Below are 56,898 nucleotides of genomic sequence, written 5' to 3'. Positions count from 1 at the left end.
GGGTGCGACGAGGTTGTCGAGCACTTTCTGGCCCATGCGGATGCGCACGAGCTCACCGAGGGTCTTCGCGTTCTCGCCTGCGGAGACGGGCAGGAACTTGTCCACCTGGGCGCGGCGCAGACCGTTCTTACCGATGACGGGGATCAGCGACTTATCGTTCACGTTGCCGGGGATGCCCATGATGCCGGTGCTGGGGGTGCGACGGGCGCCTTGCGGCAGGTACAGCCAGGAGCCGTAGGAGTTGGGGGCGACGATCTGGTCGCCCAGGCCGAGTTCCTTGACGAGGTCGCTGACGATAGGGCTGCGGGTTGCGAAGGATTCTGCGCCGGAGTCCAGTACCAGTCCGCCAACTTCGTGGGCACCAACGGCACCGCCGAGGTGGTGGCGCTGTTCTAGCAGGGTGACGCGCATACCGGCTGCGGCGAGGCGGCGTGCGGAGATCAGGCCGGAGGGGCCGCCGCCGATGACGATGGCGGTGGGTGCCTTCTCGTTGCGGGTGAAAGCTCGTGCGTTCTGGGGCGCGGCGGAGGAACTGACCTGTGCGGTGCGGTGCGGTGCCTGGTTGGTGTGGCCCATGGTGGTTCTCCTTTGGTCTGCGTGCAGTGGAGTTGCCCATTGCGGTAACGGGTGTGGTGGTTGGTTCGGGGTGCAGATGTTTCGGTGCAGATGCCGGAGGATGTCCAGCATCTGCGCCGTCTATTTATCGTTATTTATCCTATGCCTGCGCGGTGCGTTCGTGGATATATGCCACGAGGTCGGTGAGCACCTGCGGGTCGGTGGTCGGGGGTACGCCGTGGCCGAGGTTGACCACGTGCGAGGGGGCGGCGTTGCCTTCTGCGAGGACCTCGTCTACGTGTGCGTAGAGGTTTTCGCTGCCTGCGGCGAGCAGTGCCGGGTCGATGTTGCCCTGCAGGGGTACGGCGCCGTTGAGCAGGGTATTCGCTGCGGACAGCGGCAGGCGGTAGTCCACGCCGATGACATCTGCGCCGGCTTCGTGCATGGCGGGCAGCAGGGCGGTGGTGCCGGTGCCGAAGTGGATGCGCGGCACGCCGTATTCGCGCGCCATATCGAGGGCAGTTGCGGAGTGTGCCTGCACGTAGCGGCGGTAGTCGCTTTCGCCGAGGGATCCTGCCCAGGAGTCGAAGAGCTGCACGGCGGATGCGCCTGCCTCAATCTGTGCGCGCAGGAACTGGCCTGCGGTGCGGGCTGCCCAGGCGGCGAGTTCGTGCCAGGCGTCGGGGTCGGCGTGCATCATGGTGCGCGGGCGCAGGTGGTCGCGGGAGGGGCCGCCTTCGACCATGTATGCGGCGACGGTGAAGGGGGCTCCAGCGAAGCCGATGAGCGGGGTGTCGCCGAGCATTTCGACGGTCGCGGCGACGGCTTCGCGGATGGGGTCGAGGTCGCTGTCTTTGAGTTCGGGCAGGGCGCGCACCTCGTCGAGGGTGCGTACGGGCTGGTCGAGTACGGGGCCCTTACCGGGCACGATGTCGACGTTGACGCCCGCGAGCTTCATGGGGATGACGATGTCGGAGAAGAAGATGCCGGCATCGACCTTGTGGCGACGGACGGGCTGCACGGTGATTTCTGCGGCGAGGTCGGGGGTGAGGCATGCGTCCAGCATGGGGATGCCTTCGCGTACCTGGCGGTATTCGGGCAGGGAGCGGCCTGCCTGGCGCATGAACCAGACGGGTCGGTGGCTGGAGGGGCGGCCGGTGAGGGCGCGGAGCATGGGCGAGTCGGCGGTGGTGCCTGCGCGCAGGGGGTGGTTGGCGGGTAGGTGTGCGAGCTGCTCGTCGGTGAGCAGGGGTCGCTGGGTGTCGGTGGGGTGTGCGGGCAGGGCGGGTGCCTGTGCGGCGCCCTGTGCCGACGCGGGGGTGGTGTGCTGGTTTTCGCTCATAGTCTCTAGTGTGACAGGTTTATGTGGGCGTTTTTGCGACACTATGTCATGGTGACTCTTACCTAATGGTGGCTTTCTTAGTGGTGAGGGACACCTTAGTTTGCGCCCACTCTTCGTGCCCGCTCCCCCACCGTACAGATTTTCTTGCCCCCTACGATGATGGAACTTAGGTTCTGTGAGCTTTACAGGGGCTTAGTCGGCGTGGTTATGATTAATCTCTAGTGAGTACTTATGCATTTGTGGCATCGCACCACACCGTTGATTTGACCACCGTCGCTGCGTTGAGCGCCGGTGCCTCCGGCGTACCCGATGTTCTGGCGGCGGATGTAGCGCGTCAGCTCGGTGTTAAGGGTGCAGTAGTTCTTGCCACCTGTAACCGTCTTGAAATGTATGTTCAGCTGCACGTCTCTGCCCATGTCCCCATGGTTCGTGAGCTGATTGTTGATTCGATTTCTCAGACCTCCGGCCTGGACAAGGAGCTGGTTGCCTCCAGCTTTGACCTGTTCGAGGATGAGGAGGCTGCACGCCACCTGCTGACGGTCGCCTCCGGCCTGGAGTCTGCAGTGGTTGGCGAGCGCGAAATCGCCGGTCAGGTACGCCGCGCCCTGGCTGCCGCGCAGGCGAAGGCGCAAGAGGACGGCGTGACCCTTCCCGGTGAGCTGGTGCAGCTGTTTGAGCATGCGGCGCATACGGCTCGTCAGGTAGGTCAGCACACGGCGCTTGGCGCCCAGGGCCGCTCGATTGTGTCTGTTGCCCTGGATCTTGCGGATGAGGTTGCCGAGAAGGGCTGGTCGACCCGCCGCGCCCTGATTTTTGGTACCGGCGCCTATGCGGGCGCAACCATTGCGGCTCTGCGTGAGCGCGGTTGCACCGATATTTGGGTGAATTCCCGTTCGGGTCGTGCCCCCGAGTTCGCGGCAAAGCGCGACGTCTTCGCGGTGCCCGAGGGCGGCATGGAGCAGGCTATGGCTGAGGCTGACGTCATTATTGGTTGCTCCGGCGGTTCCGATCCGCTGCTTCCCGAGCAGATTCCGGCTGGCCACCACACGATTCTTGACCTTGCTCTTTCACGTGACTTTGATCCGTCGGTCGCTGACCTGCCGAACGTTGAGCTGATTACGCTCGAGTCGGTGCGCCTTGCCGCCCCTGAGGAGACCGAGGAATCCGTGGCGACGGCTACGCGCATTGTGGAGTCTGAGCTGGCGGCGTTTGTGTCTCGTCAGCGTTCCCGCACGATTGACTCCGCGATTGTTGCGCTACGCTCGCACACTATGGATGTGCTGGATTCTGAGCTAGAGAAGGTACGTAACCAGTTTGGTTGCGGTGCGGCGACGGAGCAGTTTGAGCTGGCGATGCGCCGCATGGTGAAGTCTCTTCTGCACACCCCGACGGTGCGCGCCAAGAAGCTGGCGTCGGAGGGCCGCGCAGAGGATTACGTGCAGGCGCTGGAGACCCTCTACGGCATTCAGGTGGAGGAGTCTTAGGAGTCTCCCCCTCCCCTCTTCCCGGCGTTTTTCACGCGCATTTTCACGCATCCGGCGGCGAGTATTTTATTAGCCCCCGGCGAAGTACCGCCCGTTCACGGTGCCGATGGGCGCATTCACGCTAGAGTAGATGCTAGATAAGACAGTTCCCATACCCGGCGCGCGTTTGGTTGCGCCGGACTATTCTGCGAGGAGACTCATGGAAATCAAGATTGGCATTCGCCACATTGCTCGTGAAATCGTTGTTGAGACCAGTGAGGCTAAGGAAATCCTCATGGAGAAGGTCTCGAAGGCTATTGAGGACGGCTCGCTGCTACAGATTATGGATGATAAGGGCAACACCACCCTGATTTCTGGCGCTCAGATTGGCTACGTTGAGCTGGGTTCCGACGCTAAGCGTCACGTTGGCTTCGGTATCGGCGCCTAATTAGTTCGGTAGCTGAACCCCCTTTAGCTTGAGCTTTCCCCCGCATCCGTCACGATGCGTAATCGCGCTTTATGCGCCACATGGTTACGCCGTGCCGAATGCGGGGGTTTGCGCTTTAAACCGCCCGCACAGAAACCTCGCGGTACCCGGTTTTGGGGCGGTATATCGCCCATCACGGGCGCACACCACAACCGGTCGGGGGTGCGCCGGAAGTAAATCCGGGTTAATATTGAGGGGTTAAGTGAATGACCGGTCGTACCCCTTTCAAGACCCCGAGGCTGCACCGCCTTCTCATCATGAATGAACCATGAGTATTAATCATGCGTGCAGGCGGCGTCTCGGTAAGAATTTCCCGTGTAAGAATTTCCCGCGGCCGGCTTTCGACGCCCACCCGTCACCGCCTCCACCATTGAGGCGCTGGCTGGTACACCCCGTTACGGGGAGAAACACACCCCGAGCAGGGGTAGAAAGATACGGTCCAGTGACTGAAACGAACACGCAGGAAACCACTCAGACTGCAAAGTCCTTCGCCGACTTCGGCGTTCGCCAGGATATTAGCGACGCCCTCGCGGCGGTTGGCATTACCTCCCCCTTCCCCATCCAGGAGCTGACTCTTCCCGTGGCTCTGTCTGGCCAGGACATCATTGGTCAGGCGAAGACCGGTACCGGTAAGACCCTCGGCTTCGGTCTGCCCACCATTCAGCGTGTGGTCGGCCGCGACGATGAGGGTTGGGCTGATTTGGAGTACCCCGGCGCACCTCAGGCGCTGATTCTGGTTCCGACCCGTGAGCTTGCTATTCAGGTGGGCGAGGACTTGGCGATTGCTGCGAAGCTGCGCAACGCCCGCGTCGCCACCCTGTACGGTGGTGTGCCGATTGAGCCTCAGGCTGAGCTGTTGCGCCGCGGCCTGGAGGTTGCGGTGGGAACCCCCGGCCGCATTATCGACCTGTACCAGCAGGGCTTCCTGAACCTGAAGCAGGTTAAGATCGTGGTCCTCGATGAGGCTGACGAGATGCTGGATTTGGGTTTCCAGCCGTCGGTTGAGAAGATCCTCAGCTACCTGCCGGAGGACCGCCAGAGCATGCTGTTCTCCGCAACCATGCCCGGCCCGGTCATTGCGATGGCACGCCAGTACATGACCAAGCCCATGCGCATTAGCGCCGCTGACCCCGAGGACGCCTCGAAGACTAAGGCGTCGATTCGCCAGGTCGTCTACCGTGCACACCACCTGGACAAGGACGAGATGATTGGCCGCATTCTGCGCGCTACCGGCCGCGGCCGCACCGTCATCTTCACCAAGACCAAGCGTGACGCTGCCCGCGTGGCAGAGGAGCTGGTGAACCGTGGCTTCGCTGCCGCTCCCCTGCACGGTGACCTGAACCAGGTTGCGCGTGAGCAGGCGCTGAAGGCGTTCCGCACCGGCAAGGTCGACATTCTGGTCGCGACCGACGTGGCGGCTCGCGGTATTGACGTTGAAGACGTGACCCACGTGATTAACCACCGCGTGCCCGAGGACGAGAAGACCTACCTGCACCGTACCGGCCGTACCGGCCGTGCCGGCAATGAGGGTACCGCTGTGACCCTGGTTGACTGGGATGACCTGCCGCGTTGGAAGGTCATTAACGACGCCTTGGAGCTGGGTGTTCCTGAGCCGGTTGAGACGTACTCTTCCTCTGAGCACCTGTTCTACGATCTGAACATTCCGGCTGGCACTAAGGGCCGTCTGCCGCGCGAGGAGCGTGTGGCTGAGGGCATGGGCGATGAGTTCTTTGAGAGCGCCCGCGATTCTCGTGATGGCCGCCCGGCTCGTTCTCGCGGTGGCCGCGATGGTGGCCGTTCTGGCGGCCGTGACGGTGAGAAGGGTTCGCGCCGTTCCCGCGGCGGCCGTGACGGTGGCCGTGAGGGTCGTTCCGGTGAGGGCCGCGGCGAGCGCCGTAGCCGCTCCGAGGGCCGCAAGCGCGCTGAGCGTTCTTCTGAGCGTGCGGAGCGTAACGAGCAGGGCGCATCCGAGCGTACCGAACGTTCTTCGGAGCGTTCTGAGCGTGCGCCTCGTCAGCGTCGCCGTACCCGCCGCGTTGAGGGTCAGCCCGTGGAGGGTGAGGGTCGCCGCCGTACCCGCCGCCGCTCTGAGGGCTCGCGTGCTGAGGGTTCTCGCGGTAAGGGCCGTGGCGCTGACCGTGCTGGTTCTGAAGGCTAGGGCCGGGGTTGGGTATTTCAGCATCCCCGGCGCCTGCCGTGCCCTCCCCTGCCGCTGAGGCGAACCGCACGGATTCGACGGTTTTCGATCCGCAGGGCCCGTCGCTGCTGGTGCAGGCAGATAACCTGGAGTATCTGCGTGAGCTGCCCGATGGTGCGTTCACCGTGATTTATATTGACCCGCCGTTCAATACGGGCAAGAAGCAGACGCGCCGCACGTTGAGCGCGGAGGCTTCTGAGAAGGGTGACCGCACCGGTTTTAAGGGCAAGAGCTATTCGAGCACCCTGCAGACTCTGGCGAGCTATAACGATTCGTTCGAGGATTATTGGGCGTTCCTAGCGCCGCGTATTGAGCAGGCGCATCGTCTGCTGGCGCAGGACGGCACCTTGTACCTGCACCTGGATTGGCGTGAGGTTCATTATGTGAAGATTATGTGCGACATGATTTTTGGTCGTGAGAACTTCATTAATGAGCTGATTTGGGCTTATGACTACGGTGCGAAGTCTACGCGCCGCTGGCCGACGAAGCACGACAATATTTTGGTGTACGCGAAGGATCACCGCAGCTATTACTTCAATACTGCGGAGGTTGATCGTGAACCGTATATGGCTCCCGGTTTGGTGACTGAGGAGAAGGCTTCTCGCGGTAAGCTCCCTACTGATGTGTGGTGGCATACGATTGTGTCGCCGACGGGTAAGGAGAAGACGGGTTATCCCACGCAGAAGCCTACGGGTTTGTTGCGCCGTATGATTGCGGCGAGTTCCCGCCCTGGTGATTGGGTGTTGGATTTCTTCGCTGGTTCTGGTTCTACGGGTGCGGCGGCGGCTCAGCTGGGTCGTAAGTTCGTGTGTGTGGATCAGAATCCGCCGGCTATTGAGGTGATGGCTAAGCGTCTGGGTGTGGATCCGGTGTCGTTCGCTGAGTATCGCGGTGTGCCGCGTGGGGCGAGTGTGTTGTTCACGCCGAAGCGTACGGTGGGTGTTCGTGGCGGTACGAGTCGTGATGCGTTGACGGCGGCGAGCCGTCATGCGCTGAAGGCTGTGTTGGATACGCTCACGGAGACTACGCAGCCGGTTGAGGGTGCGTCGTGCCGGTTTGTGCGTCACCGGTCGATGGATGCGGTGGATAAGAAGATGCGTATTGATGGCCGTGATGAGTTGCGTCGTCAACGTCAGCATCAGGCGCGGGCTAAGGCTCGTGCGGCTCGTGCGGCTGCTCAGATGGATGCGGCGGCTGCGGGTGCGGTGTTGCAGCATCATGCGTCGCGCGAGAGCGTCTAGGCTGTCTTGTCTGCGCGTTCGTGAGAGCACGTGTTAAGAGTGTGGGGCGGGTTCCTTGAATAGGAACCCGCCCCATTCTTTTGTTTTCATCCCATTGCATATTCCCTAAATCTCTACCTGAAGGTTAGGATTTTTGATACGCTGAGAACGTTCTACTCATGAGGGCGCACAAAGATTGTGCACCCTTCTGTTCATGAAGGAGCTATGATGCTTCGACAATTATTCGCCCGCCCCACGAAGCGGGTCGTCCAGACTGGCGGCGCTGTACTCTTGGCTAGCGCCATGGTGTGCGGCAGTGTTCCGGCGTATGCTACCGGGCATTTGAAGCCTCACGAGGTGACCCCTATTGTGCAGCCGGACGAACCGGCAGTGACCTGTAACGACCGCGCAGAGTATGAGTATTATCGGCAAGATGGTGAGTTGGGGCGTCGCGTTATCTTTAGTTGGGCACAATGTGTTGGTCTGATTTCTGAGCGCCAGAAGTACCAAATGGTCAAGAAAGATAGTGTTATTTCTCGCGGCCAGTTTGTGGAGTATCTATACCGTCTGTCAGGTTCTCCTGAGGTGAAGAATCTTCCGGCTCAGTCTCCGTATGGTGATATCAAGACTGATGATCCGCGTTTTCCTGTGGTGATGTGGGCTCGTCAGCGGGGCATTACCTGGGGTTGGAGTGATGGGAATTTCCATTACGATGCCCCAGCAGGTGAAAAAACAACGGTACTTATGGCATACAGGCTAGCAGGCAGTCCGAAGGTGAAACTACAGGATAAATCGTCCATTCTTGCACCAGAGACTTGGGAGACTTACTACCCTAATATGCCGCATGGCTCCGAGCTTCACTACGCCTACACTTGGGCACTCTACGGAAGTTGGGATTTGGAACAGGATGCAAAATATTTAACCTACCGAGGTATTGGTCTTGCAAATAAAGCACCCTATTGGGACTCCATGTGGACACATGATGCAACATATGAACAGGCTTTTGAGGTGTTACGTCTAGCCGACACTCGAGGCATATTTTAAACTCATAAAAAATATTTTGGCCCTCTGTCCGAGATTACAGAGGGCCAAAATATTTTTAATTTTCTGTTGCTTTTCCTTTAGCTTTAGGGAGAACTGGTGCTACAAGATCTCCTTTAATTTCAAATTCGTTAATTTGAATCCTTAACAGCTCATAAAGTTCAGAGTTGACTTTAAGAACCCATTTATTTCCCATCATATCCCGCTGAGCGGCAGTCCTAGCTTTAGAATTACGTTTGCAAGCATCGAAAGCATTTGCCCCAATAATACTAAGACGGTTTGCACCACCTTCAAGGTAGAACCCCCATCGTGCTGCGAGAGCCTTATCTAGTGGAAATTTATCCTCTGGCTTGTCACTATCTTCGTAGGGATTATCAGAGCGTACTCCCGTGAAAGTGCAGTCACTAGCCCATGAGCTGATATACCAGTTCGCTGCCTCATGGTTACGTGCTGGCTTTGAAACTGCGTCATGCCAGCTGGAGGACTCGCCGATACAGCCCACATAGTTATTCCGTGGCATGAGGGCGAACCATCCGTGGCCACCGTTCTCTTGAGCCGTGCATCCTTGGAATAGGTTACGTGTTCCAGCTACGTACCACCCGGCGCCAGCTTTAGCGGTGTATTGATCATCGGACTGATCCTTTTTCCGTGTTACGTAGATAAGATCTTTTGGTACGGAGCGGCGGTTGTACCAGCTGGTTGACCCAAAAAATTTGCATTGGGAGGCGTAGATTTCAATTCCGGCGTAGTTTTTATTTGAAAGGTTGGCATCGGAGATATCTACTGTAAGGAACTTATTATCTGCGCCACCAGGATTATTGTCATCGATCCTGCGCAACGGATGACCGACAGGTTTGCCAACCAGCAAGCCTTGACGCAAAGACTTACGGACACGAATTTTATCAACTTTCATACCGCGGTCATGAAGCCCCAAAATCGCAACACCCATATCTACATCCCAAATTTCTAGGTTAGAGAGGGAAGGGACAGCCTCAGGGTCATTGGGCTTACCCGTAAACTCAGTGTGTAGAATAATGCCTGCCACATGGGCTAGCGGTGCCCTAGTATGCGTATTATCCCTAAGTTGATCTACGTTGATATGCCCTTTTTGAGGGCTCGTGCGAATCCACATATCACGCACTCCGAAACGCATCGGACGGTTATCTGTCACCTTCATAGATGTCCGCTCCTGATAAGTTCCCGTATGGAAAACACCGAAACATTCATCTCGATTTTCACGAACTGCTTCATCAAGCTTATCTGTGGGCGTCGCAATAATTCGGGTGGACATTCCATGGCCGAAAAACTCCACCTTATCGAGCAAGTGAATGAAGGGGTGCGACACCTTGTAAATACCGGCAGGTAGCTCAATTGACCCTCCACCGAGCCAATACAGGCGCTCTGCCAGCTTATTCAGCTGATCGGTGCAGTCCACTCCGCCCGTGGGGTCTACGCAGTAATCCAGAACATTAACGTGAAGGCCGTTCTTCGCAAGATTATGGGCTGTGTACTCCCTCGCAGTATCAGTGTACGTGAGATATTGCAGACGCTTATTGAACTCGTCTAGCCGCTTCTGGGTATTTTTTACCCATTCTGGGGCGCGAGTCATGAACTCTTCAGTCTTATTTGCTTGCTCCGCATGGGCTGGGGAGAAAGCTGAGACTCCTGCAGTGGTTGCGGCAAGAGCTCCTCCTGCCAAAAGGGCGCGCCGCGATGGCGCATGATATTCAGACATCGATGTCTCCTAGAGGTGAGTGAATTATTCGCCCTTCATCACGACGAAGTGATGTTAGTGGGCGGATACTTTCTGCACGTAGCACCGTGCTGCGCTACAGAAGGTATCTCTAGTGTGTATCGCTTTTTCTTCTCTTTGCAAGAAAATTTATGATTTTTACATAAATTCGTTTCAAGTTTTACGTAAATATTTTAATTTTCTTCAATGTATTAATGAGGTATATAAAATCTATTGCCTTAAATATTTTTAACATTAAATTAAAACTAAAAAGAAGCATAAATCATGATTTTGACCCTTCGTTGGGAGGAACGTCATCACAACATCCCAAGTGGTTCGGAATTGCGCTGGGCATACGCCTGGCTGAATTTTACTGAGGATGGCCGAACGTATTTATCTAGCGACGTTGCAACTGTTGACGAACTGTGGTTCGATGCATGACAATTCAAGCCACTCATATACAGGCTATTGAGCTGTTGCGCATAGCTGATACTTGAAGCGCATCTAAAGCATTTATAAAGAGAAGGCACTTTAGAACAGAACACTAGGGCAACGCAAAAGAGTGTGGGGCGGGTTCCTTGACCGGGAATCCGCCCCACACTCTTTCGTCTTACTACTGGGTCTTACTACTGAGTTGCCAGCTGCTCGCGGATACGCGCCACCGTCACCGCATCCGTCGTGTTCTCACCCAGCAGGTTCGGCTTACCCGCGCCGTGATAATCACTCGAACCCGTCACCAGAACCTCACGGCCCGCCTCACGCTGACGCTCAATGAACTCCAGCAGACGCGCCCGGTCCTCCGGAGAGTTCTCACGGTGATACACCTCCACACCCGCCAGGCCAGCATCCACCATCAAACCCAGGTACTCCAGGCTCAGGGCGGGGCCACGCATCGTACTCATCGGATGCGCAATCACCGGCACACCCCCAGCCTCACGCACCAGACGCACCGCCTCCAACGGGTCCAGCGCATCCTGCGGCACATAGTAGGGGCTGCCCGTGTACAGTAGCTTCGCAAAAGCCTCAGAACGATCAGCAACCACACCGGCAGCAACCAGCGCATCAGCAATATGGGGGCGGCCCACCGCTGTGTTCCCCTCCCCCACCTGCGCCAACACGTCATCCCAGGTCAGCGGGTAGTCGGCGGCAAGACGGTCCACAATAGCCTGCGCACGGCCCTCACGGCTGGCGCGAATCGCCTCCACACGGTGCGCCAACTCCGAACCCACCGTGTCAAAACCATAAGCGAGCAGATGAATAGTCTTCGTGCGTGCGCGGCCCTCACCGTCGGTGTACCGGTAACGGCAGGAGAACTCGGCACCCGGCAGAAAATCTAGACCGTACTCACCCGCCAGCTGAGCCGCCTGCGCCCAACCAGCCGTCGTATCGTGATCAGTCAGCGCGAAACCCGCCAACCCGGCGCGAGCAATCAGCGGCACCAGCTCGGTCAGGCTCTGCGTGCCGTCAGAAATAGCGGAGTGAATATGCAGATCGTAACGCCCGGCACGGTTCAGGTTTTCAGGCGCGCCCGATTCAGCGGGCTGCGGTGCCTGCTGCGCATTAGGTGCACTATTTCGGTGTTCTGTCTGCGTCATATTCTCTCCTTCCCCGCCCCTGCTAGTTCATCGCCGCCTCAGCGGGGTTTAAGGCATGTCATCTACTCTTCTGATTCAACCCTACCAATATCGGCGGCACAATATCGGGCACCCGGTCGCAGGTCAAAGATATATTCTGTCCCACCGCACCCTCTCTTATGGTCAAAAGCGCTAAAACACCTGCCCACCTGTGGTGAAGGCGATATGATTAACCCATGACTGAGAACAACGAGAAGAGCACCGAAGCTCAGAAGACTGACCACCGCAGCACCCCTAAGGCGTCTGCGTTCACCGAATTCATTGCCGCAAACTGGGCACCTGCCGAAGATGACGGCTACACCCGCGAGCCCGTAGCAGACTACGCAGCTGAGCGCCGCGCCAAGATCTCCAAGGCATTCCCCGGCGAGCGCCTCGTCCTGCCCGCAGGCCCGCTGAAGGTCCGCTCCAACGACTGCGACTACCGCTTCCGCCCCCACTCGGCGTTTGCGCACCAGACCGGTCTGGGCATCGACCACGAGCCCGACGCCGTACTGATCTTCGAGCCCGTCGAAGAAGGTACCGGCGACAACGGCTCCAACCACGAAGTCACCCTGTACTTCCGCCCGCTGGCTGGCCGCGACACCGCAGAGTTCTACGCGGATGCACGCTACGGCGAGTTCTGGGTTGGCCCCCGCCCCACCCTGAAGGAGTTCTCCGAGCGTTACGGTCTGCGTACCCGCGACCTGTCCGAGCTTGAGGTTGCTATCACCAAGAACGCCGGCAACCAGGGCCTGGGCGGCGTGAACATCCGCCTGGTCCGCAACGTTGACCCGGCTGTTGACGCGCTGGTTGACACCTCCCGCTACAACACCGGCGTGGAGCTGGAGCAGGCTGACAAGCTGGACTCCGAACTGGCCGTGGCTCTCTCCGAGGCTCGCCTGATTAAGGACGCTATCGAGGTTGAGAACCTGCAGCGTTCCGTTGACATGACCGTCAAGGGCTTCGAAGAGGTCATTCGTGAACTGCCGAAGGCTAAGGAGCACCACCGCGGTGAGCGCGTCGTTGAGACTGCGTTCTTCTCCGTGGCACGTACCGACGGTAACGACCTGGGCTACGACACCATCGCAGCGTGCGGTAACAACGCAACCATCCTGCACTGGATCCGTAACAACGGCACCGTCGATGACGGCAAGCTGCTGCTGCTGGACGCAGGCGTTGAGGACGACACCCTGTACACCGCAGACGTGACCCGCACCTTCCCCGTGAACGGTAAGTTCACCGAGGTTCAGGCGAAGGTCTACAACGCTGTGCTGGAGGCTGCTGACGCCGCATTCGCTGTGGCTAAGCCGGGCCGTAAGTTTCACGAACTTCACGACGCCGCGATGGAGGTTCTGGCTCACCGTCTGGAAGAGTGGGGCCTGCTCCCTGTTTCTGCCGAGGTTTCCCTCACCATTGAGGGCGGTCAGCACCGCCGCTGGATGCCGCACGGCACCAGCCACCACCTGGGCCTGGACGTGCACGACTGCGCGCAGGCGAAGGCTGAACTGTACATGTGGGCTGAGCTGGAGCCGGGCATGGTCTTCACCATTGAGCCGGCACTGTACTTCAAGGAAGAGGACCTGTCTATCCCCGAGGAGTACCGCGGTATCGGTATCCGCCTTGAGGACGACGTGCTCTGCACCGAGGACGGCAACGTGAACCTGTCTGCTGCACTGCCGCGCACCGTTGAGGGCATTGAGGAGTGGATGGCGAAGCTGGCGAAGTAACGCCTAGCCCCCAGTTACGTTAGTAACGTCTTATAGGGAAAGCCCCTCACCGATTCGTTCGGTGAGGGGCTTTTTCGTGTCTTCTAAGTGCTGCCTTCTATTCCTGTTTCCCGCCGTTGTGGGCAGCTACCGCTGTTGCAGGTTCGGTTATTCGGAGTCCTTCGAGGAGTTATCGTGTGAGGACTTATCGTGCAGGCCCTGCGGGCGCAGAGTCGGACGCTGCGGCTTGGGCTGAATCAGCTTCGCGTATTCTTCCGGGTCGTCCACGCGCAGACCGTACCGCTGTGCCGGACGTTTCTGCGGCTCTGATTTCTGAGCGGTTGCCTGGTCAGTGCTTGCCTGTTCCTGTTCGGAAGGTTGAGCGGACTGTACGGACTGAGTAAGCTGAGCGGGCTGTGCGGGGGCAACCGGTGCGGGCATGTTCTGCGCCGCGCTCTGAGCCATCGCGTTCTGCGCGGTCGCATCACGCTCGGGAAGGTTCTGGTTCGGCGCCGGCTGGCTACCCGCCTGCGCACGGTACGAGGGTGCCTTCGGGGCGCCGGTCGGAACCGGTGCACCATTCATCGAGACGGTGCTCTGAGCGGCACGCGCCTGCGAAGCCTCCGGGGCTGCCGCCGCACGAGCAGCCGCAACCGCCGCCGAGAAGCGAGGGTGCGCACCCAGCACGCGGCGCGCATCCTGAGCGTACTCCGGCAGAGCGTACATCACGGTACGCGAGGGAATCGCCTCGGTACGCATCGGGTAACGAATACCGCGATTACGACGAAGAATATACATCTGCCACAGCACAAACACAGCCACCGACAGCGGTACGTACCTTAGCGCCACCGACGTAAAAGAGTCACCGGTCAGCGTCAACAGCACCGAAAACACCAGGCCCATCGACGCACCCTGAATCGCCGCAGAAATCAGGGCACGACCGTAACCGGGCTGTACCGGGTACTCCACCTGGCGGATACCATCATTGACCAGGTACAGCGCCGTGACCGGGTAATCCTGTTCGCTGAGCACATCAAAAGCGGCGAGCGCATCATCGTGACGAACGAAGGAGGCGATCGCCTCACCGGCGGGCAGGGGCTTGCCCTGAGCCTGCGCCAGGCGCGAGGCCAGATATGAAGAAGGCGGGGTCGAGGGAATATTCGGCAGGTTAGAAGTCATGGCTCCTATTCTACCGCCCACCCTAACCCTGGACCCGGTGGGCAGTCAGCTCCTCTACAGGCGTAGCGAACACCTGTTCAATGAAGCTTCTCAAAGTGCGAATCCCCGCGGCGGGGCGTACCCTAGAGAGGTGAGCAATTCGAAGTTCAGCACCCCCAGCAAGATTTACATTGCCCGCCTTCTGGGCCTCGACGTTTTTGACCCTTTCGGTGACCGCCTCGGCCGTCTCCGAGATGTCGTCGTGCTCAAACGCGGCCTGGGCGCATCCATTGCGGGCGCCCGCCCCGCCAAGGGCAGCGAACCCATTGTTGTCGGCATCATCGTTGAGGTGCTCGGCAAGAAACGCGTGTTCATGCCCATGACCCGTGTGCGAAGTATCGACGCTTCACAGATCATTTCAACCGGCCTGGTGAACCTGCGCCGCTTTGAACAGCGCAACTCTGAGACTCTCATCGTGGGTGAGCTCTTTGACCGCCGCGTGCGCCTGCTCGACGGCAGCGGCGACGCCGTCATTGAGGACGTCGCCATTGAGCAGCGCCGCAACGGCGACTGGGGCGTGACCGAACTGTTCGTTTCCCGCGTCAGCTCCTCCTCCAGCACGTGGCGCCGCCGCTCCAAGGAGACCCTCATCGTCGACTGGGACGAGGCGGTACTCTCCACCGACGTGGAACCGCAGGCGGCAACCGCGTTCGTGGCGAACCACGAGAACTCCAAGCCCGCCGACCTTGCGGATGCCATCCACGAGATGAGCGATAAGCGCATGGTCGAAATCGCAGCCGAACTGCAGGATGAACGCCTCGCGGACGTTCTGCAGGAGCTGCCCGCTGAGGACCAGGTGCAGATTCTGTCGCACCTGGACGACGAGCGTGCCGCGCAGGTCCTCGAAGAGATGGAACCGGACGACGCCGCCGACCTGCTCATCGAACTGGACGACACCCAGCGTGAAAAGCTGCTCGAGCTCATGGAACCCGACGAAGCAGACGACGTGCGTCGACTGCTCGAATACGACGAAGGTACCGCAGGTTCGCTCATGAACCCGGTGCCGATTATCCTCTCCCCCGAGGCGACCGTCGCCGAGGCACTTGCGCACATCCGCGCCGAAGAGATCCCTCCGGCGATGGCGGCTGCCGTCATGGTGACCCGCCCGCCCCTGGAAACGCCGACCGGCAAGTACCTGGGCCTGGTGCACATGCAGAAGCTGCTGCGTGTGCCGCCGAGCGAGCCGATTGGTCACATCCTCGATACCGACACTGAGCCTGTCTCTGACCAGGCAAGTTTGGAAGAGCTGGCACGCGTGCTGGCGACCTATGACCTGACCATCGTTCCCATTGTGAACGAATCGCACCGCCTGGTAGGCGCAGTGACCATCGACGACGTGCTCGATGCGCTCCTGCCCGAAGACTGGCGCACTTACGATGATGGAACTCCTGTACGAAAGGTAGGACGACGCTTTGCCTGATTCGAACCGCCGCGACGCAAACCGTACCGAAGAGAACCCCCGCATCGATAAGGCGCGCATCCTCAAGGACCGCCTGGAGAAGAAGTACGCTGAACGCAACCGCGAGCGCGGCGACTCCCGCCCGCAGCGTAGCGACTCGCAGCTGAGCACCCCCGGCACCCGCAAGCCGAAGCTGTTTTCGAGCCCCAACCCGGACGCTTTCGGCCGCATGACCGAGGGCTTTGCACGCTACATGGGTACCCCGCAGTTCCTGATGTGGATGACCATTTTCTGTGGCGTGTGGCTGGCGTGGAACTCCCTGGCGCCGGAGGAGATGCAGTTCGACCCGCGTAGCCTGAACTTCACCCTGCTGACCCTGATGCTGTCCCTGCAGGCTTCTTACGCTGCTCCTCTGCTGCTGTTGGCGCAGAACCGTCAGGATGACCGCGACCGCGTGGTGGCTTCTGAGGACCGTAAGCGCGATCAGCAGAACCTGGAGGAGACTCAGTACCTGACCCGCGAGATTGCTTCGCTGCGTATTGCTCTGCGTGAGGTTGCGACCCGTGACTTCGTTCGTAGCGAGTTGCGTGACATTCTTGAGGAGCTGCAGAACATTGCGCAGGAGCAGGAGCGTCACGCCGAGCAGCTGCAGGACATCAGTGAGGACATTGAGGACCTGGAGGAGGCTATCGACGATATCGATATCTCCGAGGGCGAGGAAAAAGACGCTGAGGAGCAGGGCTCCGAGAAGCAGGATGCTGAGAACGGTGCCGAGCAGGCTTCTGACAAGGCTGAACGCTCTGCAAAGGACTCTGCGAAGGACTCCGACCAGGATTCCCGTCACGGCGATTTGAGCCAGCCTCAGAGCCGCGAATCCCAGCAGGCACAGCAACAGGCAGAGCGCACCCGTGAGGGAGGCGCCCGTGACCGCTGATAACCCGCTGCAGGATGCCCTCTACGCGGCGCTCGCCCGCGTTGAAGACCCCGAACTGCGCCGCCCCATTACGGAGCTGGGCATGGTTGAGACGGCGCTCGTGCATCCGGAACTGGATGAGCAGGGCGAGCCGATTCCCGGCCGTCACTGGGCTGAGGTCACGGTGTTGCTCACGATTGAGGGTTGCCCGCTGAAGAACACCATCGAGCAGCAGGTTCGTGACGCCGCCGCCACCGTTGAGGGTATTGAGCGTGTGCAGCTGCAGGTGGGTGCGATGAACCCGCAGCAGCGTTCCGCTCTGCGTTCGATGCTCAAGCCGGAGCGTTCTAACCCGTTTACCGCGCCCGGTTCGCTGACCCGCGTGTTCGGTGTGGTGTCCGGTAAGGGTGGTGTGGGTAAGTCCTCCATGACCGCGAATCTTGCCGCCGCGTTCGCCTCGCGCGGGCTTGCGGTGGGCATTATTGACGCGGATGTGCACGGCTTCTCCATTCCGGGTCTGCTGGGTATTACCGACGCCCCGACCCGCCTGGATGACCTGATTCTTCCGCCGACCGTGGACGTTCCCGCCCCCGCCCAGCGTTGGGGTGAGCAGAAGGTCAGCGGCGGCTTTATTCGAGTGATTTCTATCGGCATGTTCCTCAAGGGCAACGAGCCGGTGGCGTGGCGCGGCCCCATGCTGCACCGTGCCCTGGAGCAGTTCATCATGGACGTGCACTTCGGCGCCCTGGATGTGTTGCTACTCGATTTGCCGCCCGGCACCGGCGATATTGCCATCTCCATGGCTCAGCTGCTGCCGAATGCGGAGCTGGTGCTCATTTCCACCCCGCAGCACGCCGCGGTGGATGTGGCGGAGCGTGCCGGTACCCTGAGCTTGCAGACCGGTCAGAAGGTCGTGGGCGTGGTGGAGAACATGGCTGCCATGACCCTGCCGGACGGTACCGTGCTCGACATGTTCGGTTCTGGCGGCGGTCAGGTGCTCGCTGAGCGTCTTTCGGAGGCGCTCTCCTACCCGGTACCGCTGCTCGGTTCCGTCCCGCTGGATGTGAACCTGCGTACCGGCGGCGACGAGGGCACCCCGGTGGTCTGGAGCCACCCGAACTCCCCCACCGCCGAAGAGATTCAGTCCATCGCCTCGCAGCTGTTGCAGTCGGGCGAGTCGCGGGCGGGTCAGAGCCTGCCGCTCTTTGTTTAGAGATCTAGCCGTCTAGAAGCTGACGGCAAAAGCTGAGAACAGAAAGAACCCCGCACCATCACGGTGCGGGGTTCTTATCTATTCAAAATCTTAGGTTGCGTCCACGTCGAAGGGGGCGTATGCGCCTCGCGGAAGAGCACGGCTCTCCGACTTTTCCTTCTCCTTCAGCAGCGCCTCTTCACGTTCCTTCGCCTCACGCTCACGCTCGGCGTCATCCTCAGCGAACGCCTGCTTCACAATCACGCGCGGATCGTACTGGCGGGGGTCGTACTGGCGCCAGTTAATATCTTCCAGACCCGTCTCGCCCAGGGCTTCCTTGAAGTCGTCCTTCGCGTCGAACGCCATGCGGCGCACGGTCTTGACGAATTCACGGATCTGTCGGGCGTATTCGGGCATGCGTTCGGGGCCAATCACCACAAACGTGATGATGGCCAAAATAATCAACTCGGTGCCACTAATACCAAACACAGAATATAGATTATCAGTTCCGAGCCAGCACCGCCGAACCCGCGGCGCTTTCTGGACGTGTCTTTAAGCTCTGGACAAGCAGAAGGCGTACGCTACCGCACCGCAGAGGGGCATTGCGCCCACGGCTAAGAACGCAAAAGACTGCCGGCAGCATACCGGCGGTCTCCAGTCACGATATTCGGTTTACGGTGGGTAGTCTCCACCGCCGGGTTAAAACGCTGCGGCTCCAACCGCAGGCCCGCCCGCCTCCCGAACGCAAAAGACTGCCGGCAGCACACCGGCGGTCTCCAGTCACGATATTCGGTTTACGGCGGGTAATCTCCACCGCCGGGGAGCTGCTTCCAATGCCACAGCCAGCCAACCCAGCCCCACTGCGCACACGCACCCGCCACCAACAACGCCCAACGATACGCCCGCGAACGGCTCGCCGCCGCCACCACAATCACCAGCGGAAACAACGGCAACAACAGACGGAACGTCGACGACTGCGGATTCAAAAACAGAATCAAATACGCAAAATAGCTCAGGCACCACAGGTTCAACGGAGCCGCCAAAACCCTACGCGCCAGAGGGCTCAAACACAGAGCAATAAAGCCCAAAATCAGCAGAGTCAGCAGCACCGGAGCCGCATACCCAAAGTACAGGTACCCCTGCGAAAGCCACGGCTGAATCGGCGCCAAATGGGTACCGCGCCACGCCGTCTCCGTGGCAGTGTACGCATCCACACGGCCCGTAGCCCACCACGCAATCGCAGGCCACACCAGCGCACACGCACACACCACCAAGGCGCTGACCAGCTGCCCCAGATGGCGCACAAACGCCGTGCCCATACCCGACTGGCGGCTCGAACGCACCCAGCACGCAAACCACCACAGGCCGGCAGCCGCGCCCAGGGGCACACCCACCGGGCGGGACAGGCACGCCAACGCCCCCACAGGAACCAGCAGGCCGTAGCGTCCCTGAACCAGGCACAGCAGCGCACCGGCAAGGAACACCAGGTTCAGCGACTCCGCGTACGGAACCTGAAGCACCGGCGCCACCGGCAAGAACGACACCAACGCCACAGCCCACATGGACAGGGCAGAAGGCGACTCCTCACTTGTGAACCCGGTTGCCTTCAACGACGCCTCAAACAGCAGGTAAATCACCCACGCCGCCGCGAAACCGGCGATCAGAGCAACCGTCGCCGCCACCGGGTAGTACCCGATGCCCGTCGCACGACTAATAGCACCGGAAAGCTGCGGGAAAATCGGGTAAAAAGCCCACTGATTCTGCTGAACCACACCCGCCGCATTCACCGGCAGCTCACTCGGGTAGCCCTGTACCGCAATCTGCTCATACCAGCCAGCATCCCAGATGCTAATGAACGACAAATAATCCAGATGCTGACCCCACGGGCTGCGCAGCTGCTGCTGACCGACCACGGCAAACACGATGAAGCCCCACACTCGGGACAGACCGTAAATCAGCAGTACCGACAGCCATGTGGGCAGGGCACGCAGACGCTCCCCCACCCGGTGCAGGCGCTCACCGGCGGCGGTGTACGCCCAGGTCAGAAGCTCATCAAAGGACTCGCTCCGTTCCTCGCCGGAGGCGGGGGTGGCGGCACCCTGCGCGGGAGAATACGCGGGGGAATCACTATTACGTTCAGGCGAAACACTCACGGGCGTTAGTTCCCCTCAGCCTGCGGGTTCTTTCGCTTCTCCACAAAGTCATGCGCGCTCAAGGTGCTCTCCGCATCATCAGCCAGCGGAACCGCACCGCGGCGAACCGGCTCAGCGGCAGCAACGTTAGCATCAGCAGATTCTGTAGCCGAAGCGGCAGCCTCCGCGGCGGGTGCATTCTCGAGTGCTTTGTCATCTTCGGGTGCACCGACGAGAGGAGCGATAAAGCCGAAATCCTCCACACGGTCAAAGGTGCCCAAACCGTCACGGCCCACGCCGCTGAAGAACGCGGCACCGGGCACGGCACGCTCACCGGAGAGCGCCACAACGGAGAGCACCGCAACGCCCGAAATCAGCAGGGCAAGCAGAATCAGAAGAAAGTTCATGTCCATCTCATATCATGCAGGACCGTCAACCCCTGACGGTCACCTAAATTCAAATAGTAGCGCCAGCACCGGCAGAATCAGCACCAACAGAGTTAGCGCCGCGGCTAGTCCTCATCGCGGTCGCTGAGCAGCCAGGCACGCAAATCGGCGTGGCAGCGGGTCAGCTGGCTAAAGCTCACGTGCTCGTTATCGGTGTGAGCCAGCAGAGCGTCACCGGGGCCGAAGTTCACCGCGGGAATACCGATCTCGCTCAGGCGCGCTACGTCCGTCCAACCGTACTTTGGCTGAGGCTCCTGCCCCACAGCCTCAATCAGGGAAGCCGCCAGCGGGGTGTCCAGTCCGGGGCGAGCCGCCGGGGAAAGATCCACAAAGTCCAGCTCGTATCCGGCGAAAACCTCACGCACGTGGGCGATAGCCTCATCCAGGGTCTTATCCGGGGCAAAACGGTAATTCACGTGCATTGCCGCCGCATCGGGAATCACGTTACCGGCAACACCACCCGAAATCTGCACCGCATTCAGACCCTCACGATAGTCCAGGCCCTCCACGGCGATAGTCTTCGGCTCATAGGAGGCGAGCGCAGCCAACGCCGGTGCCAGTGCGTGAATTGCGTTCTCGCCGCGCCACGCACGCCCCGAGTGGGCGGCGAGGCCGCGGGTGCGCACAAAGAAACGCATGGTGCCGTTGCAACCGCCCTCAATGGTGCCGTTGGTCGGTTCAAGCAGCACACCGAAGTCTGCGTCAGTGATGAGCTCGCCGTGGTTGCGGATCAGACGCGCCAGGCCGGAGAGTTCGCTGGCGACCTCTTCGTTGTCGTAGAAGATGTAGGTCAGGTTGTAGTCGGTGTCCTGCGCGGTCAGTTCGGCGGCGAGCTTCAACTGGACCGCCACGCCGCCCTTCATGTCGGTGGCGCCGCGGCCATAGAGCACGCTGTGGCCGTCCTCTTCACGTACCGTGGAAGGCACGGTGCCCAGCGAACCCTCAACGGTGGGCAGGGGCACGGTATCCAGGTGACCGGCAAGAATAATGCGGGTACGCTCCCCTTCCTCACCGAGCAGCGGCGGGAATTCGGTGCGGGCGATAATGGCGTCCCCGTCACGGGTCAGGTGCAGGTGCGGGCAGAACGACAGCGCCGTGTGCACGGCGTCGGCAATCGTTCGTTCATTACCAGAAACCGACTCGTAATCCAGCAGGGCACGCGTCAGCTCGGGCATGGACACGTCCAAGTTCAGGGGCGGCTGCGGTACAGGGTGACGCTCAGAAATATTCGGGGAAACGCTCATCCTTCCACCTTACAGGTTCCCCGGTACACACACCCGCGCCCACAACGCCCATATCGAGCATATGAGACGGTCTTGAATGTGTGCCAAGCCCCAAAACTATAATGGGAGGCATGTCTGAAAACACTCCCCGTTACGCCTCCGGCGTCGCACTGGTCAATGTTGTTGTCTCCGGCGAGCACGCCGGCACCGTCCTGGATGCATGGTTCCCCGCCCCCTCCCTCACCCAGACCCCCGATCTGTCCATCGCGGACGAGCTGGAGGACCTGGCCGCTGAGCACCCGGCGCGCAATGCCCGCACCGAGGTGCGTACCGCATCCATCAACCTGGATGAGGCACCCGAAGACGCGGTCGACGCGTACCTGCGTCTGCACCTGCTCTCCCACACCCTGGTTCGCCCGAACGAGCTGAACCTGGACGGCCTGTTCGGCACCCTGGCGAACGTTGCGTGGACCAACCACGGCCCGGTGCTTGCCGCCGAGTTCCAGAAGCTTGCGATTGGTCTGCGCAAGCTAGGTCACCTGAGCGTGAGCCACATTGATAAGTTCCCGCGCCTGGTGGATTACGTAGTTCCCGCCGGCGTGCGCATTGGTGACGGTGACCGCCTGCGCCTGGGCGCGCACCTGGCGTCCGGCACGACTGTGATGCACGAGGGCTTCGTGAACTTCAACGCCGGTACCCTGGGCACCTCCATGGTTGAGGGCCGTATTTCTCAGGGCGTTGTGGTGGGCGACGGCTCGGATGTTGGTGGCGGCGCCTCCACGATGGGTACCCTCTCCGGTGGCGGCACTCAGCGTGTGTCTATTGGTGAGCGTTCTCTGCTGGGTGCGGAGTCCGGTATCGGTATTGCCCTGGGTGATGACTGCGTGGTTGAGGCGGGCCTGTACGTGACCGCCGGTTCGCGTGTGAGTGTTTTGCTGCCCGGTCAGGAGGCGCGCGTGGTGAAGGCTGCGGAGCTGTCCGGTGTGTCGAATCTGCTGTTCCGCCGCAATTCGATCAGCGGCGCGATTGAGGTTCTGCCGCGTGCGAAGAACACCGTGGAGCTGAACGAGGCGCTGCACCTGAACTAGTCTGCACCTGGACTAGCGCTGGTTGCCTTTTGCAATCTTTTGGGGTCGGGATGTGTGAAGCATCCCGGCCCCTTTTCTGCGCCCGGTGTTCCCTCGTCCGCCGCTCTTACAGGCTGGGCGCGAATCCGCGGCGGCTACGATGACCGTTTTCAGGGCGTACGGCTCGGGCTTTCGCTAGGCTGGTAGTACCGGGTACAGCGTACCCGCCATGACTAACCACTTGTACAGTTCAGAGAGGAACTCAGATGCCTGAATCAACTAAGTCAGAGTCGACGATGAGCGAAACCTACCGGCACTTTACGCGCCTTTTCCCCTACCCGCACGAGCGTATTCCAATGGGCACTCCTGCCGCTGATGCCATGGCTCGTTACGATGAGCTGGCTAAGCTGGGGCGCGCGGAGGGGTTCGTCCCCTTCTGCCTGAACTTGAACGATACGGTGCTTGAAAGCATGGTTATCGCGGTGTCCCTTGAGCACGACATCATTGACGATGTTGAGACTCTGACCCCCGAGCAGGTGAGCGCCTACACTCGTGCTGTCCTGCAGCGTTACCGTACCGCCCGGGGTGCCGCCTCCGCAGAAGAGTACGGCAGCGCAGTCATTGCCCGGCAGCTGCGCCGGGTTGCCGACGACGGCGAAGAGACTCACGAGGACAACCTGGACGACTTCAACCTCAACAAGCTTGTCGACGAGTTTATGAGCTCCGATTTTCTGCCCGATGAGGAGCCCGAAGATGACGCCCCGACTCTTTCCGCCCTGCTCTGCTACGAGCTTTTGGATGAAGAAGAGAAAGGCGAGATGCTCCTGCTGCAGATTCCGACCGATGACCCCGCCGATATTCCCGCGTACCTGCCCTTCGGCGGCTGGAATGACTGCCCGGACGCTGAAACTCAGCTGGCGTTCACCCACTATTGGCGTGAAAAGTACGGTGCCATCCCGGCGGCTCTTGACGGTGCTGACTGCCTGGAGTTTCTGGTGGAACGCCCCGTCACCGACCCGGTCGAGGCGAAGAATCTGGCGGTCGAGCAGTTCGCGTTTTGTTCCGATCTTCCGTTCCAGGTGTTTGAGGATTTTGAGCAGCTGACGGAGTTTATTCACCAGAGCCGCCAGTGGTATTTCTGGTGGGATTAGAGGTCGACTCAGAAATCAGCTAATACGCGGATTCAGGCGCTGGGCAAAGGCGAGTGTCGACACACCTCAATAACGCCTCCCACGTGCTCACATCAGAGTGCACAAGCGCACAGTGTTCCGCAGTACTTACACCGCATGCACGGCTGTACCATTAGATACAGCTCAACAGCTTTTGTCCCCCATCCGGAGCACTTTTTCCGGATATATAAAGCCCGAAAGGACATCATGAAGGTACTCGTTACCGGCGGCGCCGGCTACATCGGCTCCCACACTGTACTTGAACTGCTCAAGGCAGGCCACGACGTCGTCGTCATGGATAACCTCGCGAACTCTTCCGAGGAGTCCCTCAAGCGCGTCGCTGAACTCGCTGGTCGCGCCCCCGAGTTCCACAAGGTTGACCTGCTCGACCTCGAAGGTATGAAGGCTCTCTTCAAGCAGGTTCGCCCCGACGCTGTGATTCACTTTGCGGGCCTGAAGGCTGTGGGCGAGTCCGCTGAGAAGCCGCTGTGGTACTACCAGACCAACGTGGCTGGCACCCTGAACCTGCTGTACGCAATGGACGAGGCTGACTGCCACTCCATCGTGTTCTCCTCCTCCGCTACCGTGTACGGTGAGCCCGAGTCCATGCCTCTGATCGAGAAGATGAACATGGACGCACAGTCCTGCTACGGCCGCACCAAGGAGCACATTGAGGACATGCTGGTCGATCTGGCTGCTTCCGATCCCAAGTGGAACATTGCTCTGCTGCGTTACTTCAACCCCGTTGGTGCGCACGAGTCCGGCCGTATCGGTGAGGACCCGGCGGGTATCCCGAACAACCTGGTGCCCTTCATCGCGCAGGTTGCTGTGGGTCGCCGCGATCACCTGAACGTGTTCGGTAACGACTACCCGACCGTTGACGGTACCGGCGTGCGTGACTACATCCACGTGGTTGACCTGGCTGATGGCCACCTGAAGGCGCTGAACTACATTGCTGAGCACGGCGGCCTGCACACCTGGAACCTGGGTACCGGTAACGGCTACTCGGTTCTGCAGGTTCTGCACGCGTTCGAGGAGGCGTGCGGTAAGGAGCTGCCGTACAAGATTGTGGATCGTCGCCCCGGTGACGTTGCGGTCTCTTACGCTGATCCTTCCTCTGCTCTGGCGGATCTGGGTTGGAGCGCTAGCCGCGACATTAAGACCATGGTTCGCGACCACTGGAACTGGCAGAAGAACAACCCCAACGGTTACGAAGCCTAAGCTGTTTTAGCCCTCTTGTGGGGGTGCTGAAGAGTGCCCGATAGGTGTTATCTCACCTATCGGGCACTTTTCTGCGCTTTTTTCGAAATTTTTACCAAGTCGTGACTACCTCCCCAAAGGCGTTTGACACCTCGTGAGTGCGTAGAGAAAGGGAAGAATATATTCCCTAGTCAGAGCCTTTTGTGAAGATGGGGTGTTTTTTACCTATATTTTTACGTCAAAAATACTATAACTATGCATTCATGCTTAAAAATTCACATTGCTTACCCAGTAAAGTGAATATTTTGCAGACAGGAAACCGCCTGAGGCGTAAGCTGAAAGCTCAGCATACAGACAACCCGCATCATAGACGCACCTCACGTGAAAGGGTTCAAAATGTCCGCACAGGCAGCTCCCGAAGCGCAGAAAAACCTCATCGAAATCGCCAACGTCAACAAGTACTACGGCACCAACCACGTTCTGAAGAACATCAATCTTTCCGTGGGAAAAGGTGAGGTCGTCGTCCTCCTCGGCCCCTCCGGTTCCGGCAAATCCACCCTCTGCCGAACCATCAACCGTCTCGAAACTATCACCAGCGGATCCATCACCATTGACGGGCAGGAACTACCCGAAGAAGGCCGCGCCCTCGCCAAGCTTCGCGCCGAAGTCGGCATGGTCTTCCAGTCCTACAACCTCTTCGCCCACAAGAACATTCTCGATAACGTAACCCTTGGACCCCGTCGAATCCGCAAAATGTCCAAGTCAGAGGCAGAAGCAGAAGCCATGAACCTGCTCGCGAAAGTCGGCGTGGATTCCCAAGTGCACAAGATGCCCGCAGAGCTTTCCGGCGGTCAGCAGCAGCGCGTCGCCATCGCCCGCGCACTCGCCATGAGACCTAAGGTCATGCTCTTCGACGAACCCACCAGCGCGCTCGACCCCGAAATGGTCAACGAAGTGCTCGACACCATGGTCTCCCTCGCGAGGGAGGGCATGACCATGATCGTGGTGACCCACGAAATGGGTTTTGCCCGCAAGGCAGCAGACCGCATCGTCTTCCTTGCCGACGGCGAGATCGTCGAAGAGGCGCACCCGGACGAGTTCTTCACCAACCCGAAGAGCGAGCGCGCCAAGGACTTCCTCTCCAAGATCATCAACCACTAAAGCAGAGGGACCAACATGCAAAAATATTCACGCAAGCTCGCGGCACTCGCCGCAGCAGCATCCCTCGCTCTGACCGGCGTCCTCTCCGGATGCTCCAGCGCAGACAGCGACCACAAGATCCGCATCGGCATCAAAGTAGACCAGCCCGGCCTCGGTTACCAGGACGGCAACACCTACACCGGCTTCGACGTGGAGGTGGCACGCTACGTCGCCGGCAAGCTCGGCTACTCCGAAGAGCAGATTGAGTTCGTCGAATCCCCCGCCGCTAACCGCGAAAACATGCTCAACACCGGTCAGGTAGACATGATTTTTGCGACCTACTCCATCTCTGAAAGCCGCAAGAAGACCGTGGACTTCGCCGGCCCCTACTACACGGCTGGTCAGGACCTGCTCGTGCGTGCCGATAACACCGATATTCACGGCCCGGACGACCTCAACGGCAAGAACCTCTGCTCCGTCACCGGCTCCACCAGCGCCCAGAAGGTGCAGGACAAGTTCGCCAAGAACGTGAACCTGGTCAAGCAGAACAGCTACTCCGACTGCGTGGTCGCCCTCAACGGCGGCGTGGTGGACGCCGTCACCACCGACGACATTACCCTCGCCGGTCTGGCAGCCACCAAGGCGAACAAGGGCAAGCTGAAAGTGGTCGGCTCCCCCTTCACGACCGAACGCTACGGCGTGGGTCTGCCCAAGGGCACCGACAAGTGCGAAGCCGTGAACAACGCCATCAACGAGATGGTTGCCGACGGTACCTGGGAGAAGCTCATCACCAAGTACACCGAAGGCACCGGCTACCACTACAACACCGAAACCAACCCGCCGCACCTGGGCACCTCCTGCGCCTAGGCCTCTAGAGAGGTTCACGAATGTCATTCTTTGACCAACTCGGCACCCTCCTGTCCAAGTACGATGTGGTTGGCGCCTTCATGACCAATATTCAGCTGACCTTCTGGGCGGCTCTTGGCTCGTTCGTTCTCGGTACTGTGCTGGCGCTCATGCGCATCAGTCCCGTCCCGTCCCTGCGCTGGGTGGGCACCGCCTATGTGCATACTGTCCGTAATACTCCGCTCACCATCATGATGACTTTCGCCATTTTGGGTGTGTGGACGCAGTTCCAGCTCTCCTTCTCGCACGATTTCGACACGAACTTCTTCGTGTACGCGGTCATTGCCCTGTCGATTTACCATTCGGCGTTTATCTGCGAGGCGATCCGTTCGGGTGTGAACACCGTGCCGAAGGGTCAGGCTGAGGCGGCGCGCGCTATCGGTCTGGGTTTCTTCGACACCGCCCGCCTAGTGATTTTCCCTCAGGCTCTACGCGGTGCCATTACCCCGCTCGGCAATACCCTGATTGCGTTGACGAAGAACAGCACTGTCGCCTCGGTCGCGTCGGTGGCTGAGGCCTCCGGGCTGATGAAATCCATGATTGAGTTCGACGCGAACATGGTGCTCGCTATCTTCATCATGTTTGCGATGGGCTTCGTCATCATTGTTGTTCCCATTGGTGCGTTGACCACCTGGTCATCCCGTAAGCTGGCGGTGAAGCGATGAAAAACCCTTTTATCAGTAATGACACCCGCGCCGCTTCTTCGGTGCTTTTCGACGAGCCGGGTCCTATTGCGCAGCGTCGTATCCGCATCTTCAACATTGCTGCGGTAGTCCTTTTCGCGCTATTTGCGGTGTATGTGCTGACCGTGATGGGTCAGAAGGGTCAGCTGGAGGCAGAAAAGTGGACTGACCTGTTCACCGCCCGCGCCTGGACTTCCTACTACCTGCCGGGCCTTGCCTCGACCCTGTCTGCGGCAGCGGTTTCGGTGGTTACCTCGGTTGCGTTCGGTGTGGTCTTCGGTATTGCTCGACTCTCCCAGTACCGCGTTATCCGCTGGTTCGGCACCGTGGTGGTGGAGTTCTTCCGCGCCGTGCCGGTGCTGATCATGATGATCTTCTTCTGGCTCTTTTTGGGCAAGTACAGCGGTCTTCCGCCTGCTCAGCTGCCCTTCATCGCCGTGGTCATTGGTCTGACCCTGTACAACGGTTCGGTGATTGCTGAGCTGCTGCGTTCGGGCGTGAAGCAGCTTCCTCGCGGCCAGGGCGAGGCGGGTCTTGCGATTGGTCTGACCCCGACCCAGACGCTGATTCGGATCCTGCTTCCGCAGGCGTTCACCGCGATGATGCCCTCGATGCTCAGCCAGTTCGTGGTGATTCTGAAGGACACCGCACTCGGTTACATCATCTCCTACCCGGAGCTGCTGGCCTCGGCGCGCCGTATCGGTTCCGGTGACGGCAACGTGCTGCAGACCCTGATTCTGGCGGCGGCACTCTTCGTGACGGTGAACTTCGTGCTGACGGCTGTAGCAACCGGCATTACGGACAGGCTGGCGTCGCGCACCTCCGCGAAGGTGACCCGAAACCTGATTCCGGATGCGTTGGATAACCCGAACCCGCCGACCGTTCAGATGTTCGTTCTGCCCGGCGACCGCAAGTAGCCCTTCTCGTTCTGGCTCCTCAGCCAACGACAATCAGCGGATACGGCAAAGCCCCCGCACTCCCCTTTCGGGAGGGTGCGGGGGCTTTCTGCTATGCGGGCTAGTTAGACCCGTCGGGGCTACATGCCTGTCGGGACTACTTAGCGGCAACGTTACTTAGATGCAGATGCCTTCAGACGCTCAGCAGCCTTCGCCACCGCCTCATCGGAGGCGGTCAGAGCGATACGCACGTAGCCTTCGCCGTCCTCGCCGTAGAACACGCCGGGGCCAGCAATAATACCCAGCTCCGCCAGGCGCCCAATCGAATCCCAGGTGGACTCACCGAAAGTGGTCCACAGGTACAGGCCAGCCTCAGAATTCTCAATGCGGCCACCGGCGGCGGCAATCGCCTCCTGCAGTACCTCGCGGCGGGCACGGTACAGGTCCTTCTGCGCCGCCACGTGCGCCTCATCAGCCAGCGCCACCATCATGGCAGCCTGCACGGGGGCGGGCACAATCATGCCGGCGTGCTTGCGGCTATTAATCAGGTTCGGCATCAGCTCGGGGGCACCGGCAATGAACGCGGCACGGTAACCGGCAAGGTTCGACTGCTTCGACAGCGAGTACACGGCAAACAGGCCGGTAAAATCACCATCGCACACGCGAGGATCCAGGATGGACGGCACCGCCTGACCGCCGCGCGCCTCATCCCAGGCACCCCAACCGAGCTCCGCATAGCACTCATCGGATGCCACCACGGCACCGATTTCACGCGCCTGCGACACAATCTCACGCAGCTGCTCCACGGTACGGACCGTGCCGTTCGGGTTCGCCGGGGAGTTCACCCAAATCAGCTTCACACGGCTGCGGGTGTCAGCGTCCAGCTCATCCAGGCTATCGGCGGGCACGGACTCAGCGCGGGCGAAGCGGGCACCCATATCGTAGGTGGGGTACGCAACGCGCGGGTACACGACCACATCGCCCGGGCCCAGACCCAGCAGGAACGGCAGCCACGCCACGAGTTCCTTCGAACCGACCGTGGGCATGATCGCCTCCGGGCTCAGACCGGTCACACCGCGGCGGCGCGCAAACCACTCAGCAATAGCCTCACGCAGGGCGGGGGTGCCGTGGGTGGTCGGGTAGCCGGGTGCGTCGGAGGCGGCAGCCAGCGCCTCACGAATGTTCTGCGGGGTCGGGTCGACCGGGGTGCCGATGGACAGGTCCACCGGACCGTCCGGGTGGGCGGCCGCGGTTGCGCGGTAGGGGGCGAGCGCCTCCCAGGGGTATTCGGGCAGGTTCAGGCCGTAAGTCATTGTGTCACCTGGTTGCTTGGGAATAGTTTTCGTCATTTTAGTCTAGCGTCCGTGCGCTGGCGTGCCTACAGCAAGAGCCTCCATTCCAGCGCCTAGACGGTGCGTGGGCACCGGGTGCTGTGATGGAGGCTCTTGGCACCCATTAGCGGGTGCGGTCAGTCTATGCGGTTGTCGCTATTATTCGCCGCAGGGTTTACTCGCCGCAGCTACTACTCACCACGAGGGGGCAGCGCCGCGATGAAGGGCACGTCCTTGCCGGTGGGGCCGAGCTTTGCTGCGCCGCCGGGGGAACCCAGGTCGTCGAAGAAGTCTGCGTTGGCGCTGACGTATTCGCTCCACTCTTCGGGGACGTCGTCTTCGTAGTAGATTGCTTCTACGGGGCAGACGGGCTCGCAGGCGCCGCAGTCCACGCACTCATCCGGGTGGATGTACAGGGTGCGTTCGCCTTCGTAGATGCAGTCGACGGGGCATTCTTCAACGCATGCGCGGTCTTTGACATCCACGCAGGGAAGCGCGATTACGTAGGTCATTGGTGTGCCTTTCTAGAAGCTGTTCGCCCCGTGCCCGCCGTTCTGCGGGTCGTCTGCTGCAGGGCAAAATCTACAGAGTAAACCGCCGAGTAGGTGGTACCCGGCGGGGAAGTCTGTGTATAGTCTATCGCGCGCCGAGTGTTTAACAGTATTTTCGTGGTGTATCAGACAGTGGGTCATTGGGTTTGTGGGGGTATTTTTTAGGCTAGGCTGACCTGGTATTTATTTGCATTACGACTAGTCGGCTGGCTTTCAAAAATAGATTAAGCCAAAAATGAAATCTTCGTCACATGAATTTTTTGATGAAGTCGCGACTATTTCCACCCCGCTAAATTCACCGAATAACGCATAAATTTTCTTCCCTATTTTCCGCTATCCGGACCTCTGTCCGGCGGGTGCAGAAGACAGCAACTGTGCCGCGCCCAAAACAGCAGGAGGGGCGCCCCGGCAGACAGGAACGCCCCTCCCCCACGTTATGACTTAGCGATAACCATCAGGCTACTTCTTAGCGCGAGCGCGCTGATGAGCCGCACGCGGCGAGAAATACTGTGCGTCCTTCACACGAGCGCGCGTGTACACGAGCATGCCCAGCATCGCCGCGACCGGGGCGCCGAACCACCACAGGGCGCCGTAGAAGCCAATCGCCGAATGGCCCGGGTTCACCAGCACGAACGGCGAATCGGGGCGACCATAACCGAGCATGTACACGGTCACGAACACGGCAACAGCCACGACAGCCGCCGCGTAGCCGCGGCGCAGCGACAGGGCGCACCACAGGGCGGTAAAGAACACCGTCAGGTACGCCACCAGCAAGCCGAGGGGCAGGGCGGTATCGCCCGCGTACACGACCCAGGCGTGGTAAATCGAGCCGGCGATACCGGCAAAAATACCCAGAATCGAGCCGGTCAGAACGCCCGCCACCAGACCAGCCTCCTGCGGCTTCGGGTGCACGGTCGCCGTCGGGTCACCGTCGAGCACACGGAAAGTCTCCACGGCAGAAATCTTCTGCGGCACCTTATTCGAATACTCAAAAGTCTTCTCGTCCACCACCGTGATCTGGGTGCGGTGCGCCTCCATCGCCTTGCGCTTGGCGGTGCCGTCACCGTAGATTGCCGCCTGCACGCGCTGATCAGCCGTATCGAACTCGCCCTCAATACCCCAGGTGAGAATCGGGCGGTCCTCGTCATCTTCAAGAATCTGCAGGGCGCGGTGCACAATCTCGTACACGCGCACGTGGTCGGGGTGGCCGTAACCGCCGTCCGAATCGTAGGTGACAAGAACATCCGGGTCGAGGGCGCGGATAGCGGCAACCAGAGCCTGAGCCTGCGGTTCCAGAGGCTGCGCGGTCAACGAATCCTCCGCCGCCACCGGGTTAGCGACGGGCTTACCCTCCGGGCCCCACGCCATGCCGGAGTCACGGTACAGCGGCAGCGCGCCCTCCGCGACAGCGGGTTCCTGACCCAGGAAGAATTGCTTCTTCACGCCGAGTGCCTTAATAGCGCCGGCAAGCTCACCGGTGCGATACTCACCCAGCGCCTCACCATTATCACGGCAGCCGGGCTTACCGACCTCCAGGTGGTGTAGCTCCTCGGGGATGACCTCACCCAACTCACCGCGGGTAGCGGTCAGCAGGTACACCTCCGCGCCCTTCTGCGCATAGTACGCCATGGTTGCGCCGGTCGAGGAGGTTTCGTCGTCCGGGTGTGCATGCACGAACAGGATGCGCGCCTTCTTCGCATCGTAGTTATTCGGTAGCAGGTCACGGCGGGAACCGGGAGTGATACGCTCACCCTGCGTGGGGTAGCTGGGGGTCGCAGAATCAGGATGAGTGTTCTCGGTTTCAGACACAGGCTTTCCCTCTCATACGCAGGGTTGGGTTTCTTGGACGGTCAAAGCGCGCCAGCAATTTACATCGTTAATCAGCAGACGTTGAGTAGCGGACGGGTGCCGCCACCGTGCAGGCGCATTATTTTATCTTACACACTCGCATGTACAGCGCGGGGTGTTCAGGCTTTTCGAAAGCAGTTTTAGGCAGAAAGCAAAAGCGCTCCGCTCTCCTTGTTCTTCTCTCCGCCCTACCCCTTCGGTACTTCCCGAACGTGCCTGAGGATTAAACAGAGCCGCCGCTACCTCCTCTTCAGAAGGTAGCGGCGGCTCTTACGCAACGACAGCACCCGCTACAGCAGGTGAGTCGCTAACGCGCTATCAGTTCGCGCTGTACTAGTTCGCGCGGGCGCGGCGGCGGAACTCGCGGACACGCTCGTTGGAGTCCAGGATGACCTTACGGATACGAATCGCCTCGGGGGTCACCTCAACGCACTCGTCCTCGCGGGCGAATTCGAGGGATTCCTCGAGGGTCAGCTTCTTCGGCGGGGTCAGGTTTTCGAAGTTGTCCGCAGTCGAAGAACGCATGTTGGTCAGCTTCTTTTCCTTGGTGATGTTAACTTCCATGTCGTCTGCACGGGAGTTCATACCAACGATCATGCCCTCGTACACCTCAGAGGTGGGCTCCACGAAGAAGGTGCCACGCTCCTGCAGGTTAATCATCGCGTAGGGGGTCACCACGCCGGCACGGTCAGCAATCAGCGAACCGTTGGTGCGGTACTCAATCTCGCCAGCCCAAGGCTCGTGCTCAATCGAGTAGGAGGAAGAAATACCGGCACCGCGGGTCTCAGTCAGGAACTGAGTACGGAAACCAATCAGACCACGTGCGGGAACAGCGAACTCCATACGGACCCAACCGGTACCGTGGTTCGACATGTTCTCCATACGACCCTTACGTGCAGCCATCAGCTGGGTGACAGCACCCAGGTGCTCCTCGGGCACGTCAATAATCATGTGCTCCATGGGCTCGTAGACCTTGCCGTCGATGGTCTTGGTAACCACCTGGGGCTTACCCACGGTCAGCTCGAAGCCTTCGCGGCGCATCTGCTCCACGAGGATAGCCAGGGCGAGCTCGCCACGACCCTGAACTTCCCACGCGTCCGGACGCTGGGTGGGCAGAACCTTGATGGACACGTTACCGATCAGCTCGCGGTCCAGGCGGTCCTTCACCTGACGTGCGGTGACCTTTGCGCCCTTGACGCGGCCAGCCAGCGGGGAGGTGTTAATACCGATGGTCATGGAGATCGCGGGATCGTCCACCTTGATCAGCGGCAGGGGCTTGGGGTTCTCAGCGTCGGTGAGGGTTTCACCAATGGTGATGTCCTCGATACCTGCCACTGCGACGATTTCGCCGGGGCCAGCGGACTCTGCGGGAACACGCTCAAGAGCCTTGGTAGCCAGCAGCTCGGAGATGCGGACGTTCTTGATTTCACCGTCGTGACGTGCCCACGCAACGGTCTGGCCCTTCTTCAGGGTGCCGTTGAAGATACGGACCAGTGCCAGACGACCCAGGAACGGGGAGGAGTCCAGGTTGGTCACGTGTGCCTGCAGAACCTCGTCCGGGTTGTAGGTGGGGGCGGGTACGTGCTCGATGATGGTCTTGAACAGCGGCTCCAGGTCGCCGTTGTCGGGCAGCTGGCCGTCTGCGGGCTGGTTCAGGGATGCAGCGCCAGCCTTACCGGATGCGTACACCACCGGAACGTTCAGCACAGCGTCCAGATCCAGGTCCGGAACCTCGTCCGCCAGGTCGGATGCCAGGCCGAGCAACAGGTCCATGGACTCGCCAACAACCTCGTCGATACGGGAGTCGGGGCGGTCAACCTTGTTCACCACGAGGATCACGGGCAGCTTAGCAGCCAGTGCCTTACGCAGCACGAAGCGGGTCTGGGGCAGCGGACCTTCGGATGCGTCCACGAGCAGCACAACGCCGTCAACCATGGACAGGCCGCGCTCCACCTCGCCACCGAAGTCGGCGTGGCCGGGGGTGTCAATAACGTTAATGGTGATGGTCTCACCGTTGGCGGAAGGGCCGTTGTAGAACACGGTGGTGTTCTTCGCCAGAATGGTGATGCCCTTTTCCTTTTCGAGGTCGCCGGAGTCCATGACTCGGTCTTCAACATCTGCGTGGGCAGAGAAGGCGTGGGTCTGCTGCAGCATCGCGTCGACGATGGTGGTCTTGCCGTGGTCAACGTGTGCCACGATGGCCACATTGCGAAGGTCGGGGCGCGAAGCGGTGTTTTCAGACATGCGTTAAGTTTCTCGCTTAAATCTAGGGGATAGTCTTGCCAGCGGGTGCGCTCTAGAAGGCGCGGGGGTCACGGGGCAGTACCTTCAGATAGGTATCTGGGGGTGTTTGCCGGTTGAAGTGTTTGCCGGTGAAGCCGCTCTGCAATGAGAGCGTTTCCGGGCACGCCAAAAACGACCCCCCTCCGTTGGGCTTAGCTACCAGTGTATCACTAGGGCTTTTCTGCGAGCCACTCATCAATCATGCGGCGGGCGACAGCGTTCGTGCCGGGCAGCTCCAGCTTGGCGGGGTCATCCTCGTCGCTGTTGCCGCGCTCTTCCGAAATAGCAATCGCCTCACGCAACTCGGGGGCGGTGAACCAGCGGGCGGCACGAATCTCACCGTCGTGATGGATGATGGGTTCGTTCTCATCCACGCGCGCCCGGTAGCAAATCATGAGCGAGCGCGGGAAAGGCCACACATCACTCATGCGGTACTCGGTGCTCAGGGTGTGCAGGCCGGTCTCCTCGTAGACTTCGCGAGCGATTGCCTCTTCGAGGTTCTCGCCAGGGTCAACGAAACCGGCAATGAGGGCGAAGCGGTTGGGGTGCCACTGGCGGTTATTCGCCAGCAGTACGCGCTCGCCGTCGCGGCTGGTCACCAGCGCCATCACGGCGGGTTCGATGCGGGGGAACACCATCTCACCGGAGGCGGTGCGGCGGATGCCCTTGGAGCCGAGGGGCGCCTCCTCGCCACTGTATGCGGAGTAGCGCATATCGATGAGGTAGTCGCGGCGTGCCAGGGCGGTGGCGTAGTGGGCGCGGCCTTCCGGGTCCTCGTGGACCGGGTAGTAGCGGAAACCGCTCGTGGAGGCGTGCACCCGAGGGTCGTTCAGGTCGGCGGCGACCTGCGCGAGGGTTTCATCCTCGCAGTAGAGCACGTGCACCTCTGCCTCACTATTCTTCTGGGTGTCAGCACCGTAGGCGGCGGGGCGAATCACGCTGCGCGCAAGGATAGCATCTTCGGTCAGCGGCTCGGCAGTACCGATACCGGTCAGGTAGTGCAGGGTTCCGTCATCGTTGAGGAGGGTTTCCCCTTCGCGGGAGATGAGCAGGTAGCGCGGTGCGTGAGTGTCAGCGGGTGTGTGAGTGTCAGCGGGTGTGTGTTCAGGTGAAGAAGTCATAGGTTTTACTCTACATCTTGATGTTGCAAGGCCCACAACAGCGTGCCAGGTTTCGATTTTTTCGCCGTATCGTCCCATATCACCCCCGAAAGAGGTGACATAGACACCCGAAAATAAGAGAATGGAAACATGACTACTTCTATTGACCCTACGACCACCTCCGCGTGGTCTGCTCTGTCCGCTCACCACAAGTCCCTCACTCCGAACCTGCGCGAATGGTTTGCCGCTGACCCGGAACGCGCGCAGAAGCTCAGCTTCACCGCCGACGAACTGCACGTCGACCTGTCCAAGAACCTGATTACCCCCGAAACCGTCGAGCTGCTGGTCAAGCTCGCCGAAGAGGTCAAGCTGGAGCAGGCCCGCGAGGCAATGTTCTCCGGTGAGCACATTAACGTCACCGAGGACCGCGCCGTGCTGCACACCGCACTGCGCCGCCCCGAGGGTTACACCCCCGCACTGACCGTTGACGGCCAGGACGTAGACGCAGACGTTCACGCCGTGCTGAAGAAGATCTACGCATTCGCTGAGCGCGTGCGCAACGGCGAGTGGACCGGCATCACCGGCAAGCGCATCGAGACCGTTGTGAACATCGGTATCGGTGGCTCCGACCTGGGCCCGGTCATGGTGTACGAGGCTCTCAAGCCCTACGCAGACGCAGGCATCACCGCACGCTTCATCTCCAACATTGACCCGACCGACGTGGCTGAGAAGGTCTCCGGCCTGGACCCCGAGACCACCCTGTTCATCGTCGCGTCCAAGACTTTCGGTACCCTCGAAACCCTCACCAACGCGCGCGTGGCACGCGAGTGGCTGCTGTCCGCACTGGCTGAGGCTGGCGCTCTGGAAGGTAAGGAAGCATCCGAGGCTGTGGCTAAGCACTTCGTGGCTGTCTCCACCGCACTGGATAAGGTCGCAGCATTCGGCATTGACCCCGAGAACGCTTTCGGCTTCTGGGACTGGGTTGGCGGCCGCTACTCTGTAGACTCCGCGATCGGCACCTCCCTGGCTATCGTTTTCGGCCCGAAGGTTTTCGCTGACTTCCTCGCCGGCTTCCACGCAATGGATGAGCACTTCCGCACCGCTCCCCTGACTCAGAACGTACCCGTTCTCATGGGTCTGCTGAACATTTGGAACGTGAACTTCCTCGGTGCTGAGACCCACGCGGTTCTGCCCTACGACCAGTACCTGCACCGCTTCCCCGCATACCTGCAGCAGCTGACCATGGAGTCCAACGGCAAGTCCGTTCGCGCAGACGGCTCCTTCGTCAACTACGCAACCGGTGAAGTGTTCTGGGGCGAGCCCGGCACCAACGGCCAGCACGCTTTCTACCAGCTGATCCACCAGGGCACCCGCCTGATTCCCGCGGACTTCCTTGCCTTCGCTAACCCGGTCCACCCGACCAAGGACGGCGAGCAGGACGTTCACGAGCTGTTCCTGGCTAACTTCTTCGCACAGTCTCAGGCTCTGGCATTCGGCAAGACCGAGGAAGAGGTTCGTGCAGAGGGCACCGCAGAGCACGTGGTCAACGCACGTATCTTCAGCGGTAACCGCCCCTCCACCTCCATCATGGCGCCGCGCCTGACCCCGCGCGTTCTGGGCTCCCTGATTGCCCTGTACGAGCACATCACCTTCGTTCAGGGTGTTGTTTGGGGCATTGACTCCTTCGACCAGTGGGGCGTTGAGCTCGGTAAGAAGCTGGCGCTGGACCTGGTTCCCGCTATTGAGGGTGACCGCGAGGTTCTGGAACGCCAGGATTCTTCGACCGCCTCGCTGATTGACTACTACCTGAAGAACCGCACCAAGTAGTAGCTCGAGCCTGCATGTGCCGGTTTTGTAGCCCGGCTGTGTAGGGTCAGCGCAGATGCACAAACCGCCGGATAGGCTCCCAGTTAGGGAGGCTATCCGGCGGTTTTGTTATACGGGTTTTAGCTCTATACCGTGCTGCTAGTTCACGGCGGGCAGGGTGTCGGAGGCAACCTCCGCAATAATGCGCACCACGGTGGATTCGGGCAGCTGCGGGATGCCCTGCTCGTCACGCACCACGCCACCGGCGTCACGGTGGGCGGTCATGCCGGTGTCTTCGGTGGTCTCTTCACCGTCAGCATGGGTTGCGGGCACGTGCACGAATCCGGCGGGGATGCTCAAACCCAGTTCACGGCTGATGCGCTGGCCCTCGTAGAACACGTGGTTGCAGACATAGGTTCCGGCGGTGTACGAAATCTCGACCGGCTCCCCCGCCGCACGCAGACGCTCAAAGCTGGCGCGCACCGGCAGGGAGGAGAAGTACGCCTCCTGACCGCCAGGGGCAATCGGCTCATCGCAGCGCTGGTCGCCGTCATTATCTTCAATACCGGCGGAGTCCAGGTTGATAGCTACCTGTTCGAGGCTGACCACGTCGCGGCCGACCGCCACGCCCAGGCTGATGAGCGCATCGGGCCGCACATCCTGCAGTGCGGTGCGCAGGGCGGTGCTGGATCCGTCGTAGCTGACGGGCAGCTCCCGAGTGATGACGTTCAAATCCGGGCGCATCCGGGCCAGCAGACGCTGAGCACCCTCAGCGAGCGCTACGGTGGGGTTCACGGGCACGCCGGGGAACGGGCCAAAGAAGGTCAGCAGCAGGGTGCGTGCCTGGTTGGGGGTGGTTGCCATAGTCAATCTAGCTTTCTGCGTTGGTTTTATTCAGCAGCGTTCTTTTCGGCAGCGCGGCGCTCCAGGTCCTTGGCAAGCGCATCCAGCAGCTCTTCGGGAGTGGTGGCGATGATGAGCTCGTCCAGGTAGCGTTCGTTGAGCAGGCCGGTGGACGCCATGTAGTGCATTGCGTCGATGAGCTTGTCCCAGTAGCCGTTGACGTTCAGCAGGGCGACCGGCTTGGAGTGAATATCGAGGAACTGCCAGCTGAAAACTTCAAAGAACTCTTCGAGGGTGCCGGGGCCGCCGGGCATGGCGACGAACGCGTCAGCCTTGTCGATCATGGCAATTTTGCGCTGGTGCATGGTGTCCACAATGTCGAGGGTGGTCTGGCCGGGGTACACGCCTTCCAAGCCGACCAGCTTGTGGGTGACCACGCCGTAGACCACGCCGCCGGCGTCCAGGGTTGCGCCCGCGACGGTGCCCATGAGGCCGGTGCGGCCGCCTCCGTACACCACGCCAATATTGTTCTGGGCGCAGAGGGTGCCGAGTTCCTGGGCGCGGGTGGTGAAGAGCGGGTCGTTGCCGGAGCGTGCACCGCAGTAGACGGCGAGGTTGTAGTCAGTCTTCTTCATGGTTCTCCTTGGGGTGTATGGGGGGGGGTTCCGGGGTGGAGCGCCTCTATGCGTTCTACCCGATAGATGTTGCTGTGTTGAGGTTACCGGATGCACCTGTGTACCTCATGTGTGCCGCCAGCCGGTTCAGGAGTGGCGTCAGGGGCGGTGGTTACGGTAGCGGGGTTCGTGCCAGCAGCGGGAAGATTTGCTCGGTATTCAGCGGTGCCTGCGATGCAGAATCGAAGGGGCTGCTCATGGCGGGGTTGACCCAGCGCAGCTCAGCGATTTCTGCCTGCGGCACCAGAGAAGCCAATAGCTCGTGTTGTTCGTCGGTGGGTGCGTATTCGTAGGTTTCGGCGCGTACCGTAAAGCCTGCCTCGTTCAGTGCCGCCGCTTCCAGGAGTCCGCGGTGGTGCATCCGGGTGGGGTCGGGGGTGAGCCCGATTTCTTCGTTCACTTCGCGGCAGGCGGTCTGTAGCGGGGTTTCTCCCGGTTCGGGTTTGCCGCCGGGCATCATGAACCCGTCACTGCCCCGTTTGCGCACGGTGAGTACGAGCCCGTCCCGGTTGCGGATTGCTACAGCACACACGTTCACGACGCGGTGCGCGCTGTCGATGGCGCTGTGCTCAGTAGCGCTGTACTCAGTAGCGTTGGGTTCGGCGGGCGGGGCTGCTTCTACTCGGTTCTGCGGGTTCTTCTGCGTAGGCATCTTTCTACCCTAGCATTTCCGTATCCTCCAGCCGGCGCTGTGCATGTTTGTCTTATCCATCCGCCCTATTGTGCGCCCTGTAGGCACTGGTTTTACGTAATATTTCGGCGAGTTATCTTATGTCCGGTTCATGCGTTTAGGTGCGTGTTACGGTGTAATTAACCGCGATGTCGCGGTACCGTATACGCACTCGACTTGGCGTGATACAGGAAGAGTGCGGATCACTCAATCACCCATGTAGAAGGAACTTCATGATGGCTAACTCTTCTCGTGCCCGCCGCTACGGTAGCGCCGGCGCTTCTGTTCTTCTTGCCGCATCCTTGAGCTTGTGCGCTCTGCCTTCTGTTGCGGCAGCGAATACCCCGAATCCGGATAACCCACCGGTTATTACGGTCTACAACTACAAGGTTGAGACCAATACCCGTAAGCTGAAGACCGCCCTGCGTCTGAACAAGATTACGTTCAAGGCATCGAAACTGCCCGCGAAAACTACCGCTTTCGCCCCGGCTTTGCACGAGGCAAACCATAGGGGTTTCCCGTTTCTGAACCCGATTCAGACGGTGCGCGTTGAGGGCCCGTTCAAGGACGGCACGGCGACTGCGACCCATTACGTTCCCGGTAGCCTGATTGACCCAGCGAAGAACTACAGCTTCGTCGCTAATATCATCGTTGATGGTTACGGGGGCGGTCAGGTTCTGCGCATGGACGTTGTGAAGGATAGCGCCGCACCGGTTCTGCACGTGGATTCGCCGCGTCTGAACACCAAGGGTGAGACCGTGTTGAAGGTGCGCGGTACCGGCTACACCGGTGAGGCGACCCCGCACGGTGTGCGCGTGGTGGTGTCTGATACGAATGTGTGGGTTCCCGGTCGTTTTCCTCAGACGGGTATGCGCTTCGTGGCTGAGGTGACCGTACCTGCTTCGCAGATTCACAACGGTGCTTTTGAGACGGAGGTGAAGGTCCCGGCGGATGTTGCGGCGACGCTGAATACCTCTCACAAGTACATTGCGGGCACCATGGCGGCTGGCGTTCAGGGTGCTGAGTACGGTTCGTTTGATGCGCAGAAGCCTCTTGAGCTTTTCGCGCAGGAGCCCGTGGTTTCTGCGGTTCCGACCTATGCTCCGACGGTGGCTCCCCTGCCCGAGGCAACCGTGGGTGTGAACCCCACCGATGCACCCACCGTAGCGCCCTTGCCTGAGGCAACCGTGGGTGTAAACCCGACTGACGCACCCACCGTGGCACCTCTGCCCGAAGCAACCATTGGTGTGAACCCGACCGACGCGCCGACCGTAGCACCCCTGCCGGAAGCAACCATTGGTGTGAACCCGACCGACGCGCCGACCGTAGCACCCCTGCCCGAGGCAACCGTTGGCGTGAATCCCACTGACGCACCGACGGTTCCCGCGTTGCCGGAAGCAACAGTCGGCGTGAACCCCACTGACGCACCGACCGTAGCACCCCTGCCGGAAGCAACCGTTGGCGTGAACCCGACGGATGCGCCCACCGTAGCGCCCCTGCCTGAGGCAACCGTGGGCGTGAACCCCACTGACGCACCGACCGTGGCACCCCTGCCCGAGGCAACCGTAGGCGTTAACCCAACCGATGCACCCACCGTGGCGCCCCTGCCGGAAGCAACCGTGGGTGTAAACCCGACTGACGCGCCGACGGTTCCTGCACTGCCTGAAGCTCCGATGCCTGCCGATAAGGCACCCGCGGCAGATCAGGCACCGGCTGCCGATAAGACCCCCAATGCGGACAAGCTGGAGGACGCAACCGTGGCGCATCCCAAGAGCAAGCCAGCTCAGAGCAAGCCCGCTCAGGAGGCTCCGGTGACCGCCGCCCGCTCCGCAAAGGATTCTCTGGCACAGGACAGCCTCGCTAAGGAGAGCAGCCCCAAGAAGGCTACCCTGGCGAACACCGGTGCATCCAGCGTTGGAGTGATTGTTGGCATTGGTGTTGCCGCGATCTGTGCTGGTCTTGGCTTGAGCGTTCTGCGCTCGCGCCGCCACTCCTAAGAGCTGCAGGGCATACAGCCTAGCTCACCCGTGCGGAATAAACTGCAGATAGCAAAGAGCCGCCGGCTCCCCCATTCAAAGGGGAACCGGCGGCTCTTCACGTATCAGCCAATTCAATCAGCCGGCGCAAGCGTTCGCGTTACTTCGAAGCCTTAACATCAATACCGCTCACATCAATCTGCTCCAGCGGAATCAGTCGGTCACGAGTGACCACGCGGTGCACCAGCCAGACCGCGATAATCACGGGCAGACCAATGTAGGAGCTGAGCACGCCAGCCCAGTCGCCGCTCAGGAACGCCTCGTAGTTCTGGCCGCCAATAACGACCAGGCACATGAGGAAGGCGATAATCGGACCTGCAGGGAAGAACGGCGCCACGTAGGGCAGGTCCTTCAGGCTGTTACCCTGCTTCAGGTATGCGCGGCGGAAACGGTAGTGAGCCACGGCGATACCCACCCAGGTGATGAAGCCAGCCAGACCGGACACATTCACCAGCCACAGGTACGCCCCATCCGGCGAGAGCAGTGCAGCGATGAAGCCGACCGCGCCGATAGCTGCGGTTGCCAGCAGCGCGTTCATAGGCACGCCGCCGGAGTTGATGCGGGTGAACATCTTCGGTGCCTTACCCTCCTGGGCGAGCGCGAAGAGCATACGAGCCGAAACGTACAGGCCCGAGTTACCTGCAGAGAGCACTGCAGAGAGAATCACAGCGTTCATGATGGCTGCCGCGAAGGCGATGCCCGCACGCTCAAAGATGAGGGTGAACGGGGAGATGTTGATGTTGCCGTCCGCTGCGGTGAGCAGGTTCGGGTCGGAGTAAGGAATCAGGAAGCCGATGACGACCATCGCACCAATGTAGAAGAGCATGATGCGCCAGAACACGCTGGTCAGCGCACGGGGCACGTCGCGGCGGGGGTTCTCAGATTCGCCGGCGGCCACACCGATCATTTCGGTGCCCTGGAAGGAGAAGCCTGCCACCATGAAGATGGCGAGTACGGCGGGTGCGCCGCCGACGAAGGGTGCCTCACCGACGGTCCAGTTGGAGACGCCCGGGGAGCTACCGCCCAGGATGCCGAAGATCATGGCGATACCCGCGATGAGGAAGACGACCACGGTGACAACCTTGATGGTGGCGAGCCAGAATTCGCTTTCACCGTAGGAGCGTGCCGAGAGGGCGTTGATGCCGGTCAGCAGCACGAGGAATCCTGCCGCCCACACCCAGGATGGGATGTCCGGGAACCAGTACCTCATCACCTCGCCGACGGCGACGAGTTCGGCTGCGACGGTAATCGCCCAGTTGAACCAGTAGTTCCAACCCATGGCGAAGCCGAAGGACGGGGACACGTAGCGTGCCGCGTAGGTCTGGAATGCGCCGGGGACGGGCAGGTGCGCTGCCATCTCGCCGAGGGACTGCATGAGGAAGAGCACCATGACGCCGATGAGGGCGTAGGCGAGGATTGCGCCGCCGGGGCCTGCGGTGGAGATGGTCTTACCGGAGGCGACGAAGAGGCCGGTGCCGATTGCGCCGCCGATTGCGATCATCTGCATGTGGCGAGCGGAGAGGCCTCGCTTCAGTTCACCCTCTGCGGGGGTGGCTTCCGATGCAGCGCCGGAAGTCTCTGTAGGCTGTGCCATGTCAGGTCTTCTTTCTGAGGCTATTGCTTCGTGCGTTTGCTAGCGGTCTAGTCTGGTGTCCAGTCTAGTCCTGCCGCGGGTGGTGCCGCCGAAGGTTTGTGCCTGGGTCAAGAAATTCTTTAATCATAAGGATTTCTTACGTACCGTAAGTTTTCCTAATCTGAGGGTCAATCCTACTCGCTTTTGAGGCTCTTTTCCACCCAAAACCACAAAAACACAGAAAAACCCTCCCGCACCGTTCATGTATAAGCGGTACGGGAGGGTTCCCTATCAGGCTAATTTACCCGATCTATTCAGCTCACCCGGCTTTAGTCAGCCAGGTTGTGGAACGAAACGTTCGTGGGGTGCTCCACGGTACGAGAAACGGTGCAGTCCTTCTGCTCGCTGAGCTGAATCAGACGGTCCACCATCTTCTGTGCCTTGGCGCCCTGCTCATCGGCGGGGAATCGCACATCAAAGTCCACCTCAACGTCGTCCAGGCGCACCGCGCCGTCTTCGGTCTGCTTCAGCGCCGAGGCGAGCACCTCGAACACCTCGGGGGTGGAGCGGCGGGAGGTGCCCGCGTCCACATCCACGGAGGAGCAGCCGGCAATTGCGGCGAGCAGCAGCTCGACGGGGGTCAGCAGGCCCTCGCCCACACCGAAGTCGAGGGTTGCGCCGTTGGCACCGTAGGCACGGTAGCGCAGGCGGTCGATGCGCTCGATCTTGGTCTGGCGGTAGTTGTCGAGTTCGCGGCGTTCCTGCTGGCGCGAGTACACCTTCTTCTGCTCTTCTGCAGTCTGCACGGTGTTGTTCTGCTCAGCGTTGTTCTGTTCAGCCATTGAGGTTCCTTTCGAGTTGTCTGCGCGGTCGCTAGGTTATTCAGCGCCGCGTTGTTTAGCGTCATTCACTATAAGCGTGTTTCTCATTATTTTATTCCCGGACTCTTTTTCTCGTCGGTCAACCGGGCACTCCTATACACTGGAAAGCCGCGGCGGAGCTTCGAAGTCCCTCACGCACACAGTAGATTTTTTGAAGAGCACAACATACACAAGGAACTCTTTTATGGCACAGACCCCCGGCGCTGAGCTTCCCTGCACTGAACGTACGAGGCGTCCCGGCACTGGGCGTACGAGCACGCAGAGTGATTTCCGCTTGGCTGTTGCGGATTCTTCCGTGGTGATGCTCGGTATCGCTGTGCTGGGTTTGGGTTTGGGTATTATCCTCAACGCGCACGGCCTGCCGATCTGGACTGCGCCGCTGCTATCTGCCCTAGTTTTTGCCGGTTCGGTGGAGTTCCTCATGGTGGGTATGGTCAGTGGTGGCGCGCCCCTAGCGTCGATTGCATTGACGGTGTTCCTGGTGAATGCGCGCCACCTGGTGTACGGTCTTTCCTACCCGTTGCACAATGTGAAGGGTTTCTGGGCTAAGGCTCTGGCGATTCACACTCTTTGCGATGAGGCGTTCGCGGTTAACTCCGGTCCCGACCGTCATGAGCGTTCGGGGGCGCGCATTCTGTGGGTGAACATGCTGATTTACGTCTCGTGGGTTCTGAGCGTAGTCCTGGGGTATGTGCTGGGCGCAAGCTTCCTCAACGATCTGAAGGGTGTGGATTTCGTGATGGTGGCTATCTTCACGGTTCTTGCGATGGACGGCTACCGCGCTAACCCGGATCGTGTGACGGTGCTCTTTGTGGCGGTTTCGGCTGCGGTTGCGCTGATTTTTGCGCCGTCCTCGTTCTTGGTGGTGGCTCTGGGTTCGTATGTGGTGCTGCTGCTGGCGCGTTTCCCGGTGGCGAAGCGCCGCGGTACTCTGCCGCATCGTGCTGTGCTTGAGGTAGCGGCTGAGACTGAAAGCGCCGCTACCGCTGATGCTCCCGCTTCCACACAGCGGTAAGAACGTTACATACGTGTTCAAAACCGGTTAGGATAGATGAGTGGAGCTTAGCTCTCCCCTCTTTCTATTTCTAGGATTACTAAAATGCCTCCCGCGCGAACCTGCACGGAGGCTCCCAGAGGTGAAGGTACCCCATGACTCAGATGAAAGACACCGCTAAGGAAACTAGCGACGCAGAACGCTGTGCCGCCCCGGAGTAACACCGCACCGGGAGCGGCATCACCCGAGGTCACACACGAGAACTACTGACGCGCACAACCACCCGCGCAGAAAACTCGCGCAGGAGGAACGACCCTCCGCCTCCTTGTTTCGCGGCTTTCATCAACTCACGTACCTACCGCACTACTTAGCACCCGGCCCTTCTTCGGGCGGGCTCTCCCTACCCTTTTTCGCGGATGCTTTCACGGCTTTATCCGCACGCCTCTTTCGGGGTTCTTCTACTCTTTTCGGGTTCTTTCGCTGAGTATGTGCAGAAAGAGAAAATCTTCATGAACAGTGAAGTGACCACCGGCTATATTCTTGCCGCGATTCTTGTGGCTGCTGTTATTACGTTCCTGCTTCGCCTGCTTCCCTTCGGTTTGAAGAAGGCTCTGGCTGGCTCCGAACTTTTGGATGCGCTCAGCCACTGGATTCCGCTCGGCGCGGTTGCGCTGCTTGCCATCTATGCGGTGGCGAAGATTAATTACTCCTCGTTCGCTACGGCGGCACCGTACCTGGCGGGCCTGGTGGTGACCGTGGGTGCGCACCTGTGGCGTAAGAATATGGTGCTGAGCATGGTGGCGGGTACCGTCACCTGCGTTGTGCTGGCTAACTGGGTTTTCTAGGAGGGTCACGATGAGCATCTCTAAGAATTCTGCTTCTTCCCCCGCTGTTTCTTCTCAGCCCGCACCTCAGCAGGCGAGCCAGGCCGCGCCCCATCAGGCTTCTCCCGAGCAGGTGGAACAGGTCATTGCTTCTGCGCTTCCGCTAACCGGAATGATTCCCGTGGTGGAGGCCCCCGCCTCCCCCGATGCGCAGGACTCTCAGCAGCCGTGCGAGAGCGGCTTCGCGGAGGCGATGCGCGTTGCCGGCGTGATTATGCTGGGCCTGTTCTTTGTCGGCATTGGTCTGGGCGTGCTGGTGCACAGTTACGGCCTGCCGTTCTGGGTGGCTCCCCTGCTGCCGATGCTGGTTTTTGCCGGCTCGGTGGAGTTTGTGCTGATTGATATGGTGTCGAATCACGCCTCGCTGTTCTCTATCGCGGTGATGACTCTGCTCATTAATTCGCGCCACCTCATGTACGGCCTGTCCTACCCGATTGAGCGTGTGCGGGGTGGTTTGGCGAAGTTCTACACCGTGTACACCCTCATTGATGAGGCGTACGCGCTGAACACCGGACCGGACCGCCATAAGCTTCGTGCCTCCCGCATCCTGTGGATCCACGCGGGCCTGCACCTGAGCGTTCTGACGAGCGCAACGCTCGGTTATGTGCTGGGTGCAAGCTTCTTGAGTGAGCTCAAGGGTGTGGATTTTGTGATGACTTCACTATTCGCGGTGCTCGCTATCGATGCGTATCGCAGTTCTAAGGACCGCACGACTGCCGCTATTGCGGGTGTGTCTGCGGCGGTTGGTTTGTTGGTGTCGCCGCAATCGATGCTACTGATTTCGATGGTGGTGTACATTCTGCTGCTGGTGTCGCGTTTTGTGGTAGCTAAGCGCCGCGGCACCCTGCCGGAGCATATGCTGGTCGCGGACGAGGAGCCCGCCGCAACCGACGCTCCCGGCAATCCCGACGCCTCTGCACACTAAGTCTGAATCGCGCACTAAGTCTGAATCGCGCACTAAGTCTGGATATAGTAAAGCGCCCCGCCCACCCGAAATACCGGGTGGGCGGGGCGTTATGCTGTCGCCAGCCGCATGTGTGGGTGAACCCTAGATCATGCGCTGTAGACGTTCAGTATCTGCTGTGCTGTGTACCGCCAGGTGTCCCTGACGGAAGTACTATGCGGGTGCCGGGCTTACGTCCGGTCCCGTACTAAGCTTACTTGATAGCTACTAGTTGATAGCTATTAGGGCTTACTTGATAGCTGCCAGGGCTGCTTCGTAGTTGGGCTCGTTGGTGGTTTCGGGAACCAGCTCGGTGTAGACAACCTCACCAGCGGGGTTCACGACGACCACGGAACGTGCCAGCAGACCAGCCAGGGGGCCGTCCACGAGCTTCACGCCGAAGTCCTCACCGAAGGAGGAGCGGAAAGCGGAGGAGGTCACAACGTTCTCAATGCCCTCGGCTGCGCAGAAGCGGCCGATTGCGAAGGGCAGGTCGTTGGAGACGCACAGCACGACGGTGTTCTCCAGGCCTGCAGCCTGCTTGTTGAAGGTGCGGACGCTATTTGCGCAGACACCGGTGTCGACGGAGGGGAAGATGTTCAGCACCAGGTTCTTACCTGCGAAATCTGCGGAGGAAATCTCGGAGAGATCAGCCGCGAGAACCGAAAATTCGGGCAGCTTTGCGCCGACTGCGGGCAGGTCGCCGTTGGTGTGGATTACGAGTTCGTTCTGTAGAGTTACTTCAGCCATGCTTTCATTGTCCCTTGGATAGGGCGGGTGTGCAAGGGGACACAGGCTCTAGTGGGTGGAGTTTCCGCATAGCTGATTTTCTGCGGTGCCGCTTCGCTTCAGCGGCACCTCTACAATGGGCAGGTGAGCATTTTGAGGCATGTATCTTCCCGCCTTGCGCCGCTGGCGCATCCCGTGACGAATTTCAGGGCACTCCGTCAGGACCTGCGCCGTCAGCGGGTGGAGGGTCGCGCCCTCGTTGATCCGCAGAATACGTACCGTCCGAGTGTGCGCGCTGAGCTGCGCCGCATGTTCACGCGCCCTCTCCCGGTAGAGACGCAGACGCTCCTGTGTAACGCCCTGCTGGCGGCGATCTGCTGGTATCTGCTCCCGGAAGCGTGGCGTTCGTGGCTGTTTAGCGAGTTTAAGGGCCCGGCTGGTTTTGCGCTGGTGATGGTCGGCTGGATGGTTGCGGACGTCACCTCAACGAACCTGATGGGCCACGATGAGGAGCATGCGTTGCGTGCGTTGCGCAGTAGCGACCCGCACGCCCTGCACCTGTTCGTGCGCACGAAGGCTATTGCAATCGGTCTGATCACGGGTGTTTCTGGCACTCTGCTGGCGCTGATTCTGCACAGTCAGGACAAGCACCTGACCCCCACTCTCATGATGTCCCTGTCGTTCTTTGTGGTGCCGGCTATTGTGGTGTCCTTGGGCTCGATTCTGGGCGTGATTTATCCGTACCGTCTGCGCGGCTGGCAGTTCCGTTGGGCGCACCGCAAGAACCTGCGGATGAGCGTCCGCTGGGTTCTGCTCTGTTTCGGGCCGGGCTGGGTGCTGGGTACGGTGCTGATGTCGCTGATGTTCCCGTCGATTTTCCTGTCGGATGCGCTCGCGCACCTTCTCAACTCCGGCGTGGATCCGCGCGATGTTGCGTTCCGGCCGCTACTGTTTTCGCTGACTTTGTGGGCTCAGGGCGCGATTAGTCTGTGGGTTTTTCCGCGGATTACGGCGCGTATTGCGACCGCGAGGCGCGGCCGGCTGGTTCATTATCTGACGGACGATAAGGTCTGCTAGCCGATTTGTGTTGCCGGGGGTTTGGGCCGGGCAGATGCTCACACATGTCACGGTAACGAACGGCGCTGGTAACGAACGGCACTGACCGCGCGCACCACGTGCCCGCCTCTTTTTCCCTATACTGGACGAGTTCACTATTCACTTCTTGACCAGCACCGGTGCGCGCTGCCGCGCATCTTCAGGAGTATCCATGTCTTCTAATCGCCGCCGTTTCACCGGCCGTACCGCTTTGGCTCTACCCGCATTGGGCGCCGCTCTAGCTCTTGTTGTCACTTCCTGCTCGGCAAGCACTGATTCTGCTGTTTCGGGTACCGTAGTGTCTTCTTCTAGCAGCGCTTCTGCATCCGCGAGCGCGACCTCCACTCAGGCGCTGTTCCCGACCCCGTCGGCGAGCCCGAGTGCATCCGCGAGCGCTTCCCCGAGTGCTTCGTCGCCTGCTCCGGTGCCGTCGGTGGTGACGATTACGGTTCATGCTGAGCCGACGGCATCCGAGTCGAAGTCGGATTCCAAGTCTGAAGCTAAGTCTGAGTCGAAGAAGGATTCCACCTGTGCGTCTGATTCTGCGTCGACCGTGGTGTCTAAGGCTCTGCGCGAGTTGAAGAATAAGAGCAAGTGGGATCAGTGGACGAACGTTTCGCGCACGTATGAGGGTTACGACCCCTGTGCTGAGCTGTCGTGGATTGACGCGATTCCGGGTTCTTCCCCGTCTGATTGCTGCATCTCCTCGATGGCGCACCACATTCTGCTGTTCCACCGCGGCAAGTTCATTGGTACCGCAACCTATGAGCCGTACTCGTTCTCTCCGGTGATTACCCGCACTTCGGACAGCTCGATTAGCGTGACCTACCGCTACGTGAAGGGCGATGAGAGCTCCGCCAGCGCGAGTGGTCGCACGACTGCTGAGTTCAGCTGGAGCTCTTCGCAGAACAAGGTTGTTATGACCGGTGAGGTTCCGCCGAGCGAATAGCCGGTTCACCTTATAGGCTACGTGTTTGAAGCCCAGGAGGTTGGGCATACGAGAAACCCGCCGTCTCGCATATGGTTCATATGTGAGACGGCGGGTTTTCGTTGCTTAAGGATATGTAGAGTGCCCGAGGGCTAGCTATTTAGGCAACGAACTTCTTGTAACCGAAGTATGCGGCGCCTGCCAGGATAGCGATGCACAGAATCTTCTTCACGGTATAACTCCTTTGATTGTTCCGGTAGGCACCCGGTGTTTTACTCCGTCTGGCGACTCACCTAAAGGTGGGGGCAGGCGGGGCGTCATCCGCACGTGGTGCCGTTGTTCCCTATCTTACCTGCTTTTGAACAACGTTTTTCTGTTTGGCGTGCCTAGTCCGCATTTTAGACAGTCAAACACTCAGCGGTTCAGCGCATCGTTGAGGCGGGGAATAAGCCTCTGACGGGCGCATAATGGGAGCATGAGTATTTTTAAGAAGAAAGAGTACAGCGCTGAGCGCTCGGCTACTCGCATGGCTCGTGCCCTCGCTGTGATGGGTGCGCTGCACTTCATCATCCCGGATCCCTTCGACTCGATTGTGCCGAAGTACCTGCCGGGTCCTGCCCACGCGTACACTCACGGTTCGGGTGTAGCTGAGCTGGGCACCGCTGCCCTGCTGGCTAATGATAAGACCCGCCGTGCCGGTGGCCTGCTTGCGGCGCTGCTGTTTGTTGCGGTGTTCCCCGCGAACATTCAGATGGCTCTGGATGCGCGTAACCAGTCCACTCAGCGTAAGGCTATTGCGTATGGTCGCCTGCCCCTGCAGCTGCCGATGATTTGTAGCGCTCTGAAGATTTGGCGTAAGTCGAAGTAGTCGCTTCGTTCATTAGGAACGGCACCTCAGTGTTTTACACGTAAAACATTGAGGTGCCGTTTACCTTAACATACCCGTTATTAAGCTTTCCGTAACCAGCATTGCCTACACTGGAACTAACACATCACCTGTCACAGCGGCAGGTGTACAACCTTTGGAGAGAACAATGGGCACTCTTATTGGCACCATTATCACCGGCGCAATTATTGGCGCGATTGCACGTTTCTTCATGCGAGGCCGCCAGAATATTTCGCTTCTTTGGACCATTGTCTGCGGCGCTATCGGCGCGGCTATCGGCAACTGGGCGGCCGCTCAGCTGGGCGTTGCCGTAACCGACGGTATCGACTGGATGCGTGGGATTCTTTCGGTCTTCGCGGCGATGCTGACCATCTCCCTGTACCTGGGCATGACCGGCAGGAAGTAGCAATCCGACCCATTGAGGGCTCACGGAGTCCCTCATATGCAAAGGCGGCACCTCCCCTAGCGTGAGCTAGTGCGGGAGGTGCCGCCTTTTCTGTGCCTCGCAAGAGGCGTTACGTCTTCTTGGCTTATATCGCCTGGGCTTACGCCTTCTTGATTTATGCCTTCTTCACCACGGAGGACTTCAGGTACATCTGGCCTGCGCCGGGGACCTTCGCCTCAATGTCGTGGCCGTTGACGGGGGATTCGAGCAGGCGGATGCCGCGCACCTTGGTGCCTGCCTTGATGTCTGCGCCGCCCTTGACCTTCAGACCCTTGACGATGGTGACGGAGTCGCCGTCGACGAGCTCGTTACCGACGGAGTCGAGAACCTTGGAGCCTGCTGCTTCTTCGGTTTCGCCTGCTGCGGTGCGTTCCCATTCGTGGCCGCACATGGGGCATGCCCAGAGTTCGCCCATTTCGTAGGTGTAGTTTTCGTTGCATTCGGGGCAGGCGGGTGCTTCGATTTCGTTGAGGTTTTCGCTCATGGTTCCTTCTTAGATCTGTGCGGATGCGCCGCTCCCCTACTGTGTGTGGCTGCGGCGTGTGGGCGCGCGTCAGCGAGGGCGGGGTGCGACGGTGGAGGGTGCGAGGGTTCTCGCGTTCGTGCTGACTATACCATTTGGCAGGTGTGAGCCGCATGTGCGGGGCTGGTTTTTGCCGGTCTTTTGGGGTGGATGCGGGGCGTGGGTGAAGCCGAAAATAAAATTTGCATGGTTTGTGCGTAATATTTTGGTTGGGAGGTGCTTCTGGATGGCTGCGGCGTGTAGAGTACTTAGAGTATTTGTACGTTTTGAGTAGTGAAAGGCACGGCTTCATGAAGCTTTCTGCACGTAACCAGTTCGCTGGCAAGGTTGTTGAGATCACCGAGGGTGCAACCAACGGCATCGTTAAGATTGAGATCGCTCCGGAGGTTGTTATCTCTGCCTCCATCACCAACGAGTCCATCAAGGAGCTGGGCCTGAAGGTTGGCGAGACTGCATACGCAGTCATCAAGGCATCCAACGTGATGGTTGGTGCTGACCACTAATCCCGGTCGATAAGACTTACACCCGGCGGCTGCCTTTTGTGGCGCGCGAGGGTTAATAGGGCGGAGCCCCGCACTGTGTGTACAGTGCGGGGCTCCGCTGCTTTCTGAGGTAGACCCCATACAGGAGGGACTGGACCCTCACCCTAACCTGCGGGGTATTCTCGTCATCGCTACTGGTTGAGTCTAAGGTTTGAGAGTTTGAATGTTCTTCATCGTGTTGCTGCGCTTGAGACAGCGAACGAATGACAGTCTCTTGGATATCTCGTACGATATCTTTGACCGGCCTGGATTCGTCAATGCCGACCTCAATAGTAGCTTGACGCGAGCCTGATTCAACGATTACGCCAAAGCGGGCCTGCGGCATGCGGCTACCGATCACTTTCAGGGTGCTACCCAGCCCAGGTTCGATTCCTCGTACTCCGGGAATGGCAGTGACCAGCCGAAGTAGCTCGGCGGCAGAAAAGTTAGTCGTCATGATGAATATCCTCGATATGTACATTGACTGTCGGGGAGACTCCCAGGTTCTTATCGCAGGCTTCGCGGACGGCTTCGCGGACTTGCTGGGCCAGTTGCGGTAGGCTTTCAACGGCACCGTGAGCCGAGACTCGGCAGGATACAACCTCCGGAACCCCCAGACCGCGATGCTCTTCGCTTGAAGGTGCATGCTCAAAAGAAGAACGCAAGGAACGTGCACCGGGTACTGAGTCTACAGCGCGGCGAATAAGAGCCCTCAACGAAAACTCAGACATGCTGTAGGGACCTAAATCTGTTGCTGGCATCTCCACTTGCTTACCGTGTCGGGTTTCAGCAAGAATAGCTTCCATTAGGGGGCGACGGGGCAGGACCGAGTCATTCCCTTCAGATTCCAGGCGGTCCCATTCTTCGTGCAGGGAAGCAATAAAACGTAGGTACTCGCGGGTGTCTGCATCATCCCGCTCATGGGATCGTACGATTGACCTCACCGACGCTGCTGAGTGTCGGACCTTATTTGAGAGGTTTTTGGCGTTACTCAAGCCCACTCCTTCATCAGGCGTATGACGAGAGAACGGGCTCGTGCCAGCCTCCCACGGACGGTCGAAACTGTCAGGTTCAGTGTCTTGGCAATCTCTTCGTATGACATCTCATCGATTTCTCGAAGAATCCATACTATACGCAGTTCAGGTTCCACGGACGCCAAAAGATCGGCAAGGGCCTGAATCTGCGCATTAACTTCACTGGACTCAGCCGGGTCAGCGGTACTGCTCGACGTCATCTCAGCCGCAGCGCTCACACCTTCGAGTCCTTCTGCATCATAAGGATCCGTGGCACGACGCTGACGCTTACGCACCATACTAGTAGCTTTATTAGTGCAAATCTGCATAATCCAGCCACGAAAAGCTGCCGGTTCCCGAACTAGGTGAAGGCTACGCCAAGCCTGGACGAGGGTATCCTGAACAATATCTTCACTGTCCTGACGGTTCCGAACAATCATATATGCAGAGCGGAAAAGACGCCCTTGATAACGCTCAACAAGCTTCTCAAAGGCGTCAATATCTCAGTCCTGAGCACGCAGAACAAGGTATCTGTCCTCGTCCTGCGTTGCTTCAGACAAAGCGCTCAGCTGCGCGGTGGGGTATTGATGGGATTGAGGTTCCGGCGCCACCTCGCTCTGAGGGTTATGCGCCAATACTCTCTCCCGTGATTTCGGGTGCATGATGGCCAGTTACAGATTCGGAGACATTACGTGACTTCGAGGAACGCTCCAGCCGTACTAGAACGTCAATCTGCTTGGGGCTCGCGCCGAAAGATACTGCCACATCATTATTAAGTCGGTTCTTGAGTTCAGCAATAGCCCACTCAACCTCACACCCCTGAGAGACAGTAGCCTCTGCCTGAACCCACAGGCTCTTCGGGGAGCCAGTAACCCAGACAGCGCACTTTTCCACACCAGGGACTTCCTGAGCACGCTCAGACAGAGCCTGCGCCAGAACCTCAGGTGCCAAAGTAGCCATCAGCACACCCTCAGAACCGCTAAACCTCAAAGGGGAGGCAGCAGCTTTACGGGGAACCTGCGCAACCAGCATGAACAAGCCGGCAACGACAATAAGTACTGATACCAGTGCTACTACAGGCAGGAACCACGGCGTGTGCACCATAGGTCCGATAAAGCTAGCTACCGGGTCCTGTGCAGAGGCCAGGTAAGGCGCAATTTCCGGCCAAGCCTGACCAGCATTGAAACCCGAAGCTAAAAGCCAAAAGGACACTACTACAAGGAGAAGCCCAAAGGTGGCCAGGACAGTTCTGTTCAAAACACCAGAAACTGAACGCATATTCGTATCTCCTTTAGCTAATATGCTTAATCCGCACGCGACTACGTGCAATACCCACGGGTGCGAGCATCTTTAGAACTTCGTCGGTCTTCTTCCGTGCAGCTTCACGCACGGGGCCGAGGTCGTCCAAGACGCTATGGACAACAACGTCTACGCGGGAGCCGTTAGCGGTAACGATAGCGGAGTGGACACCGTCAATCTGCTCAACCTGGGTCTGAATGAGGTTAGCCAAGTCTCGGCGCTTTGCGACAGTCTGACCGGGAATATCGTCGGGGAAAATTTCCACACGATCCGGAACTCCCGGCCACACAGCGCCAATGATCATAGCCAGACCGCACACCGCCAGGATGATGGCGAAGATAATAGCCGTGACGGAGCCAAGAGTGGTAGAACCAATAGCGGTGAGGGTACCCACCATAGACTCAGGCCAGGCACCGTTCACCATTCGGTGAACCGCAAGCCAAACCACCAGTCCCCCCAGTGCAAGCAAAACCAGAGCCAACAGGATGCTAGGGATGCTTCGCGAGGGACGACGAATTAGTTTCGGAACAGGTGTACTCATTTAAGGCTCTTCCTAACGTGGCTGCTCGGATTGAGCCAGGATATCTCGATGTTAATCTTGCCCACGCTAAGCCCCGTGAGGTACTCAACGCGGTTACGCACGTGTGCGCGCAGATTTTCGAGGATGGGGGACAAAGGTGCGGGGAAGACCAGTCCGATGTCCAGGTGCAGGACTGCTACCTGGCCGTAGAGTTCACACTGGGCTTCAGGGCGCGAGTCGAAGTTGTGGCGGGTACCAATTCCCAGTACGCCTCCAGCATTTGAGCCAACGTTGGCGCTTTCATTTGCAGCCTCAGCTGCAATCTTTGCAACGAGTCGCGCGGGGATGGTTGTGGTGCCGCGGTGCTCCCAGGAAGAACGTTCTTCCTGGGAAGCACTTAGCTGCGTGTTTGCATGCTGGTTCGCGGTCACCATCGTCACTTCTTTCGCCCGTCCAGGAGGCTTCGGACATCGACCCGGCCCTCCAGGCAGAGGCCTACGGCCCATCCGGCAAAGCCACACAGGGCTACCAGAACGAACGTTCCGAAAGAACCGAAGGCAAGAACGGCTCCAAGGAACAGGCCCACCAGGAGGGCCAGGTGCGTTGTCTTCATAAGAACTCCTTAGATTAAGGCGTTGGATGCGGGTTACTTGAGGTCGGTGTCCTCGGACTTGTTAGAGTCGTCCTCGGGCAGGTGAACGTCGGTAACGTTGATGTTGACCTCAACAACCTCGAGACCGGTGGTGCCCTCAATCTGCTCGATAACGTTGCGACGAATTGCGTCGGCAACCTCGACGATGGAGACACCGTACTCGACGACTACGGTAACCTCGACAGCTGCCTGGGTCTCACCCTTCTGGACGCTAATGCCGCCAGCAACGTTGGTCTGAGCGTTGGGGATACGGTCGGTCACTGCGTTGAACGCACGGCGGACAGCGTTGCCCATGTCGTAGACGCCGGGGATTTCACGAGCTGCCATGCCAGCAATCTTTGCGACGACGCTCTCATCAATGGTGGTAACACCGTGCTCGGTCTGGAGGGGGCCGCGGGGTTCCTTGGTCTCTTCAGCCTTGTTCTCGTTGTGCTCGCGCTGCTTTGCGGTCTGGGGGATAGCGTTGTTGCTCATTTGGAGCCTCTTTCGTAAAAATCCGAGATGGTTAATAACGGTTATGCACGATGCAGTAAGCAATGTAGTCAAGGTGCCCTCGGTGGCATCCACGATCAGCTTTCTTCATTGACTGATCTGACTGGTTTTGCTGCCCGTCATGTTTGCCGTGCTAATAGTTAGACGCTACCAACTGCGGTTTCGTCATAGCTTTATTTTATGCAGTGCATCACATAACTCAAAAAATGGTCTTCTTTCGCGTGTAACAATCCATCACAAACATATAGATAGGTAGCGCACCATTGCCGTATATCCCGCCAGATAAGAGTTACCGCAACACCACAGACGACCACTTCGGAAGACAGCTTTCTATCTTGTCATCCTATAGATTCAAGCAAGAAGATAGCCCAATCAGACTCTTCAGAAGAAGCCAACAAAGATAAAGCGGAGCCCCGCACTGTACGTACAGTGCGGGGC

The 56,898-nt window shown here is 59.7% G+C and carries 54 protein-coding genes (1 of these 54 running past the window's edge); 26 read left to right on the top strand and 28 right to left on the bottom strand.

All coding sequences use genetic code 11. From position 1 onward, the window contains the following. Together hemG and hemE are read right to left on the bottom strand one after the other, a co-directional pair. A protein-coding gene (hemG, locus tag HMPREF2999_RS03740; protein WP_070675751.1) for a protoporphyrinogen oxidase crosses the window boundary here: on the bottom strand, positions 1-576 show its 5' end (the start). The gene continues 975 nt to the left of window position 1, outside the view; the window shows 576 of its 1,551 coding nt (coding positions 1-576); the start codon lies at positions 574-576; the stop codon falls past the left edge of the window. 139 nt (positions 577-715) lie between these two features. After that, positions 716-1,897 (bottom strand): uroporphyrinogen decarboxylase, encoded by a 1,182-nt coding sequence (gene hemE / locus HMPREF2999_RS03735; protein WP_070675752.1) that lies wholly within the window; start codon positions 1,895-1,897, stop codon positions 716-718. Between the two features lie 221 nt (positions 1,898-2,118). Between hemE and HMPREF2999_RS03730 the strand changes: the two genes are divergently transcribed. The 5 genes from HMPREF2999_RS03730 (at position 2,119) to HMPREF2999_RS03710 (ending at position 8,308) form a co-directional block, all read left to right on the top strand. Next, positions 2,119-3,381 carry a glutamyl-tRNA reductase gene (locus HMPREF2999_RS03730; RefSeq protein WP_070675754.1) on the top strand — a complete coding sequence of 421 codons (1,263 nt, stop codon included), beginning with the start codon at positions 2,119-2,121 and terminating at the stop codon, positions 3,379-3,381. 199 nt (positions 3,382-3,580) lie between these two features. Next, positions 3,581-3,808 (top strand): DUF3107 domain-containing protein, encoded by a 228-nt coding sequence (locus tag HMPREF2999_RS03725; protein ID WP_005505268.1) that lies wholly within the window; start codon positions 3,581-3,583, stop codon positions 3,806-3,808. A 481-nt stretch (positions 3,809-4,289) separates the two neighbouring features. After that, positions 4,290-6,005 (top strand): DEAD/DEAH box helicase, encoded by a 1,716-nt coding sequence (locus HMPREF2999_RS03720; protein WP_070675756.1) that lies wholly within the window; start codon positions 4,290-4,292, stop codon positions 6,003-6,005. Positions 6,006-6,013: 8 nt separating this feature from the next. Then, a complete protein-coding gene (locus HMPREF2999_RS03715) occupies positions 6,014-7,285 on the top strand; it encodes a DNA-methyltransferase (RefSeq protein ID WP_070675758.1) in 1,272 nt (423 codons plus the stop codon). 204 nt (positions 7,286-7,489) lie between these two features. Continuing rightward, the gene (locus HMPREF2999_RS03710; protein ID WP_230457230.1) at positions 7,490-8,308 is read left to right on the top strand and encodes an S-layer homology domain-containing protein; all 819 of its coding nucleotides are present in this window, start codon (positions 7,490-7,492) and stop codon (positions 8,306-8,308) included. Between the two features lie 55 nt (positions 8,309-8,363). On the opposite strand, the gene HMPREF2999_RS03705 is transcribed toward HMPREF2999_RS03710, so the two are convergent. Continuing rightward, entirely contained in the window at positions 8,364-10,040 is a 1,677-nt protein-coding gene (locus tag HMPREF2999_RS03705; protein WP_070675760.1) for a transcriptional initiation protein Tat, read from the bottom strand. A gap of 623 nt (positions 10,041-10,663) precedes the next feature. Beyond that, a complete protein-coding gene (locus HMPREF2999_RS03700) occupies positions 10,664-11,632 on the bottom strand; it encodes a PHP domain-containing protein (protein ID WP_005505258.1) in 969 nt (322 codons plus the stop codon). A gap of 215 nt (positions 11,633-11,847) precedes the next feature. Between HMPREF2999_RS03700 and HMPREF2999_RS03695 the strand changes: the two genes are divergently transcribed. Continuing rightward, on the top strand, positions 11,848-13,377 hold the full coding sequence (locus tag HMPREF2999_RS03695; protein ID WP_070675762.1) for an aminopeptidase P family protein: 1,530 nt from the start codon (positions 11,848-11,850) through the stop codon (positions 13,375-13,377). A 147-nt stretch (positions 13,378-13,524) separates the two neighbouring features. Here the strand turns inward: HMPREF2999_RS03695 and HMPREF2999_RS03690 are convergent, their stop codons facing one another. Next, entirely contained in the window at positions 13,525-14,535 is a 1,011-nt protein-coding gene (locus HMPREF2999_RS03690; protein ID WP_070675763.1) for a hypothetical protein, read from the bottom strand. Between the two features lie 130 nt (positions 14,536-14,665). On the opposite strand from HMPREF2999_RS03690, the gene HMPREF2999_RS03685 reads away from it, so the two are divergent. The 3 genes from HMPREF2999_RS03685 to HMPREF2999_RS03675 are packed head-to-tail and all read left to right on the top strand — an operon-like array spanning position 14,666 to position 18,099. Then, the gene (locus HMPREF2999_RS03685) at positions 14,666-15,994 is read left to right on the top strand and encodes a magnesium transporter MgtE N-terminal domain-containing protein (protein ID WP_070675766.1); all 1,329 of its coding nucleotides are present in this window, start codon (positions 14,666-14,668) and stop codon (positions 15,992-15,994) included. Next, positions 15,987-16,907 carry a DUF1003 domain-containing protein gene (locus HMPREF2999_RS03680; RefSeq protein WP_070675769.1) on the top strand — a complete coding sequence of 307 codons (921 nt, stop codon included), beginning with the start codon at positions 15,987-15,989 and terminating at the stop codon, positions 16,905-16,907. The genes HMPREF2999_RS03685 and HMPREF2999_RS03680 overlap by 8 nt, the downstream gene beginning before the upstream one ends. Then, positions 16,897-18,099, top strand: coding sequence for a P-loop NTPase (locus tag HMPREF2999_RS03675; protein WP_070675771.1), 1,203 nt, complete (start codon positions 16,897-16,899; stop codon positions 18,097-18,099). Before HMPREF2999_RS03680 ends, HMPREF2999_RS03675 begins: the two co-directional genes overlap by 11 nt. A 90-nt stretch (positions 18,100-18,189) precedes the next feature. On the opposite strand, the gene HMPREF2999_RS03670 is transcribed toward HMPREF2999_RS03675, so the two are convergent. The 4 genes from HMPREF2999_RS03670 to dapE all read right to left on the bottom strand — a co-directional run bounded on the left by HMPREF2999_RS03670 (position 18,190) and on the right by dapE (position 21,900). Further along, the gene (locus HMPREF2999_RS03670; RefSeq protein ID WP_005505243.1) at positions 18,190-18,567 is read right to left on the bottom strand and encodes a twin-arginine translocase TatA/TatE family subunit; all 378 of its coding nucleotides are present in this window, start codon (positions 18,565-18,567) and stop codon (positions 18,190-18,192) included. Between the two features lie 305 nt (positions 18,568-18,872). Beyond that, on the bottom strand, positions 18,873-20,231 hold the full coding sequence (locus HMPREF2999_RS03665; protein ID WP_070675773.1) for a hypothetical protein: 1,359 nt from the start codon (positions 20,229-20,231) through the stop codon (positions 18,873-18,875). A 5-nt stretch (positions 20,232-20,236) separates the two neighbouring features. Then, the gene (locus tag HMPREF2999_RS03660) at positions 20,237-20,617 is read right to left on the bottom strand and encodes a taurine ABC transporter substrate-binding protein (protein ID WP_070675968.1); all 381 of its coding nucleotides are present in this window, start codon (positions 20,615-20,617) and stop codon (positions 20,237-20,239) included. 104 nt (positions 20,618-20,721) lie between these two features. Next, positions 20,722-21,900 carry a succinyl-diaminopimelate desuccinylase gene (gene dapE / locus HMPREF2999_RS03655; RefSeq protein ID WP_070675775.1) on the bottom strand — a complete coding sequence of 393 codons (1,179 nt, stop codon included), beginning with the start codon at positions 21,898-21,900 and terminating at the stop codon, positions 20,722-20,724. A gap of 101 nt (positions 21,901-22,001) precedes the next feature. Here dapE and dapD point away from each other — a divergent pair, with 101 nt between their 5' ends. From dapD to HMPREF2999_RS03620, 7 genes are all read left to right on the top strand, one after another. Further along, the gene (gene dapD, locus HMPREF2999_RS03650; RefSeq protein ID WP_070675777.1) at positions 22,002-22,967 is read left to right on the top strand and encodes a 2,3,4,5-tetrahydropyridine-2,6-dicarboxylate N-succinyltransferase; all 966 of its coding nucleotides are present in this window, start codon (positions 22,002-22,004) and stop codon (positions 22,965-22,967) included. 245 nt (positions 22,968-23,212) lie between these two features. Further along, positions 23,213-24,097, top strand: a complete 885-nt coding sequence (locus tag HMPREF2999_RS03645) for a DUF4253 domain-containing protein (RefSeq protein ID WP_070675779.1) — start codon at positions 23,213-23,215, stop codon at positions 24,095-24,097. 225 nt (positions 24,098-24,322) lie between these two features. Further along, complete coding sequence (gene galE / locus HMPREF2999_RS03640) at positions 24,323-25,336, top strand: UDP-glucose 4-epimerase GalE (protein WP_049354216.1); 1,014 nt, start codon at positions 24,323-24,325, stop codon at positions 25,334-25,336. 375 nt (positions 25,337-25,711) lie between these two features. Next, a complete protein-coding gene (locus HMPREF2999_RS03635; RefSeq protein WP_005505223.1) occupies positions 25,712-26,476 on the top strand; it encodes an amino acid ABC transporter ATP-binding protein in 765 nt (254 codons plus the stop codon). Between the two features lie 15 nt (positions 26,477-26,491). Then, positions 26,492-27,322 (top strand): glutamate ABC transporter substrate-binding protein, encoded by an 831-nt coding sequence (locus HMPREF2999_RS03630; protein WP_005505221.1) that lies wholly within the window; start codon positions 26,492-26,494, stop codon positions 27,320-27,322. A gap of 20 nt (positions 27,323-27,342) precedes the next feature. Then, entirely contained in the window at positions 27,343-28,026 is a 684-nt protein-coding gene (locus tag HMPREF2999_RS03625; RefSeq protein ID WP_049327621.1) for an amino acid ABC transporter permease, read from the top strand. Continuing rightward, positions 28,023-28,961 carry an amino acid ABC transporter permease gene (locus tag HMPREF2999_RS03620; RefSeq protein WP_070675781.1) on the top strand — a complete coding sequence of 313 codons (939 nt, stop codon included), beginning with the start codon at positions 28,023-28,025 and terminating at the stop codon, positions 28,959-28,961. Before HMPREF2999_RS03625 ends, HMPREF2999_RS03620 begins: the two co-directional genes overlap by 4 nt. 152 nt (positions 28,962-29,113) lie before the next feature. Here HMPREF2999_RS03620 and dapC read toward each other — a convergent pair whose 3' ends face one another. The 5 genes from dapC to nudC form a co-directional block, all read right to left on the bottom strand. Continuing rightward, the gene (gene dapC / locus HMPREF2999_RS03615; protein WP_070675783.1) at positions 29,114-30,253 is read right to left on the bottom strand and encodes a succinyldiaminopimelate transaminase; all 1,140 of its coding nucleotides are present in this window, start codon (positions 30,251-30,253) and stop codon (positions 29,114-29,116) included. Positions 30,254-30,462: 209 nt separating this feature from the next. Beyond that, positions 30,463-30,783 carry a ferredoxin gene (gene fdxA, locus HMPREF2999_RS03610; protein ID WP_005505213.1) on the bottom strand — a complete coding sequence of 107 codons (321 nt, stop codon included), beginning with the start codon at positions 30,781-30,783 and terminating at the stop codon, positions 30,463-30,465. A gap of 498 nt (positions 30,784-31,281) precedes the next feature. Further along, the gene (locus HMPREF2999_RS03605; protein WP_070697713.1) at positions 31,282-32,631 is read right to left on the bottom strand and encodes a PIG-L family deacetylase; all 1,350 of its coding nucleotides are present in this window, start codon (positions 32,629-32,631) and stop codon (positions 31,282-31,284) included. Positions 32,632-33,003: 372 nt separating this feature from the next. After that, complete coding sequence (typA, locus tag HMPREF2999_RS03600; RefSeq protein WP_070675787.1) at positions 33,004-34,914, bottom strand: translational GTPase TypA; 1,911 nt, start codon at positions 34,912-34,914, stop codon at positions 33,004-33,006. A 209-nt stretch (positions 34,915-35,123) separates the two neighbouring features. Beyond that, positions 35,124-36,074 carry an NAD(+) diphosphatase gene (gene nudC / locus HMPREF2999_RS03595; RefSeq protein ID WP_246823066.1) on the bottom strand — a complete coding sequence of 317 codons (951 nt, stop codon included), beginning with the start codon at positions 36,072-36,074 and terminating at the stop codon, positions 35,124-35,126. 129 nt (positions 36,075-36,203) lie between these two features. Here nudC and pgi point away from each other — a divergent pair, with 129 nt between their 5' ends. After that, a complete protein-coding gene (pgi, locus tag HMPREF2999_RS03590) occupies positions 36,204-37,880 on the top strand; it encodes a glucose-6-phosphate isomerase (protein WP_070675789.1) in 1,677 nt (558 codons plus the stop codon). Between the two features lie 138 nt (positions 37,881-38,018). Here the strand turns inward: pgi and HMPREF2999_RS03585 are convergent, their stop codons facing one another. From HMPREF2999_RS03585 to HMPREF2999_RS03575, 3 genes are all read right to left on the bottom strand, one after another. After that, positions 38,019-38,723, bottom strand: a complete 705-nt coding sequence (locus tag HMPREF2999_RS03585; protein ID WP_070675791.1) for a pyroglutamyl-peptidase I — start codon at positions 38,721-38,723, stop codon at positions 38,019-38,021. Positions 38,724-38,749: 26 nt separating this feature from the next. After that, positions 38,750-39,337 carry an LOG family protein gene (locus tag HMPREF2999_RS03580; protein ID WP_070675793.1) on the bottom strand — a complete coding sequence of 196 codons (588 nt, stop codon included), beginning with the start codon at positions 39,335-39,337 and terminating at the stop codon, positions 38,750-38,752. Positions 39,338-39,488: 151 nt separating this feature from the next. After that, entirely contained in the window at positions 39,489-40,028 is a 540-nt protein-coding gene (locus HMPREF2999_RS03575; RefSeq protein WP_210399531.1) for an NUDIX hydrolase, read from the bottom strand. A 251-nt stretch (positions 40,029-40,279) separates the two neighbouring features. Here HMPREF2999_RS03575 and HMPREF2999_RS03570 point away from each other — a divergent pair, with 251 nt between their 5' ends. Continuing rightward, a complete protein-coding gene (locus tag HMPREF2999_RS03570) occupies positions 40,280-42,043 on the top strand; it encodes a hypothetical protein (RefSeq protein WP_070675795.1) in 1,764 nt (587 codons plus the stop codon). A 139-nt stretch (positions 42,044-42,182) separates the two neighbouring features. Here the strand turns inward: HMPREF2999_RS03570 and HMPREF2999_RS03565 are convergent, their stop codons facing one another. Beyond that, on the bottom strand, positions 42,183-43,676 hold the full coding sequence (locus tag HMPREF2999_RS03565; RefSeq protein ID WP_049338140.1) for an amino acid permease: 1,494 nt from the start codon (positions 43,674-43,676) through the stop codon (positions 42,183-42,185). Positions 43,677-43,984: 308 nt separating this feature from the next. Beyond that, a complete protein-coding gene (locus tag HMPREF2999_RS03560; protein ID WP_210399530.1) occupies positions 43,985-44,497 on the bottom strand; it encodes an OsmC family protein in 513 nt (170 codons plus the stop codon). A gap of 223 nt (positions 44,498-44,720) precedes the next feature. Between HMPREF2999_RS03560 and HMPREF2999_RS03555 the strand changes: the two genes are divergently transcribed. The 3 genes from HMPREF2999_RS03555 to HMPREF2999_RS03545 all read left to right on the top strand — a co-directional run bounded on the left by HMPREF2999_RS03555 (position 44,721) and on the right by HMPREF2999_RS03545 (position 47,339). Continuing rightward, entirely contained in the window at positions 44,721-45,551 is an 831-nt protein-coding gene (locus HMPREF2999_RS03555) for an AzlC family ABC transporter permease (RefSeq protein WP_070675797.1), read from the top strand. 488 nt (positions 45,552-46,039) lie between these two features. Further along, on the top strand, positions 46,040-46,375 hold the full coding sequence (locus HMPREF2999_RS03550) for a branched-chain amino acid transporter permease (RefSeq protein ID WP_070675799.1): 336 nt from the start codon (positions 46,040-46,042) through the stop codon (positions 46,373-46,375). A 10-nt stretch (positions 46,376-46,385) separates the two neighbouring features. Beyond that, on the top strand, positions 46,386-47,339 hold the full coding sequence (locus HMPREF2999_RS03545) for an AzlC family ABC transporter permease (RefSeq protein WP_070675801.1): 954 nt from the start codon (positions 46,386-46,388) through the stop codon (positions 47,337-47,339). Between the two features lie 267 nt (positions 47,340-47,606). Here the strand turns inward: HMPREF2999_RS03545 and tpx are convergent, their stop codons facing one another. Then, positions 47,607-48,107: a thiol peroxidase gene (tpx, locus tag HMPREF2999_RS03540; RefSeq protein WP_049338137.1), complete on the bottom strand. Its 501-nt coding sequence runs from the start codon at positions 48,105-48,107 to the stop codon at positions 47,607-47,609. A gap of 174 nt (positions 48,108-48,281) precedes the next feature. On the opposite strand from tpx, the gene HMPREF2999_RS03535 reads away from it, so the two are divergent. The 4 genes from HMPREF2999_RS03535 (at position 48,282) to HMPREF2999_RS03520 (ending at position 51,401) form a co-directional block, all read left to right on the top strand. Beyond that, complete coding sequence (locus HMPREF2999_RS03535; protein WP_141757034.1) at positions 48,282-49,163, top strand: hypothetical protein; 882 nt, start codon at positions 48,282-48,284, stop codon at positions 49,161-49,163. 190 nt (positions 49,164-49,353) lie between these two features. Then, positions 49,354-50,130, top strand: a complete 777-nt coding sequence (locus tag HMPREF2999_RS03530; RefSeq protein WP_070675805.1) for an LppP/LprE family lipoprotein — start codon at positions 49,354-49,356, stop codon at positions 50,128-50,130. A gap of 454 nt (positions 50,131-50,584) precedes the next feature. Further along, positions 50,585-50,977 carry a DoxX family protein gene (locus tag HMPREF2999_RS03525; protein WP_005505158.1) on the top strand — a complete coding sequence of 131 codons (393 nt, stop codon included), beginning with the start codon at positions 50,585-50,587 and terminating at the stop codon, positions 50,975-50,977. A 166-nt stretch (positions 50,978-51,143) separates the two neighbouring features. Beyond that, complete coding sequence (locus tag HMPREF2999_RS03520; RefSeq protein WP_070675807.1) at positions 51,144-51,401, top strand: GlsB/YeaQ/YmgE family stress response membrane protein; 258 nt, start codon at positions 51,144-51,146, stop codon at positions 51,399-51,401. Positions 51,402-51,555: 154 nt separating this feature from the next. Here the strand turns inward: HMPREF2999_RS03520 and HMPREF2999_RS03515 are convergent, their stop codons facing one another. Further along, on the bottom strand, positions 51,556-51,924 hold the full coding sequence (locus HMPREF2999_RS03515; protein ID WP_060824477.1) for a zinc ribbon domain-containing protein YjdM: 369 nt from the start codon (positions 51,922-51,924) through the stop codon (positions 51,556-51,558). Positions 51,925-52,253: 329 nt separating this feature from the next. Between HMPREF2999_RS03515 and HMPREF2999_RS03510 the strand changes: the two genes are divergently transcribed. Beyond that, the gene (locus HMPREF2999_RS03510) at positions 52,254-52,466 is read left to right on the top strand and encodes a TOBE domain-containing protein (protein WP_005505155.1); all 213 of its coding nucleotides are present in this window, start codon (positions 52,254-52,256) and stop codon (positions 52,464-52,466) included. Positions 52,467-52,518: 52 nt separating this feature from the next. Here HMPREF2999_RS03510 and HMPREF2999_RS09535 read toward each other — a convergent pair whose 3' ends face one another. From HMPREF2999_RS09535 to HMPREF2999_RS03480, 7 genes are all read right to left on the bottom strand, one after another. Further along, positions 52,519-52,941, bottom strand: coding sequence for a transcriptional regulator (locus tag HMPREF2999_RS09535; RefSeq protein ID WP_070675809.1), 423 nt, complete (start codon positions 52,939-52,941; stop codon positions 52,519-52,521). Next, entirely contained in the window at positions 52,931-53,485 is a 555-nt protein-coding gene (locus HMPREF2999_RS09270; RefSeq protein WP_371325958.1) for an Asp23/Gls24 family envelope stress response protein, read from the bottom strand. The genes HMPREF2999_RS09535 and HMPREF2999_RS09270 overlap by 11 nt, the downstream gene beginning before the upstream one ends. Continuing rightward, positions 53,476-53,997, bottom strand: a complete 522-nt coding sequence (locus HMPREF2999_RS03500) for an RNA polymerase sigma factor (protein WP_256370704.1) — start codon at positions 53,995-53,997, stop codon at positions 53,476-53,478. The genes HMPREF2999_RS09270 and HMPREF2999_RS03500 overlap by 10 nt, the downstream gene beginning before the upstream one ends. A 124-nt stretch (positions 53,998-54,121) precedes the next feature. Then, positions 54,122-54,457 (bottom strand): hypothetical protein, encoded by a 336-nt coding sequence (locus HMPREF2999_RS09580; protein WP_239663393.1) that lies wholly within the window; start codon positions 54,455-54,457, stop codon positions 54,122-54,124. Between the two features lie 331 nt (positions 54,458-54,788). Continuing rightward, complete coding sequence (locus HMPREF2999_RS03490) at positions 54,789-55,337, bottom strand: DUF6286 domain-containing protein (RefSeq protein WP_049354190.1); 549 nt, start codon at positions 55,335-55,337, stop codon at positions 54,789-54,791. Further along, the gene (locus HMPREF2999_RS03485) at positions 55,334-55,750 is read right to left on the bottom strand and encodes an Asp23/Gls24 family envelope stress response protein (RefSeq protein WP_070675811.1); all 417 of its coding nucleotides are present in this window, start codon (positions 55,748-55,750) and stop codon (positions 55,334-55,336) included. The genes HMPREF2999_RS03490 and HMPREF2999_RS03485 overlap by 4 nt, the downstream gene beginning before the upstream one ends. A gap of 212 nt (positions 55,751-55,962) precedes the next feature. After that, positions 55,963-56,442, bottom strand: coding sequence for an Asp23/Gls24 family envelope stress response protein (locus tag HMPREF2999_RS03480; RefSeq protein WP_005508462.1), 480 nt, complete (start codon positions 56,440-56,442; stop codon positions 55,963-55,965). Positions 56,443-56,898 lie beyond the last annotated feature (456 nt).

This window comes from Rothia sp. HMSC066H02 (assembly GCF_001814995.1).
Taxonomy (GTDB): domain Bacteria; phylum Actinomycetota; class Actinomycetes; order Actinomycetales; family Micrococcaceae; genus Rothia; species Rothia mucilaginosa.
Note: the sequence above shows the minus strand (reverse complement) of the source record. Positions and strands in the feature narration are given on the sequence as shown.

Bases quoted from the DNA above. Each gene is read 5' to 3' on its own strand.
- hemE (WP_070675752.1), bottom strand. From the start codon at position 1,897: ATGAGCGAAAACCAGCACACCACCCCCGCGTCGGCACAGGGCGCCGCA.
- HMPREF2999_RS03725 (WP_005505268.1), top strand. From the start codon at position 3,581: ATGGAAATCAAGATTGGCATTCGCCACATTGCTCGTGAAATCGTTGTT.
- HMPREF2999_RS03710 (WP_230457230.1), top strand. From the start codon at position 7,490: ATGATGCTTCGACAATTATTCGCCCGCCCCACGAAGCGGGTCGTCCAG.
- HMPREF2999_RS03705 (WP_070675760.1), bottom strand. From the start codon at position 10,040: ATGTCTGAATATCATGCGCCATCGCGGCGCGCCCTTTTGGCAGGAGGA.
- HMPREF2999_RS03700 (WP_005505258.1), bottom strand. From the start codon at position 11,632: ATGACGCAGACAGAACACCGAAATAGTGCACCTAATGCGCAGCAGGCA.
- HMPREF2999_RS03695 (WP_070675762.1), top strand. From the start codon at position 11,848: ATGACTGAGAACAACGAGAAGAGCACCGAAGCTCAGAAGACTGACCAC.
- HMPREF2999_RS03690 (WP_070675763.1), bottom strand. From the start codon at position 14,535: ATGACTTCTAACCTGCCGAATATTCCCTCGACCCCGCCTTCTTCATAT.
- HMPREF2999_RS03660 (WP_070675968.1), bottom strand. From the start codon at position 20,617: ATGAACTTTCTTCTGATTCTGCTTGCCCTGCTGATTTCGGGCGTTGCG.
- dapE (WP_070675775.1), bottom strand. From the start codon at position 21,900: ATGAGCGTTTCCCCGAATATTTCTGAGCGTCACCCTGTACCGCAGCCG.
- dapD (WP_070675777.1), top strand. From the start codon at position 22,002: ATGGGAGGCATGTCTGAAAACACTCCCCGTTACGCCTCCGGCGTCGCA.
- HMPREF2999_RS03645 (WP_070675779.1), top strand. From the start codon at position 23,213: ATGCCTGAATCAACTAAGTCAGAGTCGACGATGAGCGAAACCTACCGG.
- galE (WP_049354216.1), top strand. From the start codon at position 24,323: ATGAAGGTACTCGTTACCGGCGGCGCCGGCTACATCGGCTCCCACACT.
- HMPREF2999_RS03635 (WP_005505223.1), top strand. From the start codon at position 25,712: ATGTCCGCACAGGCAGCTCCCGAAGCGCAGAAAAACCTCATCGAAATC.
- HMPREF2999_RS03630 (WP_005505221.1), top strand. From the start codon at position 26,492: ATGCAAAAATATTCACGCAAGCTCGCGGCACTCGCCGCAGCAGCATCC.
- HMPREF2999_RS03625 (WP_049327621.1), top strand. From the start codon at position 27,343: ATGTCATTCTTTGACCAACTCGGCACCCTCCTGTCCAAGTACGATGTG.
- HMPREF2999_RS03620 (WP_070675781.1), top strand. From the start codon at position 28,023: ATGAAAAACCCTTTTATCAGTAATGACACCCGCGCCGCTTCTTCGGTG.
- dapC (WP_070675783.1), bottom strand. From the start codon at position 30,253: ATGACTTACGGCCTGAACCTGCCCGAATACCCCTGGGAGGCGCTCGCC.
- fdxA (WP_005505213.1), bottom strand. From the start codon at position 30,783: ATGACCTACGTAATCGCGCTTCCCTGCGTGGATGTCAAAGACCGCGCA.
- typA (WP_070675787.1), bottom strand. From the start codon at position 34,914: ATGTCTGAAAACACCGCTTCGCGCCCCGACCTTCGCAATGTGGCCATC.
- nudC (WP_246823066.1), bottom strand. From the start codon at position 36,074: ATGACTTCTTCACCTGAACACACACCCGCTGACACTCACACACCCGCT.
- pgi (WP_070675789.1), top strand. From the start codon at position 36,204: ATGACTACTTCTATTGACCCTACGACCACCTCCGCGTGGTCTGCTCTG.
- HMPREF2999_RS03585 (WP_070675791.1), bottom strand. From the start codon at position 38,723: ATGGCAACCACCCCCAACCAGGCACGCACCCTGCTGCTGACCTTCTTT.
- HMPREF2999_RS03580 (WP_070675793.1), bottom strand. From the start codon at position 39,337: ATGAAGAAGACTGACTACAACCTCGCCGTCTACTGCGGTGCACGCTCC.
- HMPREF2999_RS03575 (WP_210399531.1), bottom strand. From the start codon at position 40,028: ATGCCTACGCAGAAGAACCCGCAGAACCGAGTAGAAGCAGCCCCGCCC.
- HMPREF2999_RS03570 (WP_070675795.1), top strand. From the start codon at position 40,280: ATGATGGCTAACTCTTCTCGTGCCCGCCGCTACGGTAGCGCCGGCGCT.
- HMPREF2999_RS03565 (WP_049338140.1), bottom strand. From the start codon at position 43,676: ATGGCACAGCCTACAGAGACTTCCGGCGCTGCATCGGAAGCCACCCCC.
- HMPREF2999_RS03560 (WP_210399530.1), bottom strand. From the start codon at position 44,497: ATGGCTGAACAGAACAACGCTGAGCAGAACAACACCGTGCAGACTGCA.
- HMPREF2999_RS03555 (WP_070675797.1), top strand. From the start codon at position 44,721: ATGGCACAGACCCCCGGCGCTGAGCTTCCCTGCACTGAACGTACGAGG.
- HMPREF2999_RS03550 (WP_070675799.1), top strand. From the start codon at position 46,040: ATGAACAGTGAAGTGACCACCGGCTATATTCTTGCCGCGATTCTTGTG.
- HMPREF2999_RS03545 (WP_070675801.1), top strand. From the start codon at position 46,386: ATGAGCATCTCTAAGAATTCTGCTTCTTCCCCCGCTGTTTCTTCTCAG.
- tpx (WP_049338137.1), bottom strand. From the start codon at position 48,107: ATGGCTGAAGTAACTCTACAGAACGAACTCGTAATCCACACCAACGGC.
- HMPREF2999_RS03530 (WP_070675805.1), top strand. From the start codon at position 49,354: ATGTCTTCTAATCGCCGCCGTTTCACCGGCCGTACCGCTTTGGCTCTA.
- HMPREF2999_RS03525 (WP_005505158.1), top strand. From the start codon at position 50,585: ATGAGTATTTTTAAGAAGAAAGAGTACAGCGCTGAGCGCTCGGCTACT.
- HMPREF2999_RS03520 (WP_070675807.1), top strand. From the start codon at position 51,144: ATGGGCACTCTTATTGGCACCATTATCACCGGCGCAATTATTGGCGCG.
- HMPREF2999_RS03515 (WP_060824477.1), bottom strand. From the start codon at position 51,924: ATGAGCGAAAACCTCAACGAAATCGAAGCACCCGCCTGCCCCGAATGC.
- HMPREF2999_RS03510 (WP_005505155.1), top strand. From the start codon at position 52,254: ATGAAGCTTTCTGCACGTAACCAGTTCGCTGGCAAGGTTGTTGAGATC.
- HMPREF2999_RS09535 (WP_070675809.1), bottom strand. From the start codon at position 52,941: ATGACGACTAACTTTTCTGCCGCCGAGCTACTTCGGCTGGTCACTGCC.
- HMPREF2999_RS09580 (WP_239663393.1), bottom strand. From the start codon at position 54,457: ATGGCTACTTTGGCACCTGAGGTTCTGGCGCAGGCTCTGTCTGAGCGT.
- HMPREF2999_RS03490 (WP_049354190.1), bottom strand. From the start codon at position 55,337: ATGAGTACACCTGTTCCGAAACTAATTCGTCGTCCCTCGCGAAGCATC.
- HMPREF2999_RS03485 (WP_070675811.1), bottom strand. From the start codon at position 55,750: ATGGTGACCGCGAACCAGCATGCAAACACGCAGCTAAGTGCTTCCCAG.
- HMPREF2999_RS03480 (WP_005508462.1), bottom strand. From the start codon at position 56,442: ATGAGCAACAACGCTATCCCCCAGACCGCAAAGCAGCGCGAGCACAAC.